The organism is Gluconobacter sp. OJB (assembly GCF_039638275.1).
Lineage (GTDB): Bacteria > Pseudomonadota > Alphaproteobacteria > Acetobacterales > Acetobacteraceae > Gluconobacter > Gluconobacter cerevisiae.
In genome coordinates this window covers 1-56709 of sequence record NZ_JBDIWH010000002.1, presented here as the reverse complement: position 1 = coordinate 56709, position 56709 = coordinate 1, and the positions used below count along the sequence as shown (strand labels likewise).

59 protein-coding genes and 1 pseudogene (1 of these 60 only partly in view) are annotated in these 56709 nt (G+C 59.8%); 40 read left to right on the top strand and 20 right to left on the bottom strand.

The features are described 5' to 3' along the window. Window positions 1–1223, top strand: partial view of an error-prone DNA polymerase gene (locus ABDK74_RS13470; RefSeq protein WP_346004282.1) — the 3' portion only. It extends 1918 nt beyond the left edge of the window; only the last 1223 of its 3141 coding nucleotides appear in the window; its start codon lies off the left edge, out of view; it ends in the stop codon at window positions 1221–1223. Window positions 1224–1658: 435 nt separating this feature from the next. Here ABDK74_RS13470 and ABDK74_RS13465 read toward each other — a convergent pair whose 3' ends face one another. The 5 genes from ABDK74_RS13465 to ABDK74_RS13445 form a co-directional block, all read right to left on the bottom strand. After that, a complete protein-coding gene (locus ABDK74_RS13465; RefSeq protein ID WP_346004281.1) occupies window positions 1659–2507 on the bottom strand; it encodes a hypothetical protein in 849 nt (282 codons plus the stop codon). A gap of 237 nt (window positions 2508–2744) precedes the next feature. Then, window positions 2745–4103, bottom strand: a complete 1359-nt coding sequence (locus ABDK74_RS13460; RefSeq protein WP_346004280.1) for an O-antigen ligase family protein — start codon at window positions 4101–4103, stop codon at window positions 2745–2747. A gap of 4 nt (window positions 4104–4107) precedes the next feature. Further along, window positions 4108–5472 carry a replication initiation protein RepC gene (gene repC, locus ABDK74_RS13455; RefSeq protein WP_346004279.1) on the bottom strand — a complete coding sequence of 455 codons (1365 nt, stop codon included), beginning with the start codon at window positions 5470–5472 and terminating at the stop codon, window positions 4108–4110. A gap of 377 nt (window positions 5473–5849) precedes the next feature. Next, window positions 5850–6566, bottom strand: a complete 717-nt coding sequence (locus tag ABDK74_RS13450; protein WP_346004278.1) for a transglycosylase SLT domain-containing protein — start codon at window positions 6564–6566, stop codon at window positions 5850–5852. Continuing rightward, a complete protein-coding gene (locus ABDK74_RS13445; protein WP_346004277.1) occupies window positions 6567–7040 on the bottom strand; it encodes a hypothetical protein in 474 nt (157 codons plus the stop codon). It lies immediately after the preceding gene. A 135-nt stretch (window positions 7041–7175) separates the two neighbouring features. Between ABDK74_RS13445 and ABDK74_RS13440 the strand changes: the two genes are divergently transcribed. Continuing rightward, on the top strand, window positions 7176–8111 hold the full coding sequence (locus ABDK74_RS13440; RefSeq protein WP_346004276.1) for a DsbC family protein: 936 nt from the start codon (window positions 7176–7178) through the stop codon (window positions 8109–8111). Then, window positions 8108–8560 carry a hypothetical protein gene (locus ABDK74_RS13435; protein ID WP_346004275.1) on the top strand — a complete coding sequence of 151 codons (453 nt, stop codon included), beginning with the start codon at window positions 8108–8110 and terminating at the stop codon, window positions 8558–8560. Before ABDK74_RS13440 ends, ABDK74_RS13435 begins: the two co-directional genes overlap by 4 nt. A gap of 19 nt (window positions 8561–8579) precedes the next feature. Here the strand turns inward: ABDK74_RS13435 and ABDK74_RS13430 are convergent, their stop codons facing one another. Genes ABDK74_RS13430 through ABDK74_RS13405 form a run of 6 tightly spaced genes read right to left on the bottom strand, consistent with a single transcriptional unit; the run spans window position 8580 to window position 15089 of the window. Beyond that, window positions 8580–8888, bottom strand: coding sequence for a hypothetical protein (locus ABDK74_RS13430; protein ID WP_346004274.1), 309 nt, complete (start codon window positions 8886–8888; stop codon window positions 8580–8582). Then, complete coding sequence (locus tag ABDK74_RS13425; protein ID WP_346004273.1) at window positions 8885–9208, bottom strand: hypothetical protein; 324 nt, start codon at window positions 9206–9208, stop codon at window positions 8885–8887. The genes ABDK74_RS13430 and ABDK74_RS13425 overlap by 4 nt, the downstream gene beginning before the upstream one ends. A 12-nt stretch (window positions 9209–9220) precedes the next feature. Continuing rightward, window positions 9221–11476 (bottom strand): DotA/TraY family protein, encoded by a 2256-nt coding sequence (locus ABDK74_RS13420; protein WP_346004272.1) that lies wholly within the window; start codon window positions 11474–11476, stop codon window positions 9221–9223. Between the two features lie 59 nt (window positions 11477–11535). After that, window positions 11536–13221 (bottom strand): hypothetical protein, encoded by a 1686-nt coding sequence (locus ABDK74_RS13415; protein WP_346004271.1) that lies wholly within the window; start codon window positions 13219–13221, stop codon window positions 11536–11538. Window positions 13222–13242: 21 nt separating this feature from the next. Further along, the gene (locus ABDK74_RS13410; protein ID WP_346004270.1) at window positions 13243–14418 is read right to left on the bottom strand and encodes a hypothetical protein; all 1176 of its coding nucleotides are present in this window, start codon (window positions 14416–14418) and stop codon (window positions 13243–13245) included. Then, on the bottom strand, window positions 14415–15089 hold the full coding sequence (locus tag ABDK74_RS13405) for a hypothetical protein (protein ID WP_346004269.1): 675 nt from the start codon (window positions 15087–15089) through the stop codon (window positions 14415–14417). The genes ABDK74_RS13410 and ABDK74_RS13405 overlap by 4 nt, the downstream gene beginning before the upstream one ends. A 395-nt stretch (window positions 15090–15484) precedes the next feature. On the opposite strand from ABDK74_RS13405, the gene ABDK74_RS13400 reads away from it, so the two are divergent. From ABDK74_RS13400 to ABDK74_RS13255, 30 genes are all read left to right on the top strand, one after another. Further along, window positions 15485–16243 carry a hypothetical protein gene (locus tag ABDK74_RS13400; protein ID WP_346004268.1) on the top strand — a complete coding sequence of 253 codons (759 nt, stop codon included), beginning with the start codon at window positions 15485–15487 and terminating at the stop codon, window positions 16241–16243. Next, window positions 16243–16890 carry a DotI/IcmL family type IV secretion protein gene (locus ABDK74_RS13395; protein WP_346004267.1) on the top strand — a complete coding sequence of 216 codons (648 nt, stop codon included), beginning with the start codon at window positions 16243–16245 and terminating at the stop codon, window positions 16888–16890. The genes ABDK74_RS13400 and ABDK74_RS13395 overlap by 1 nt, the downstream gene beginning before the upstream one ends. Beyond that, window positions 16891–17817 (top strand): DotH/IcmK family type IV secretion protein, encoded by a 927-nt coding sequence (locus ABDK74_RS13390; RefSeq protein WP_346004266.1) that lies wholly within the window; start codon window positions 16891–16893, stop codon window positions 17815–17817. Further along, window positions 17814–19067: a DotG/IcmE/VirB10 family protein gene (locus ABDK74_RS13385; protein ID WP_346004265.1), complete on the top strand. Its 1254-nt coding sequence runs from the start codon at window positions 17814–17816 to the stop codon at window positions 19065–19067. Before ABDK74_RS13390 ends, ABDK74_RS13385 begins: the two co-directional genes overlap by 4 nt. 72 nt (window positions 19068–19139) lie before the next feature. After that, window positions 19140–20342: a hypothetical protein gene (locus ABDK74_RS13380; RefSeq protein ID WP_346004264.1), complete on the top strand. Its 1203-nt coding sequence runs from the start codon at window positions 19140–19142 to the stop codon at window positions 20340–20342. 1 nt (window position 20343) lies between these two features. Further along, window positions 20344–20889 carry a hypothetical protein gene (locus ABDK74_RS13375; protein ID WP_346004263.1) on the top strand — a complete coding sequence of 182 codons (546 nt, stop codon included), beginning with the start codon at window positions 20344–20346 and terminating at the stop codon, window positions 20887–20889. A gap of 53 nt (window positions 20890–20942) precedes the next feature. Beyond that, a complete protein-coding gene (locus ABDK74_RS13370; protein ID WP_211569346.1) occupies window positions 20943–21344 on the top strand; it encodes a hypothetical protein in 402 nt (133 codons plus the stop codon). A gap of 118 nt (window positions 21345–21462) precedes the next feature. Beyond that, window positions 21463–21888 (top strand): hypothetical protein, encoded by a 426-nt coding sequence (locus tag ABDK74_RS13365; RefSeq protein WP_249203171.1) that lies wholly within the window; start codon window positions 21463–21465, stop codon window positions 21886–21888. Further along, complete coding sequence (locus ABDK74_RS13360) at window positions 21888–25046, top strand: type IV secretion protein DotO (RefSeq protein WP_346004262.1); 3159 nt, start codon at window positions 21888–21890, stop codon at window positions 25044–25046. Before ABDK74_RS13365 ends, ABDK74_RS13360 begins: the two co-directional genes overlap by 1 nt. Before the next feature lie 14 nt (window positions 25047–25060). Then, a complete protein-coding gene (locus ABDK74_RS13355; RefSeq protein WP_346004261.1) occupies window positions 25061–26008 on the top strand; it encodes a TrbG/VirB9 family P-type conjugative transfer protein in 948 nt (315 codons plus the stop codon). Continuing rightward, window positions 26005–26919, top strand: coding sequence for a toxin co-regulated pilus biosynthesis Q family protein (locus ABDK74_RS13350; RefSeq protein WP_346004260.1), 915 nt, complete (start codon window positions 26005–26007; stop codon window positions 26917–26919). Before ABDK74_RS13355 ends, ABDK74_RS13350 begins: the two co-directional genes overlap by 4 nt. Then, entirely contained in the window at window positions 26916–28604 is a 1689-nt protein-coding gene (locus tag ABDK74_RS13345) for a pilus assembly protein PilN (RefSeq protein ID WP_346004259.1), read from the top strand. The genes ABDK74_RS13350 and ABDK74_RS13345 overlap by 4 nt, the downstream gene beginning before the upstream one ends. After that, window positions 28601–29215, top strand: a complete 615-nt coding sequence (pilP, locus tag ABDK74_RS13340; protein ID WP_346004258.1) for a type IV pilus biogenesis protein PilP — start codon at window positions 28601–28603, stop codon at window positions 29213–29215. The genes ABDK74_RS13345 and pilP overlap by 4 nt, the downstream gene beginning before the upstream one ends. A 7-nt stretch (window positions 29216–29222) precedes the next feature. Then, on the top strand, window positions 29223–30419 hold the full coding sequence (gene pilO2 / locus ABDK74_RS13335; protein WP_346004257.1) for a type 4b pilus protein PilO2: 1197 nt from the start codon (window positions 29223–29225) through the stop codon (window positions 30417–30419). 70 nt (window positions 30420–30489) lie between these two features. Beyond that, a complete protein-coding gene (locus ABDK74_RS13330; protein ID WP_346004256.1) occupies window positions 30490–32133 on the top strand; it encodes an ATPase, T2SS/T4P/T4SS family in 1644 nt (547 codons plus the stop codon). Next, window positions 32130–33254, top strand: coding sequence for a type II secretion system F family protein (locus ABDK74_RS13325; protein ID WP_194258085.1), 1125 nt, complete (start codon window positions 32130–32132; stop codon window positions 33252–33254). The genes ABDK74_RS13330 and ABDK74_RS13325 overlap by 4 nt, the downstream gene beginning before the upstream one ends. 76 nt (window positions 33255–33330) lie before the next feature. Continuing rightward, entirely contained in the window at window positions 33331–33837 is a 507-nt protein-coding gene (locus tag ABDK74_RS13320; protein ID WP_062106776.1) for a type 4 pilus major pilin, read from the top strand. A gap of 6 nt (window positions 33838–33843) precedes the next feature. Continuing rightward, window positions 33844–34320: a type IV pilus biogenesis protein PilM gene (gene pilM, locus ABDK74_RS13315; RefSeq protein WP_211505941.1), complete on the top strand. Its 477-nt coding sequence runs from the start codon at window positions 33844–33846 to the stop codon at window positions 34318–34320. Then, a complete protein-coding gene (gene pilV / locus ABDK74_RS13310; protein WP_346004255.1) occupies window positions 34317–35831 on the top strand; it encodes a shufflon system plasmid conjugative transfer pilus tip adhesin PilV in 1515 nt (504 codons plus the stop codon). The genes pilM and pilV overlap by 4 nt, the downstream gene beginning before the upstream one ends. Further along, the gene (locus tag ABDK74_RS13305) at window positions 35828–36619 is read left to right on the top strand and encodes a DUF1796 family putative cysteine peptidase (RefSeq protein WP_346004254.1); all 792 of its coding nucleotides are present in this window, start codon (window positions 35828–35830) and stop codon (window positions 36617–36619) included. Before pilV ends, ABDK74_RS13305 begins: the two co-directional genes overlap by 4 nt. Next, window positions 36616–37323: a transglycosylase SLT domain-containing protein gene (locus ABDK74_RS13300; RefSeq protein ID WP_156471967.1), complete on the top strand. Its 708-nt coding sequence runs from the start codon at window positions 36616–36618 to the stop codon at window positions 37321–37323. Before ABDK74_RS13305 ends, ABDK74_RS13300 begins: the two co-directional genes overlap by 4 nt. A gap of 5 nt (window positions 37324–37328) precedes the next feature. Further along, complete coding sequence (locus ABDK74_RS13295; protein ID WP_346004253.1) at window positions 37329–37766, top strand: DotD/TraH family lipoprotein; 438 nt, start codon at window positions 37329–37331, stop codon at window positions 37764–37766. After that, window positions 37759–38694 (top strand): type IV secretion system DotC family protein, encoded by a 936-nt coding sequence (locus tag ABDK74_RS13290; RefSeq protein WP_061929012.1) that lies wholly within the window; start codon window positions 37759–37761, stop codon window positions 38692–38694. The genes ABDK74_RS13295 and ABDK74_RS13290 overlap by 8 nt, the downstream gene beginning before the upstream one ends. Beyond that, on the top strand, window positions 38694–39827 hold the full coding sequence (locus ABDK74_RS13285) for a hypothetical protein (protein WP_061929010.1): 1134 nt from the start codon (window positions 38694–38696) through the stop codon (window positions 39825–39827). The genes ABDK74_RS13290 and ABDK74_RS13285 overlap by 1 nt, the downstream gene beginning before the upstream one ends. Continuing rightward, window positions 39824–40186 (top strand): hypothetical protein, encoded by a 363-nt coding sequence (locus ABDK74_RS13280; RefSeq protein ID WP_232309291.1) that lies wholly within the window; start codon window positions 39824–39826, stop codon window positions 40184–40186. The genes ABDK74_RS13285 and ABDK74_RS13280 overlap by 4 nt, the downstream gene beginning before the upstream one ends. A gap of 2 nt (window positions 40187–40188) precedes the next feature. After that, window positions 40189–41298, top strand: a complete 1110-nt coding sequence (locus ABDK74_RS13275) for a type IV pilus twitching motility protein PilT (RefSeq protein WP_234781720.1) — start codon at window positions 40189–40191, stop codon at window positions 41296–41298. Next, window positions 41298–41546: an IcmT/TraK family protein gene (icmT, locus tag ABDK74_RS13270; RefSeq protein ID WP_023945842.1), complete on the top strand. Its 249-nt coding sequence runs from the start codon at window positions 41298–41300 to the stop codon at window positions 41544–41546. Before ABDK74_RS13275 ends, icmT begins: the two co-directional genes overlap by 1 nt. Continuing rightward, window positions 41543–41914, top strand: a complete 372-nt coding sequence (locus ABDK74_RS13265) for a hypothetical protein (protein WP_023945843.1) — start codon at window positions 41543–41545, stop codon at window positions 41912–41914. Before icmT ends, ABDK74_RS13265 begins: the two co-directional genes overlap by 4 nt. Window positions 41915–41973: 59 nt before the next feature. Further along, the gene (locus ABDK74_RS13260; protein ID WP_346004252.1) at window positions 41974–42354 is read left to right on the top strand and encodes a hypothetical protein; all 381 of its coding nucleotides are present in this window, start codon (window positions 41974–41976) and stop codon (window positions 42352–42354) included. A gap of 2 nt (window positions 42355–42356) precedes the next feature. Beyond that, window positions 42357–44606 (top strand): type IV secretion protein DotL, encoded by a 2250-nt coding sequence (locus ABDK74_RS13255; protein WP_346004251.1) that lies wholly within the window; start codon window positions 42357–42359, stop codon window positions 44604–44606. A 41-nt stretch (window positions 44607–44647) separates the two neighbouring features. Here the strand turns inward: ABDK74_RS13255 and mobF are convergent, their stop codons facing one another. From mobF to ABDK74_RS13235, 4 genes are all read right to left on the bottom strand, one after another. Beyond that, entirely contained in the window at window positions 44648–47851 is a 3204-nt protein-coding gene (gene mobF, locus ABDK74_RS13250) for a MobF family relaxase (RefSeq protein ID WP_346004250.1), read from the bottom strand. Next, window positions 47848–48126 carry a hypothetical protein gene (locus ABDK74_RS13245; RefSeq protein ID WP_346004249.1) on the bottom strand — a complete coding sequence of 93 codons (279 nt, stop codon included), beginning with the start codon at window positions 48124–48126 and terminating at the stop codon, window positions 47848–47850. Before ABDK74_RS13245 ends, mobF begins: the two co-directional genes overlap by 4 nt. 104 nt (window positions 48127–48230) lie before the next feature. Continuing rightward, complete coding sequence (locus tag ABDK74_RS13240) at window positions 48231–48614, bottom strand: type II toxin-antitoxin system PemK/MazF family toxin (protein WP_346004248.1); 384 nt, start codon at window positions 48612–48614, stop codon at window positions 48231–48233. Then, window positions 48604–48840, bottom strand: coding sequence for a BrnA antitoxin family protein (locus tag ABDK74_RS13235; RefSeq protein ID WP_231100982.1), 237 nt, complete (start codon window positions 48838–48840; stop codon window positions 48604–48606). Before ABDK74_RS13235 ends, ABDK74_RS13240 begins: the two co-directional genes overlap by 11 nt. A gap of 302 nt (window positions 48841–49142) precedes the next feature. On the opposite strand from ABDK74_RS13235, the gene ABDK74_RS13230 reads away from it, so the two are divergent. The 4 genes from ABDK74_RS13230 (at window position 49143) to ABDK74_RS13215 (ending at window position 52385) form a co-directional block, all read left to right on the top strand. Then, the gene (locus ABDK74_RS13230) at window positions 49143–50024 is read left to right on the top strand and encodes a hypothetical protein (RefSeq protein ID WP_346004247.1); all 882 of its coding nucleotides are present in this window, start codon (window positions 49143–49145) and stop codon (window positions 50022–50024) included. Window positions 50025–50116: 92 nt separating this feature from the next. Continuing rightward, the gene (locus ABDK74_RS13225) at window positions 50117–50926 is read left to right on the top strand and encodes a hypothetical protein (RefSeq protein ID WP_346004246.1); all 810 of its coding nucleotides are present in this window, start codon (window positions 50117–50119) and stop codon (window positions 50924–50926) included. After that, a complete protein-coding gene (locus tag ABDK74_RS13220; RefSeq protein WP_064275695.1) occupies window positions 50923–51744 on the top strand; it encodes a hypothetical protein in 822 nt (273 codons plus the stop codon). The genes ABDK74_RS13225 and ABDK74_RS13220 overlap by 4 nt, the downstream gene beginning before the upstream one ends. After that, complete coding sequence (locus ABDK74_RS13215) at window positions 51741–52385, top strand: hypothetical protein (protein WP_346004245.1); 645 nt, start codon at window positions 51741–51743, stop codon at window positions 52383–52385. The genes ABDK74_RS13220 and ABDK74_RS13215 overlap by 4 nt, the downstream gene beginning before the upstream one ends. A gap of 161 nt (window positions 52386–52546) precedes the next feature. Here ABDK74_RS13215 and ABDK74_RS13210 read toward each other — a convergent pair whose 3' ends face one another. Together ABDK74_RS13210 and ABDK74_RS13205 are read right to left on the bottom strand one after the other, a co-directional pair. Next, the gene (locus ABDK74_RS13210) at window positions 52547–52768 is read right to left on the bottom strand and encodes a hypothetical protein (RefSeq protein ID WP_346004244.1); all 222 of its coding nucleotides are present in this window, start codon (window positions 52766–52768) and stop codon (window positions 52547–52549) included. A 92-nt stretch (window positions 52769–52860) separates the two neighbouring features. After that, a complete protein-coding gene (locus ABDK74_RS13205) occupies window positions 52861–53517 on the bottom strand; it encodes a hypothetical protein (protein ID WP_346004243.1) in 657 nt (218 codons plus the stop codon). A 250-nt stretch (window positions 53518–53767) separates the two neighbouring features. Between ABDK74_RS13205 and ABDK74_RS13200 the strand changes: the two genes are divergently transcribed. Continuing rightward, on the top strand, window positions 53768–53935 hold the full coding sequence (locus ABDK74_RS13200; protein WP_346004242.1) for a hypothetical protein: 168 nt from the start codon (window positions 53768–53770) through the stop codon (window positions 53933–53935). Window positions 53936–54287: 352 nt separating this feature from the next. On the opposite strand, the gene ABDK74_RS13195 is transcribed toward ABDK74_RS13200, so the two are convergent. From ABDK74_RS13195 to ssb, 3 genes and pseudogenes are all read right to left on the bottom strand, one after another. Beyond that, on the bottom strand, window positions 54288–54461 hold the full coding sequence (locus tag ABDK74_RS13195; protein ID WP_346004241.1) for a hypothetical protein: 174 nt from the start codon (window positions 54459–54461) through the stop codon (window positions 54288–54290). Between the two features lie 280 nt (window positions 54462–54741). Next, window positions 54742–55014 (bottom strand): hypothetical protein, encoded by a 273-nt coding sequence (locus tag ABDK74_RS13190; RefSeq protein WP_024717183.1) that lies wholly within the window; start codon window positions 55012–55014, stop codon window positions 54742–54744. 132 nt (window positions 55015–55146) lie between these two features. Next, window positions 55147–55524 (bottom strand): annotated as a pseudogene (gene ssb, locus ABDK74_RS13185) (single-stranded DNA-binding protein); the annotation flags it as partial. A 224-nt stretch (window positions 55525–55748) separates the two neighbouring features. On the opposite strand from ssb, the gene ABDK74_RS13180 reads away from it, so the two are divergent. Both ABDK74_RS13180 and ABDK74_RS13175 read left to right on the top strand, forming a co-directional pair. Beyond that, on the top strand, window positions 55749–55916 hold the full coding sequence (locus ABDK74_RS13180; RefSeq protein ID WP_155723042.1) for a hypothetical protein: 168 nt from the start codon (window positions 55749–55751) through the stop codon (window positions 55914–55916). Between the two features lie 375 nt (window positions 55917–56291). Then, on the top strand, window positions 56292–56709 hold a 418-nt coding region (locus ABDK74_RS13175; RefSeq protein WP_346004239.1), incomplete at its 3' end, for an IS110 family transposase.

The window sequence follows — 56709 nt, the reverse complement described above, 5'->3', positions numbered from 1 at the left end:
CCCTGCGCGGCATTCTGGGGAAAACACTGGGCGTGCCGCTGTTCCAGGAGCAGGCAATGCAGGTGGCCATCCATTGTGCGGGCTTTACGCCAGGCGAGGCGGACCAGCTCCGCCGTGCGATGGCGACGTTCAAAATGACAGGTGGGGTCTCGCCGTTCCGCGACAAGCTGGTGAACGGAATGCTGGCCAACGGGTATGAGCAGGGCTTTGCCGAACAGACGTTCAGCCAGCTCGAAGGGTTTGGCAGCTACGGCTTCCCCGAAAGCCATGCCGCCTCGTTCGCCCTGATTGCTTACGCCTCGGCCTGGATGAAATGCCATTATCCGGATGTGTTCTGTGTCGCCCTGCTGAACAGTCAGCCCATGGGATTTTATGCGCCGTCCCAGATTGTTCAGGACGCGCAACGCCATGGCGTCGAGGTCCGGCCGATCTGTATCAATGCCTCCCGATGGGATTGCACCCTGGAGCGGGGCCGGAATGGACGGTACGCGGCGGTCCGGCTTGGGTTCAGGATGGTGCGCGGGCTGGCGAACGCCCATGGTGCCGCCCTGATCGCGTCTCGGATGCCGGATTATGAGAGTATTGACGATGTGTGGCGCCGTGCCGATGTGCCGGTCTCGGCCCTGGAATGTCTGGCAGAAGCAGACGCCTTCCGGGTATTCGGACAGATGCGCCGTGCTGCGCTCTGGTCAATCAAGGGGCTCGCGGACACGGCGCTGCCGCTGTTTGAAGCGGCGGATCGGGGTCGGAACTTTCCGCTGCCGGAGGTGATCGAGCCGGAGATTGTCCTGCCGCAGATGTCAGAGCGGGCGTCGGTGCATGAGGATTACCGGGCGACAGGACTTAGTCTGAACGGGCATCCCGTCGCGTTTCTCCGAGCGGGCCTGCGAAAAGAGGGGATCGTTCGTTGCGGGGATCTTCCTTATCTGCGGGATGGACGCCGGATCCAGCTCACCGGATTGGTGTTGATGCGGCAAAGGCCAGGGACAGCCAACGGCACCATGTTTGTCACGATCGAGGACGAAACCGGTACGGCCAATCTGATTGTCTGGAAGGGCGTGCAGGAGAAATTCCGCTGTCCTCTTCTCGCGTCCCGTCTTCTGGCCTGTAAAGGCCGACTTCAGAAGGAAGGCGATGTGATCCATGTCGTTGTACTCAGTCTGGAAGACCGCACGCCATTGCTTCAGGGGGCGGAGCTGCTGAAGGCACGGGACTTCCGTTGAGGAAGCACGTCAATTCGGCCACCTTTATTTTACGAATAACAAAAAATCTTGTTGATGTTTAGTCTGTGGAATTGTGGGCAGAGCCGCGCCCTGTGGTCAGCCTGCAGGGCTGTCCAGCAGGACGCGAGCGGTCGCGGAGCGACTGTCCATAAATCCACAGATGTCGCTCAGTTCCGCGAGTATTATGCAATATTCAGTGTAAATATCTGGCGGCAATCGAATCAATGTTAACATAATACATGACTCCTATCACCAGCAAGTCAATTAAAGCAGACATAGATACCACTAGAAGAACCTGACCTATGACAGCATAATACCATTTACATGTTACGATATGACCGTATCTAATTATTAGTTTATCGACGATGTAATTCGATAGTAGCATGCTACCCAAAAACAACGCAGCCGACGCTATTACCGCAATATATTCCAACATTATCGCCCCCCCCTCGAAAGAGCTGCCTTATTGGCGGCAACAGCCTTCTGCGAACTGATCGAGTTCAAATCATCCGCCGTTGCATCCGCCCGAACCGTGGCCCTGCCCGTCTGAACCTGCTGCAACCCGGTCGTCGCCTCCTGTGCCATGTTATCCAGGCTGATCGCGCCAGCGGCTTCCGCAGCCTTCGGTGCAACGGCCTTTTCATAGATGATTGGTGCGCCATCGGCCGTCGTGGTTGGGGCACCCGGAGCGGGTGCTGCAGCCTCAACAGGCGCAGGCGCAACAGCAACCGGCGTGATGCTCACAGGCTGGTCGGGCTGTGCTGCTGTCACCTCCGCCTGAAGAGACGGTACAGCCGGTGCTGCGACAACAGGCGTGCTGTACGCCGTGCGGTTAATGATCAGGTGATCGGGGCCGGTGGAATCTGTCGGATCCTTGTCATAGATGTCGACCAGCTTGTCGTTACTGCCAAAGCAGAACAGAACCGTATGCAACTGCGGACGGGTGCCAGCCTTCACCGGTGCCCAGATGACCTGCGCCAACCCAAGGGTTGCAACACTGGTGACAACTTCACCCGCCTTCATGGCAGCGCGGCCGCCAGCCGTCAGGCCGGTCGTGTAAATCTTGTAGATATCGCAGGACCGACCGTTTTTCTGGATCGTACCCTCAGCCTTACCGACCGTGCTGACAACGCCAAACCGGTCCGTGTTCTGATTGAACTGACTGAGCAGCACGGGCTCAGGCGCGGGCATCCCGCTGCTGCAGGCCGCCAGAAGCAGAAGGGCAGAGCTGGAGAAAAGTGTTTTTGAAATGGCTTTCAGTGTCATGACGGACCTGTCGATCACGGTCCCCGCCTGACAAACGGGGACACAGTATGTTGCGTTAGGAAAAGTAATAACCGATTGCTCTTATACGTCAATAAGCGATTTCGGTTATTATCAAATTGACACTGTGCCCCCCTGCCGTGTAGCGAGGGTTCATGGGAAGACCACCACTCGATATCAAACTCACATCCGTGCGCCTGAATTCCTCCGCGCGAGAGCGGATCGTCCGTCTTGTCGGACAAGGAGGCATGGCGGAGTTTATCCGGGAGGCCGTTGAGAAAGAGTTAAAGCGTCGCGAGCAGTCTCTTCGACGTCAGGGCGATCCGCCTTCAGATCCCTGACGGCTTCTGCCAGCCCTGCCCCCAGAAGCAGAAAGGCAATCCCGCCAAGCGGCATGTTCAGAAAAGCGCTCTGTGACGACAGAGGCCACTCATGCAGAACAGCGGCCCCGAAGAGACCGACACGCCAGGCAATCTCCGGTGCGGCAAGAACGACCTGCCTCCTGGCAGTTCGTCCCAGAACACGCCACCAGCTTCCGATCATCGCGACGAACAGGACGGCTCCCGGAAATCCACTGTTAGTGGCGGCTTCGAGCACATGATTATGGGTGTGCTGAACACACACAGCCACCCCGCCTCCATCCGGTTGGAGATGGCTCGGACCCGGCTTCAGAAACACCTCAGAACGGCAGTAGTGCCGGAACGCATCGTCCCCTAACCCCATGACCGGATGCGCTTCGATCATCACGGCCGCGCGGTTGTAAATCTGCCCATACGGAGAGCTGGCGAAGTGGGTAAGCTGGGTGTGTGTCTTTGTCACCAGATGACCGAAAGCGTCCGGGGACACGAACGCCAGAAGTCCAATGAGAACCGGACTGGCAACCAGAAGCGCGAGTGCAGGGCGCCGCAGGGTCGGGAGCACCATGGCACAGACCCCTGTTCCGAGAAGAAATGTTGCCAGGGACATCCGCTGGCCAGCCAGCACCAGCAAACCGAGAACCGGCAGAAGAGCTGCACCCGTCAGAAGCGCTTTTTGCCAGGAGCGTGTCGCCCGCTGTCCCAACAGCGCCCCCACAAACAGGGCAGCCGGAAGACCTAGCAGTGCGAAAGGCGCAGACACGCGCGGCTTGTCGTAAGGCCCGGTGAGTGTCCCATCCCCAAATCGCGGATTGCCAAACAGGTTATGGCCCGTGACCGCCTGAAGCAGCATTTGCGCTCCCAGATACAGCACGCAGGCGACAACCAGACGGCGACACCATGTCCGGGTCCAGGAATCCTGCAACGTCCAGAACGCCAGAGCGAACGCCGCGACCGGAAAGCGGATGGCCAACAGCGCCTGGGTGAAACTGGCAGTCGCCTCTGCTGGAACTGGCACCTGACGTGGCAGGGAACACAGGACCAGCCATGCCCACCAGACAAGGGCCGGCCAGACGAAACCCTGACGACACCAGCGCCACTCGCGGGTCAGGGCGCTCCGAAGCAGAAATCCGACCGCGAGCCCATCCAGACAGCCCTCGGCGAGACCGCGCCCATGCACCAGAAACAGCGGCAGAACCAGAGTGGTCAGTGTGCCGAGACGATCCAGAACGCGCAGAAGAGTGGGCTTTTCAAACATCATCCTGTCAGATCCAGCTCGCTCGCATTTTCGGTCCCTGCACGCTTACTGCGGCCATTGAGACACCGGCCTCGGCCAGCATTCCCACTTCCCGGGTGCGATGATCCCGCAGTGCATACAGGCTGCGATCAAGGAACAGGGTGTTTCGTGCCCCGCGTTCGATCAGGGCGCGGAAATAGGCATCCCGGAACCGGATGACAGCGCCCCGCTCCAGCCGGGACGCCATGACGATGACGGCGACGGCCGCCTGCAACCGGCCGAGGACGACGCAAGCCTGCGACCAGGCATGACAGGTTACACCCACCTGCCCTGACAGATACTCGGCGGCCTCGATCAGCTGCTCGGCACTCGGTCGACCGGTGGAACAAGGATCCCGCAGACTGCTGCAGATTTCGAGATAGAACGTCGCCGTGCCCTTGAAACCGCGCAACGCTGTCCGGTCATACACGCTCGAACGGTTGGTTCCGGAACTCGGCCCTTCACACCGCATGGGTTCAATGCGAATGCCGCCATCGGCGGCTACGTGGTCTACTTTTTTAGAAGTTTGAATGTTTTTAGTATCTGTATAGTGGGCCCCGTTTTGAGGACCCATGGGCCTCATTTCTGCTGGATACGACGTTGAAAAAACAGCGTTTTCCACAGGCGCGTTATCCGGCCCGGATTCAGGCTCGGCGCACTGCCCGGCCAGAGCCGCAGAAAGGGCCAGCATCTCCCGGTACAGCCCCTCCAGAGTGCCGAGCTGGACCGTCCTCAGACGGCTGCGCATGATCCCCACTGCTTGCTCAAGGATGGGCTCCAGTCCGAGAGTTTCTGCCTGTGCGCGGACCGTGTCGTTCAGGCTGGCAATGTTGTCACGCAAAAAGGAGACGCGCTGGCGCAGTCGCCGCTGTTCCGCGCTCAGGGCCAGCAGATCCGGCCAGCGATAGCGCAGGGACGCTAGATTGAAGCCAACCTGTGTCTGGCCCTCCTCCGCCTGCCATCGTCGGCCACGCTGTCCGTTGCGTCCGTCCTGCGGCACCAGAAGCCGCGCTTCCGCCAGCTCCCGGATGTGCCGCTGCAGCGTGCTGCGCGACAGTCCTGTCCAGGACATGAGCGTGGTGTTGTGCGCATAGATGAAGGGTGTCTCAAGCGCCGTCCAGGCGTCCGGAGCGGTCTTCTCTACCATGATAATCAGCGTCGAGGCTGCTCCCCGGCTGACAGGCAGGACACCGCGGAGGGATTTCAGCATGTTCAGCATATCCCGCTTGCCGGGCTCGGCCGGGACGGGGGTGGTCAGTTCGTCGCGTGCGGCCAGCATGGCCTCACTGATCCGGCGTCGGCCACGTCGTGTGCACGGGGCCTGCGCCCTCTGCGTCTGTGCAGAATGCTCCATTGATCGGTCCGGTCTGGGGGTGAAGGGACCACCTCACGGCCGGACACCAGACAAAACGCTCCCGTTCGCAATTTAGTGCTTGCGTTTCGAAAAGAGCTGACGCTAGATGAAGTTAACGAATTCGACATCTAACGAGTGTTTTGCCGGAGCCCTGGCTCTTCCGATTTGGCGATCGGAGGAGGCGGGGTTTTTGGTTTGTGGGCGCTACGTCATCGGGGGTCCTCTGGATCGACTCGCTGGCGCCGCCCACAGGGACGTCTCCAGACATCCGGGCATCGTGCCTCCGTTCGGGCGCTGGAACAACCTCGAAAGCGCGCTGACAGCGAAAAAATTGAGTAAAAACGGGCGTTTAGTGTGTCCATTTTGGCGCGCTATTTTCAACTTGTGACGGCCTCCGAAGCCCCGCTGCCCATCCGGCTGGCCACCGTCTGCTGGTACTGCCCCACCGTCCAGCTGCTCATGTTGTTGGCTGCCAGAGCCTTGGCCGACACGAACTGGCTGAGAGGCGCGTTGGGATTCGAAGCCGTCGCAATGGCCGATCCTGCTTTGGTGCCGAACATGTAGGCCCCATACACCTGTGTCCCTGTCGCAGGCGCCCCCGTTGCCCGACTCACCGTAGAGGCATAGTCGCTGATGATGGCGCTCGCGACTTTCGCCTGGGCGACAGGATCGGACCGGTCTGCCGTACTCAGCCCAAGTCTGGAGGCATACTGGTTCCAGGTGCCGTCTGTGACCTGCCACACCCCCTGTGCGCTCGAGGACGTATTCCCGACATTCTGGAAATGGCTCTCGATCTGCCCGAACGCCGCCAGCGTGTCCGGATTGATCCCGGCCGCCTGCGCCGCAGCCACCGCGTCCGCCCCATAGGTCTGGGCCATCAGTGTTGCAGAGGCTTCCGCCGTACCCCATGCGCCCTGATACGAGGATGTGGCGGTGGGTCCGCCAGTCGTCGTAGAGGACGATGGCCGTGTGAAGACGGGCGATCCAGGTTCCGGATTGACTGGGACGATCTGCTCAGGAACCGCCCCGCGAGCCAGACTGACGGTGCCCGCGGTTGCGACTGCCAGGAGAAGTAAGGGGCGTGCGGCGTTCACTTACTTGGCCGGATAATCGAACAGGACCATGCCGGCCGCATTCTCACCCGTGACAACGCAGTTTCGGGACGCGCCGTCCACGAGCGGACGATAGGCCACGACATCGGCCTCCGGAATCCAGGCAAAGGTCGTTCCCGAGCGCAGAACCTGCCGCCAGCCCTGAAAGACCGTGTCCGTCACGGCGATCTGCGGAGCGGCTGTTCCAACATGGACCGCACCACGACGCGGCTCGGCAAAAAGCGGCTCGAAGTCGTGGGCGGGACTGCGACAGGTCACGGGAACCGGCGTGGCGTGCAGCGTCTGCGGGGCCTGCGTGACTGTCGGGGGCGGACCCCAGTTGCGAGAACCGAGTTCCGACTGACGCTCCTGCGACAGCCTGTCCAGCTGCTCCGGCGTCAGATGCTGCGCTGAGGCCTGGGACACCAGAGGGGCCGCCAGCGAGACACAGACGGCGAGCCAGAAGCGAAAGCGCATGGTGCAGAATCCTTTAGAAAGTACCTCCCCATAGTCTGACCGATCCGAATGTGAGTGCGAACACGACCCTGATTGACGCGCCCGGATCGCACTCACATGGGCGCCTGGCATGATGTCCGCAGGAGGATCAAACCCATGCGCTCTTTCATCCCGATGCTGATGCTCGGGCTCCCCGCTGTTGCTCTCGGAGCCTCGACCTGCCCCGCCGCGGAGCCAATCCGTGCTGCTGGTGGCCCGCCCCCTTCAAGGCCAGTACCTGTTATGCCGGAGATGGGGCCAACGATGGCCGCCGCCGACATTGCAGCCTCACCCGCTTTGACCCGCCTTGCGAGCCAGGGGGCGCAACTCTATCGGCTGAAATCCGAGCACGGTCTTGAGGCGGTCTTCGCACGGAGCGGCACGCAGTTCCGTGTCTTTTACCTCACACCCGATCATCTGGCCGAAATCGGAGGGGTCATGTGGGATGCGACCGGTCATAACATCACGCGCGACCAGGTCTCATCGATCCCGGGTGCAATCCCAACCGTGCAATGGAATCCCTCGGGCTCCGGTCCGGGCTCAAGGCCGGGCGCAGCATCAGGAACGACTGCACCTCCTGCAGTGGATCCTGTTGAGCGCGTGAAAGCGGTTGCCTTCGGGCTTGAAGGACAGGACACGGCACCCCGCGTCTATATGTTTATCGATCCGCTGTGTCCGTTCTCAACCCGTGCCTACGCGGCCCTGAAGCCTGCTGTTGCTTCCGGCCGGCTACAGCTTGCGATCGTCCCGGTCTCGATCAACGATCATGAGAACAAGGGGGCCAGTACGCCGGCTGCGCAACAGATGCTCTCTGCAAAACCGCATGACATGGCTACACTGTGGAACCAGATCGATGATCTTGGTCACGCTGTTCCAGGGCACGCGACCTCAGACACGGCGGGCGCCAGCCTGATGCTGAATCTCTCTGCCGCTCATGCGATCGGTCTGAGAGGAACGCCAACCTTCGTGTGGAAGGATCGAAATGGCATTCCACATGTCGAGGCAGGACTGCCAGACGATCTTGATGCGTTTCTCGCGAGCCTTCACGCATGAGCCTTCGTCCGACAGTGAAGCAGCGGGCCGGACGAGCCGCGTTATGGCTCGTCCTTCCGTTTATCTGTGCGCTGAGGCCGGGTCTGCGCACGGCGCAGCAGGGTCTTCGGATCCTTCAGGACGTTCCCGTGATCCAGCCCGTGGACCAGACGACGTTCGAGGACCAGCCTGCCCTGTCCCCGCAAATGGCTGCAATCCGTAAGCGAACCCGGACCCTGGGGCGACTGTATGGCACGCTCTGTCTGCTGGCGAGCCTCTGGTGGGTGATGATCCTCATGTGGAGCGGTGGTGCCGCTTTCAGCGCGTCCTGCGTGGAAGCGCTCGCCTGTGCGATTGTTCTGGGAAGCCAGTTTGTTATTCAGGGTTTCTCAAACTGGCAGGCCCGGACGGGACGCGCCGGAAAACTCTCGGAGTATCTTTCGGACGGGCGGCTGCTCTGGCCTCGGTGAGGCCAGTCTCCGGGACGTCTCAGAACGTTCCGGCCTGGGCGGCTTTGCGGTCAATCGACCAGGCGGCCTTTTCATAATCAGGGCGATCACCCTGATCGACCGGGTCATTAGGTTTGACAATGGTGCCGGCGCGGGTGGCCAGCGCCGGACGCCAGGTCACGGGCGCAGAGCCATAGGGCGCATAAGGATCGTAAAGCGGCTGCTTCACCTTGGGTGGTGATGGCACATTGTAAGACGAGAGCGAACGGATGTTGCCGTGAGCGCAGGCTGACAGGCTGCACAATAAAGCCAGGCCAGCGAGACTCTGCTTCAGAGTGACAACGCTCAAGAGCCGTTACCCTTTGCTTTTAGTTTGGCTTCGAGTACGGCAACACGCGCTTCGGCCTTCTCGGCGCGACCTCGCCACAAGTCGCGAGTTTCGCGTCCCCAAGTCCGCCACTCGTTACGGTTCCGTTCCATTTCATCAAGGCCACGATTAGCTACCCTGAGTTCTTCGGCTAGTGCATCATACCGCCTGACAAGGTCGTTATGAAGATCTACGACCTGATTATAGGCTGCCAGGGGAACCGACTTGCCGGCAGCCTGTGCCATTCTTTCGGTAGCCTGCGTAATGCGGCAGAGCTGACCAAACTCCAGAATGTCTGCCATTATCCGTTTTCCTTAATCCTCGGCGCGGCCAGAGATCTGCATGAGAGCTCTGGTGGTAGAGTCTACTGGCTCTGTAGCGCCCTTGTCGACGGTATTCTGGGTATTTCCGATTGCACTCACATCCGACACGGTCTGTTGGGCAATATTTGCCACCTTATCTGTAGGGGCGGCGATCCCCCGGCCGGTTGATTTGTCATTAAAGTCATCACTGTCCACACGACCGATACTCGTCATGCCCGCCATCGCAGGGATGTGGTGTGGCAGGGTCGAAATCAGCCTGAAACACATGACGGCGATGCTCATCTCCATCGTGACGAACATGCAGAGCAGGACGATCAGGCCAATAAAATTGTCCAGAAGCCAGCCACGCTCAAAGACGAACCCGGTGGCAATCGAGAATGCCTTCATGACCAGCCAGGAGATCGAGGCGAAGATCGTGTAACTGAGCACGAGACCCGCAATCATCATTACCGGGCGAAAGAGAATTGTGAACAGCACTTCATAGCCACGGTTTCCGCGGCCATGAAGGCCCTCTCCCTGAAAGACCAGATGGGCCAGCATCCACAGCGGAACGCCCACCACGGCTTCGACCACGACGATGTACCATCCCGCCACACCTGCCATCCAGTAAGCAAACGGGGTCATCGGGAGGACGTAAGCAAGCGTAATGCCGGGCGCAAGCAGGAAAAAGGCAGCCGCAAAGACAGGTGTAAGCAGAGCTTTGATCAGACCGCTCAGTGCGAAGCTGCCCGCGGATGCAATGGCAGCCGGGACATCCCCGGTGGCAAGATTGGCCGCTGTCGCGAGCCCCGCCCCCGTCTTGCTACTGAGCACCGCAGCACCCCCAATAATCGCGAGCGCGGTGTGAATCAGAAGATGGCCAAGCCCGATCATTGCCCCCAGAGGATCGGTCCAGTCACTCCCGGATGTTGGCGACAGGAGATGATTGACGATCAGCGTCATGACCCCGTTCGTAATGCCGAGTGCCTGTAGAACACGGTCTAGAGCGGATTGCCCGGAACTGGGTAAAGCTGCGTTGTTAAAGAGCCTCGTCGCCCCATTGGGCGCACTGGCGCTGTCCGACGTGGCCAGCTTCTGCTCTTCCGCAGCCTGATACTGCTCGATCGCGGTGATCGGACCCGCAAGGTCCCTGGAGAGGAATGACCCCAATCCCTGCCAGCTTGGCAGAGTCACCGAGGGGACGATGGAGGACATGGACAGCACCTCTGCATTGAGGCGCGAGATCTCAAGGTAGTAAGCCCCCAGCCCGCTCCAGCCGAGGTTTTTCATAGCCACATAGCCGGCATCACTTGAGCCGTTACCATCTGAGGAATACTGCGCACGGATCTTGCTGATCATTGCCGTGGCCGCTTCACTCAGCGCGGAGGAATAGGCCGTATTCTGTGCAGTCAGAACCGCATCCATGGAGCGAAGGGCCGTCACATCCCGCGTCTGCCAGATCGTATCCGCGAGAGACGACATGGGCGTGCGCACCGCGCTGATCAGATCCTGAAGCGCTTTGACCTGTTTGGTGCCAACATCTGTCAGATCAAGATTTGACCCGAGCATCTGCTGCTCAACCTGCTGCGGGATCGTCACCGAGATGCTGCCGCAGGTTGCCGCAGCCGTCGCCTCGCCTACGGCAAGGCTGTAATCGACCGTCACTGGCGAACCATTGCCTGGGTTTGAAACCTTTGGTTCAGGCATAAGGTCAGAATTGTTCGAGGCTTTGTTGACCAGGGCGCGGCAGAGTTCGCTTTCCATCACCGCCATGACAACCTGCCTGGTCCCAGGAATGATCGGTTCTGCAAGCGGCAAAGCGTCCGGGCCGATGGACTTGGCCACAACATCCGTCAGATTGCGGGCCATCCCGATCGCCGTCTTCGCACCCTGCACGACGAGCGCCTGCCCCACCGAGAAGCCACCATTTGCAGGGATCGGCACCATCAGCCCGAGGGCCACAACAACGCGCAGCGGCACCCAGCCGGAGAAGCTTGCAGAGAAAATCTTTCCGCTTTCCGCTGTCTTATGAACCTGCAGGATGGAGGCATAGCTGATCCAGAACGCCGCAATCAGCATCGCATAGGCCGATATATACTGCAGCATTGTGCCCGTGGCTGTCTCTGTGCCCCCTGACATCGGGAAGAGACTGTCGAGCACACGGGCGGACCAGTCATCGCCCGCGCTCAGATTGCTCCAGCTCACGCTGTCTGCCGTGGTTCCGGCAGAGGCGGTTCCCATAGTGACCGTGAGGGCAACGACTGTCATGGTGACCGTCCGGAAATGCCGGGACGCTCGAAGGAACTGCATGAACTGGTGCATCGTGTTCAGACCTCAGGGCTCGGGCTGTTATCGCGACTTTGCTCCTGACCCTGCTTTCGATCTTTGGTAAAAAAATCATGGAAACGGTCCACCAGACGCTGCAGAGCCGCGCCAACTTCCTTCAGAAAGTCTTTGCCCGGCTCCTGGCCCGGAAGAGATTCCAGCTTCTTGCCAACACTGGCAGCGGTTTCCTCTGCGCTCTGCACAGTGGGTTCACTCAAAGCATCCCGCCTGGAGGCTTCAACACCCAAGATCTCGACTTCCTTGCCCAGTCTCTGAGACGATTTGCGCAGTTTTTCCCAAGACTCTGCAAAGCCGGGCGTTTTCTCGAGGGACGCGGTGAGCTGCGCGCGAAGCGCCTTATGACTCCCCTCCTCGGTCATGCCTGCAATGACAGAACGCTCTGACTGGCCGGGCTCTGATGCGGCTTTACTGAAGACTTCAAAGAACTCATGGCCCACACGCTTGAGCGTGCCAAGATCTTCCTCGACCTCACGGGCCGCCGCCTGGACTTTCCGGGCCCGGTCCAGGATCTGGCGCTCGTCGCTCTTGCCTACCAGACCACTCATAAAGTCGGCCAGTCCACGACGATTGGTCGCCGTGGCGGTGGTTGGCGCAACTTTCGCATCAGGCTGGTTTAGTTTGCTCTCCGCCTTCGGTTTGTTGTCCTCGACCGCTTGATCAGCGTCAGGGTGAGGTGTCCGGGCGCCGGCATTAGCGCGTGTAGGTGGCTTCTTAGCGTCGTGAGGCTCTTCTTTTTCCGCTTGGTCGGCGTTGCCCTGATCCTCATGCTGCATCGCACGATCTTCTTGTGCAGGATTTTGCGACACCGGGTCTTTCACGTCTCCCGGCTGCTCAGAAGGGCGAAGATCTCCCTGGAACTCCTCATCGTCCCGAAAAGGACCTGCCTCTTCTTCAAGAGACTGTAGATATCCTTCGTCCTCAAACGGGTCATTCGAGGGCAGGCGCGGCTCAAGGATCTCGTGCTGTGTCCGGGGCGCCTGCTGAGGCTCGTGGGAGGTGTGTTCACTTTCCACGACAGGAGGCTCAGGCTCCGTTACGGTTGGTTGGGTCATGTCAGCAGAAGCCGGTTGCTGTACTTCAGGAGAGGCTTCCCTCACAGGCGCGGGCTGTGGCGTCGATGTCTCCACGGGGTCCGGCTGTTGTGCATCTGGTCGAGGTGACGGCTCCGGCTCGGTCTGTCGCGCGCGGGCAGGAGTGGCCGACAGAGCCATGGTGATGCGATAGTCCAGAACGGCAGCCAGCCGTGCAGCGGCAACAGACGCCTGGTCTTCCGGAGACATTTCGGACATCTCCAGCGCTGTTTTACGGAGATCACGGACAAGATCCCGATCTTCAAGGGAGCCAGCCTGCGCCAGCATCGCTTTGAGTTCTTCGTTCTCCAGCCCCGGCAGATCTGTGCCATGAGCCTTCAGGCCGGCCGCCAAAATGGGAGGGATCTGCGGCTCTGCGCCGGTTCCACTCCAGGCTTTCCAGTCCTGGACAAGCCACGCCACCTGAACGGTGAACTTGGGATCGCTTTCCAGTCCCGGGTTTTCCCGCAGACGCGCGGTCAGGTCAGAGAGATTTTGTGCAAGCCCGCGCTCTGCTGCGGGGATGGTCGACTGCTGAGCATCAAGGGCCTGCAGGACGTAGCCTAACGGTCCTTGCTGAGTGAGAGTACCCGACATGGTCATTCCTATTCGAGATGTTCAGGGGAGTGTTGGGGTAGGAACCGGCAGAGGAGACACAGCCCGAAGCCGTTGTTCAGCAGACGTCGCGAGCCTGTTGGCTTCCATCAGCGCCCGGGTCTGGTCCAGTTTGAACTGCTGCCAGGCAATCCAGTTACGCTGCGCGTCCAGCAGAGCGATCTGGACAAGAACCGACTTGTCGGAGGGCATCGCCTGCAGGTCTGCCTGCCAGTCTGTGCCACTGTACTTCCGGTTGATTTCCAGCTCGGTGGCTTCGCTTTCCGAGCCAACTGAGGTGTTGGTATAGCCCTCACGGACCGCCTCAGCTTTCTGGGCGGCACTCAGGGTCACGGTGTTCGCGTGCCACCCGATAATGTCGTCTCCGACGTGGTGGGCGAGCGAAATGGCAGCATTGTAGGCACGGCGGCCCGGGAGGGCAGACTGTCCATCTACCGAGGTGAGAGCACTCCCTCTCAGTGCTGCCGGAGCAACCGGCTGGATCAGTGTCGTGACGTAGTCATTGGCACGGTCGATCGAGGCCTGATCCTGATATGCCGGTGGCGTTAGGAGGCTGGTGGCGTCCTGATCTGCATTCTGCTGATCGGTAGAGGCAAGCGAGCAAATTCCAGCGTCCGCTTCTGCATCTGAGCAGTAAAGCGTAAAATGGCGGTTGTTGTTGGCCTGCGCGCCCTGCCCTGCACCTTCCCAGGACGGCGTTCCTTTCCCGGCCTGCGTGCGCTTGTCCTTGCCGCTATCGAGTGCAGTCGCGACGGCGGCGCCGTTTCGCGCCGCAACAACGGCAGCCTGACCGCCTTCAAGATTAAGGCAATCCTGCCGGTTGGTCGCATGGTTGTCGCGCTGCTGAGCCGCCCGGACGTCTCGGGCAAGTTCGGCCTGAACCATGTTGTTGGCGTCTGCGATCTGTTCCTGTGCCCCCACCTGCGCCTTCATGTAATTGCTCAGCTGGGTGAAGCCATCTCCAAGACTGCCATTGATGAGGCCAAGCGTACTGTTCAGGACTTTCTGGGCCGTCGTGATGACACTGTTCATCGCGCCCTGAAGCGTGCTGATCGCGCCCACAATCGCGGCTGAATCAAAAAAGGCATAAGCCGGCTTCGGGGCCGCGACGGTTGCAAGGGTGAGAACCAGAAGGCTGGCGCCTCCGAGGCGTCCGGCTCTTTCAAGAAGGCGCTTCATTGCGTCACCCGGGATATGCCAGTGCTCGAGCCAATCGCCTCAAAACTGTACCCGGACGGAAGCTGACTCTGACCAGAGACATCCCAGCTTTGGCTGCCGGTCGTATTCGTCCCGGCATTGATCAGGCTGTCGCCCCCGCCGCCGAAACTCAGGTTGGGGCAAAAGCTCCCTGCCCCAAGGCCAAGATTGAAGTTCGTATCCAGACCCGTCACAGAGAGACCGCAATGGGCAGAACTCTGGAGACTGTCCCATTCTGAGGAGAGCTGGGAGCAGATCTTGCCCATCGCCGCCTCGGCAAGTGATGCGACATTCAGTTTACTCGTTACGACATCCAGTCCGACACCGTTGAAGAAGTTTCCCAGGCAGGTGAATTTCGTCACGGACTTAGGCTGATGAATCGTTGCGTCGTCTGCCTTCAGGTCTGCAGCAAGCCCGGTCGCGCCTGCCTGCACGAGTGTCTGGCAGCCGGAGGAAGAGTCTTCTGCGAAAGCAGGTGTCACCAGACTGAAGCTAAACGCGGCGATCAGCGGTACAACGGTCAGACGTGCGCTCTCTCGACACACTCTCATTGTGCAGCACCCCGAGGCGTCACCGAAGGCAAACTGCTCTGTTGTGAGACAGGCTTTACGAGAGGTCCAAGGATCTGCCTCGCGCTCTCTGCTGTCAGCCATCCGTCCCGGGGCTTTTCCTGCTCTCTCGTCTCACCAGACACCTCGACCCTCCAAAGCGGTTTCCATCCTGAGAGATAATAGAGGTGGGGGATGTGAGTGCGTGCCCGGTCTGTCGCGGTGGCAGGAACGGGTTGGCAACCGAAAAACGTCTTTGCGAGACATTCCGAAGCCGGAACGGGAAGCTACAAAAATCAGATCGTGAGCCATGCAAAAATGGAATGGGGGTATTCCCCAGACGCGGACGCGGCCATTTTCCGGACTCCGCTGCCTTCTCCACGCACTGTTGCAAAAATACACGGTTCCCCAAAAACGACCCGTTGTTGGTAACATTTTGCGACGCGAGCGGTTAGGCTGTTTGACGATAGATTAACGCTTCGACGGATGTAAAGAATATCATGCAGGCAAGCATTGCAGAAATGGAGTTTCAAGGCGGAATGGTTCCACCGTGGATCGGTTTGCCGTTTAACAAGTTCTTCCGTCCTGTTGGGATCTTAAAAGAGTTAACAACAAGTAAAGAAATATCGTTAAAGCCGACGAAAACCAGAAGGCTATGGTCTCACGACGAGACGATGGAGCTGACGGTATCCTATCCGACGGACACCACGATCAAGGTCATTGCCGCGAAACTCGGGAGAAGTCCGCAGGCGGTTGCGAACAAGGCGAAGCGACTGGGATTGCGCCGTCCGCTGACGCTGAAGCGCCAACGTGCTGCGCAAGCTCGAAAAAATACCGACATCGTTAATGAGCGACACCACAGTCCTGCATCAGCAATACCGGGCGTCTTTCCTAAAACAGCGTCTGGAAGAGCCATCTGGAACACCCAGTCCCTGCATCTGCTGGCTGATCTGTGGAAGAGGCTCTATTCGCCTGCCTTTATCGCTGAATACTTCGGACTGAAGTATAATACCGTGTGCATGGCCGCTAAAAGGGCTGGGCTTCCAAGCCGGGCCGGTTTCACACTGTTACGCTCTTCTCCGACTGAAAACCCGTTTGCTGTTGCCGAAAATGCAACACTTGCCAGCCAGATGATCGCAAGGACCTTTGGCATCACGAACACAGTGTTTTTCCAGCATCCGAAGGATCGCCGCCAGCAACATTACAGCTACCTCGGCAGTCGTCTTGTCGAGCGCCGCGCATCGGGATGCTTTCACTGATGCGTAATGCGTCCGCTGCCATCAGCCGGAGACTTCTCGATCCGGAGTTCCTCCAACGCATCGTCAAGCGCGTTCTCATTGCCTTTTCGGGCAGTTTGGTCCTCAACGTCATTCTGGGACTGGCCCTTACCGTATCGGTAATGAAAACACCGCACGTCCGTTACATTTATCATGACTCGCTTGGGAAACCCCGGGAGCTGATCGTCACGGACCAGCCGTATTTTTCTGACTCCGAGGTCATCAACTGGGCAGCGAGTAAAGTCACCAATCTCTATACGATGGATTTCGTAAGTTACGCCAAGCATCTGGATGCCTCTGCGAAAGACTTCGACCTTCCCGCATGGAACGCCTGGGCTCAGTCCTTTTCCGGGCCGGGAAATATTGATTTCATCAAGGCCAAACGTGTCTTCCTGACCGCCACGCCGAAAAGTGCGCCATCGATACGATCCGAAGGAAAAACGAGAAGCGGCGATTACGAGTGGCACGTCTCATTTCCAATGCTGCTCAAATGGGAGAATGCCTCCGGCTCGACCACCAACCTTCTGTCGGTGGATGTGACGATCAGGCGCACCAACAGCCCCGAGCATCCTGACGGGCTTGTCATCACAGAACTCAACGCGCCTCGCGCCGCCGATAACGGGGGCTGAATGACCATCACAGTTAGAGCGGTCATCGGGCTTCTGCTGCTAGCAGGTCCCGAAACGGTGGTCTGCGCACAGACCACGCGGGACAGCAACGGCGCACCTCGGGTCGATCCCATTTATGAAGGCTTGCCGCCGCCTCCCAGCGCGATGCAACACTTCTATGACCGGGTCGATCAGGGCCAGAAGAACCTGGACGCAGCAGAAGATCCTCACCGTCTGGCCACCCCTGTGTCGCGGTCTGTGCGTATTTCCCTCGCCCCGGGTGCTCAGACCAATATCATCAGGATAGCGCAGGACTATCCCGCGGCGATCACGTTTCTCGATGAGACGGGTCAGGCATGGCCGATTGCCTGGGATATTGCCACCAATAAAAGCGGTGGCTGCGACGCTCATGGTCAGGGTCAGAACTCGGCCGTGCGCAGTGTCGGAATCAATGCCTGCGTTCCGGAGGCGGGCTCGAACGTCCTGCAGCTGACGCCCGTGTCGCGCTATGCTCATGGTGGTGTCCTGGTCAATCTCAAGGGCGCGCCAAAGCCGATCTCTTTCATGATCATCAGTGGAACGGGCGCCTATGACGCGGACCTGACGGTGCGGGTTGCCGCACGCGGTCCAAACGCGAAGGATGCGCCCAATTCCGAGCCCGACGCGCCAGCGACGGGTGATCGCAACCTCGAAGCCATGCTCGACGGCGCGGCACCGGCCGATGCCGTTCCGCTGCGTGTTTCCGGCGTCAGCCCGGACCGGATCCGGGCTTGGAAGCTCGGCGACAAGATGTACCTCCGCACGGATTACACGCCGATTTCTCCCGCCCCAAGCGCCCATGAGACCGAGTACGGCATCGGAATTTACGAAATCCCCGAGACATCAAACGTGCTCCTGTCTTCAGGCGCCCGGATCGTCTCTGCGACACTATCGGAGGACGGCCCGTGAGCGAAGCTCATCCAGAACCGGCCGCATCTGCAAGCGGCCTTGCCACCAGTTTCAAGGCGTCTCGTCGCCCGGCCTTCGCGGCCGCAGGCCTTCTCGTTTTTGCCGCGGGGGGATGGTACATGATGAGCCACGGCTCGACGCCAAAACCGAAGTCGGCGGCTTTGCAGACCCCAACTCTTGCGCCGCCAGCCGGCGGAAACAACCACTCCGACAAGCTCGACAACGCAACGCTTGAGAAGGAAAAGGCTGATGCCGACGCGGCCAAGGCCAGTGGACGATCTTTTGCAAGCGCGCTGACGACAAACAGGCCATTGGGGGACGATAAAGCCCCTCTGCTGGGTCGGATGCCTGGCACTGGTTCTGCATCAACTGCCGGCGTAATGCCCCCCGGAACGCCTCGGCCAGCGCCACCTCCGCCTCCTGCGATTAATCAGTTCACCCGCGCGCCGGAAGGCACAAAGGCTGCGTCTGACCGGCCCGCGAGCCGGGAGCGACTGCCAGGAGAACTCTCCGAAGCACAGGAGGTCGAGCTGTTGGCTGCGTGGAGCGGCAGGTCCGCTTCACTGGACATGGAACTTCCAGCAGAAACCGCGGCAACAGGTGGCCACAGGCAGGACAGCACGTCTTTCACTCAGGAGCCACAAGCGACCTCCTCAGGTGGAACCGGGTCACAGCAAAATGTGGCAACAGTGAAGCCGGCAACTCACAGGCTCCTTGCTGCCGGAAGAGGCGTCTATGGCCACTTTGTTCTTGGAATTAACAGCGACTATCCCGGAACACCGGTTCTCATCGAGATTGATTCAGGACCACTCACTCACGACAGGCTGTCGGGATCTTTCGAGCGTAAGGACGAGCGCCTGGTCATCAAGTTCGATAAACTCATGATCGGTGACAGCGATCCTCTGCCGGTTTCAGCCTATGCAGTCGCACCCGACACCATGGAAACCGGCCTGGCCTCGGAAGTTCACGAGCATCTCCCAACGCGTATCTTTCTTCCGGCCGCAGCGGCTTTTGTCGAAGGTCTCGGCAACGCGATGCAGAACTCAAACACAAACAGTGTGACCAGCGGGCTGGGCGTGAGTTCGTTCACGCATCTGACCCTGCCCCAACAGCTTGGTGTTGCTGCCGGACGGGCTGGACAGGAAATGGGCCAGATCCTGCAAAAGCAAACGCCTCAGAACCCCACAGTCCTTATTCATAAAGATGATCCTATCGGGGTTATTTTCGCAGAGCCGGTGGACGCCCCCTGACTGCACTCACAACGGCCTTTGGCATCCTGCAAGGACGACACAGGAGGGACCATTAGCATGCGAGGAAACGCAATGCGCCGTGAGGACACAGGGGAGGTTGTGGAGATGCTGCGACCGCAAAAGCGCTCCACGGACGGGACCGGCAAACAGGCCGGGGACGGCCCGATGCCACAGGAGGCAGAGCTGTCAGACAACCGGGCAGATGCGCCAGAGGAAACGACAGCGAGCCGCCGCAAGCCTCTGAATGCGCAGGGTGGCAAGGAAGATCGTGCTCCGCGCGCGCCACGAAGCAGACTTCTGGTCGGTACTGCTTTGGCGGTGCTTGGGGTTGGAGGTCTGCTTGGCGGTGCTGTCGCGGTCGGTGCACATTTTGGCGTCCCGATCCCGTTTGTAAATGACAGACCACGCGCATCGATCACCACCACACCAGCTGCACCAGCGGTCCCATCGGCTCAAAAATCGGCCTTTACGTTGGCACCACCAGCGCTTGGCACGCCCGACGTCCCGGAAAAGCGGGGCCAGCAACCCTCTCTCGCTCAGAACGACGACCCGTTCGGCGGCGAGGGAATGACAGCCCCGGTTGATCCCCCAGCCACAGCAAAGCCGGCTGAGATCAAAGCGGCTCCAGCTGTTCCCGTACCGCCCGCCGTCGCGGATGGAACTCCGAACGCCCCAACGGTCCCACCGAGCCAGGCCGTCCCCGCGCCTCAGGCTCAGTCGGCTGTGTCTGGCGCTCCGGCTGCGGCCCCCGTGCCTTCCGTCGCATCCCCTTCACCGGACGCCGCCCTCGAGCTGGAAATGGCCAAACAGCTGAAAGCGCTGGATGATCATGTGGCGGCCTTGCAGAAAAACGTCGACGCCATGCAGGACAATGTGACGGCGACGCTGAACCGCGGTCTAGGCGAGTTCAAGGGACGCCTTGACGAGCTTCAGCATCACGAAGACCAGACAGATCGCGCGCTCCAGGCAAGCCAGTCCGCTCTGGCCCATCCTGCTCGTGATCACAGCAGTGCTGCACCAGTTGCGCCGCGGGCCGTAAGTGTTGCGCAGCCTCACCCGTCAGCGGAACCGAGTGCGCCGAAAGCCGCACCTGTACATCTCCCCCAGTTCACGGTGCAGGCGGGAGCGCCAGGGATTGCCATTCTTCAGGACGAACAGGGCAACGCAAGCCGCGTCGAAGCGGGTTCTGTCATCCCCGGATGGGGGCCGGTCATCACGATTACCTCTTCAGGATCGAGATGGGTCGTTCGCACCCCAAAAGGTCTGATCCACTAAGATGGAAGGGCTTTTCGACTTCGCTCAGGATCTTGGTGCCGCACTGTCCTGGCTGCTTCCGTTCCTTTGCTACGTCGGCGGAGGCTGCTTTCTCCTGAGCGGCGTCATGGGCATCTTTCAGCGCTCATCCATCAGTAACGGGCTGCTCTCCAAGGGCGTGGTTCCGGAGATGATGATCCTTGTTGGTGCGACTTTCCTGTCGTTTCCCGAGTTTCTCAATATGGGAAACCGCACCCTTGGCTTTGAGGGTAATGCCGGCATCGGTGCATCATCGAAAGTCAGCTTTTCCTCGGATGCCCTGATGACAGCGGCACAAGGTGGCCCGCTGGCCGCCCTGACAGCCATCCTCAATGTCTTTCACGTCTACTTCGCAGCCTACGGCGCACTGATCGTCTATTTCGCGATCGTGCGCCAGATGGGCCGGGCGAAAGGCGCGAACAACAGTTCCACCGGCCTCAACATGGTCATGGGAATAGCGGGATTCCTCGTGATGAACGCAGACGTCCTTGGTCCTGCACTCCTCAAAGAACTGAAGCTTGTGCAGTGACCCTACACCCCCACCCCACAGTCGACGCCCCGAGCGTCTATTCCGGAGTCATTATGACACAGACCTCCCGCACACACCTGAAGCGCTCCCTATTGGTCGCGGCCCCTGCACTTTCCGCATTGTCGTCTCTTGCTCTCGCCTCCGCAGCACATGCTCAGGCCATTGACGACATCACGCGGGACGCGACCCAAAAGGGGATGAACGCCTTTGGTATGGCGCTTAACGCCTTCTGCTTTATTGGTGGTGGCCTTCTGCTCGCCATGGCCATCTTCGGCTGGTGGCAGCATCAGCGCAATCCGAACGCCGGATCGAAGCCTGGCATGATCATCGCTGGCTTCATTTGCGGCGGCGTTCTCCTGGCATTCCCGTTCCTTGCCAAGACCGCGTCCTTTACGATGTTTGGTACCGCGCCGAGCGTCACTGGCGAACAGCAGCAGATGAAGTTCGACAAGTAAGATGCCTTCGTCGCGCCCATTGGCTTCGGCCGCCCCTGAAAGGTTAACGGTTGAAGATCTGACAGCACCGATGAGCGAGCATTGCACCTGCTGCGAGCACATGCTCGCAGCAGTTACCGTGTCAGGCAGACCCCTCTGTCTGACCTGTGCGCCAGCATTCGCGCTCGATGAGCCCGGTATAGACGATGTCGCGACGCTGATCTGGCTCCCGCATCTGGATCAGGGCGCTCTGGGGCGTTGTGTCACAGCACTTCATGTGGCCGCGAAAGCAGCGGGACACACCGTTTACGATCAGGGGCTTTCAGGCGAGGCGCTGAGCGCAAAGCGCGCCTTCGAGGCTCTTCTGTCCTGCCGCCTCGGGGCACTGGAGAAGATCGGGACGGACCGCCCGTCTTTGTACCGATCCGCTCTGAAAAGCCTCTCCCGTAACCCTTTCCCGGAAGCTCACGAAACCGGGCTTCGGATCCTCATGCGGGGAACGTGGTTTCCAGACAATCCGCGCCGCTATCTCGACGCGGCTCAAGAATGGGCAGTGTCACGCTGATGCTACGTAAAAAACCAGCGCACTCAGAGGGGCAGGAAGCACCGCGTCCCGCGCGGTCCAGAGCCTCCCTCTTCGATGGTGTCCTCCGGGCGATTGCCGCTGCATCAACCTTCCTGCATCGGGACGTGACGTCGTTCTGCGATCTGGCAACCTGCGATCAACGCGGCCTGATCACGTTTCAGGGCGATTACGCCACCGTCATCCGTCTGCGCGGGATGCGGCGGATCGCCAACGGGGCAGAAATCGCCGCGGCATCCTCACGACTTCGTCTGGCTTTGGGAAGTCAGTTCAGTCGACCCGGCCATGCTTTGCAGTTCTGCTATGTCGCCGATCCTGAGGGTGTCAGTGAGAGCATCCGGCGAAACCTCGATGAACGACGGACCGTTGCAGGTGCGCTGAACGCCGATTTTGAAGACATCTTCACGGAACGACAGAAGGTGCTTCCACCTTTCATGCGTCAGGAACGCACGTACCTCGTTCTCTGGACAAGACCTGCATGCCTGTCATCGCAGGAGGTCTCCCAGGCCAAACGCGAGCGGGCCAGCAATCTCAAGGGCCTCCCACCCCTGGGTGATGCTCAGAACCCGCTTCTGGGAAGCCTTGAACTCGGGACGATCCATCAGACGTTCGTGCAGGGGACCTGTGATGCTCTGAGCGCAGAAGCGGTGCAGGTCGATATTCTCAGCCCCGAGGAGGGTCTGCAGGCCATTCGGCATGAACTCTACCCCGATACGATCGGCTCTGCCTGGACACCGTCCACGCCGCTTCGCAAGCCGGGCGGAACCGTTCCTGAGACGGATGCTCCGGCTGACGCGGCCGATGTTCTCTGGCCTCCGCTGCGCGAACAGCTCTTCCGTGACGATGCCAGCACGCCTGACTTCTCCACGGCCCGCATGGGTGTCTCCGACTGGAGCCCGATCGAACTGACGCGTGTTCCCGAAATGCCGGTACCAGGCGTGAGCAATAAACCGGTCCCGACATTTACCGAGCTTGCAGGGCGTCTGTCAGGTCGCCGCATGCCGTGGCGGGCAACGGCTTTGATTGAAGGCGTGCGACCGGGCTACATGCTCTGGAAGGATACGATTGCCCAGTTCCTGAAATTCGGCTCCAACACCCCCATCAACTCAGGGTTCGAAGAGCTGAAGACCATGCGCAGCCGCCAGAGCGACAGCATCGTCAAGCTGCGCATGGCCTTCGCGACACGCTCGTCAGCCGGTGATACAGAAGCGCTCCGCACCCGCGCCTCCAGGCTCGAGCAGGCCATTCAATCATGGGACAGTGCTCAGGCCAGCCGCGTGTGTGGGGACCCGCTTGCGGGTGTTCTGTCTTCCGTCCCCGGGTTGGCCCTAGCCTCAACCGCACCGCCAACTCCAGGCCCGCTGTCCCAGATTCTGACGATGATGCCATGGGCCAGACCGGGGATGCCCTGGTCCGATGGTGCAATGCTGTTCCGCGCGAACGATGGCACCGTGGTTCCCTATGACCCGGCCGGATCGGGGCGCGAGGCGGTGCTTGACCTGTTCGTGGCACCTTCGCGTCGCGGTAAGTCCATGCTTGCCAACGCCCTGCTTCTCGCAACAGTTTTAAGCCCCGCTGCCATGACGTCTCACGGCGCGCGGCTTCCACTGATTGGCAAGATGGACGTCGGAGATTCCTCCTCCGGCTTTATCGATATGGTCAGGGCCGGACTGAGACAGGAAGAACGTCACCTCGCGCTTCACATTCCGTTTCAGCTCATTGACGAACACGCCTACAACATTTTCGATACCGAAACCTGTTGTCGCACGCCGCTGCCCTATCACCGCACGTTTCTGACGAATTTTCTCGCGCAGATCTGTAAACCGCTCGACGGCTCTGACTTCGAGAGCATGAACCAGCTGATCGACGCACTCATTACGGCCGCGTATGAGTATTTCTCGGACACTGGTCCCTCCGTCCGTCCCAAGATGTATCGCGAAGGGGTCGATCGCCTCGGCATTGACATGGCCCTCGCGCATCACAGGCTTTCCGCAACACGGGCGACGACCTGGTGGGAAGTCGCTGACATGCTGGCAAACGCCGGCGACATGCGTATGGCGCACCGCGCCACCCAGTTTGCCGTACCGGTCATCAGCGACCTGGTCGAAGTGGTGCGTGAAGAGCGCATCCGGCTGGAGTTCGAGAAGGCAAACCCGACAGGCGGGACAGAGTCCTCCATCGACGTTTTCAGGCGGTACCTCAATCATTTCGTCGCCAAGTTTCCAAGCCTGACAAAGCCGACACGCCTGGATCTTGGGGATGCGCGGATTGTCGTCATCGACATTGACCGGGTCGCGCCGGAAGGACAGGGCGAAGCGCAGCGCCAGACGGACCTGATGTATCTCCTCGGATTTCAGATCGTCTCGCGGAACTTCTTCCTTCATCCGGATGATGCGCAATACGTCCCGCTCCATGTCCGTCCATATCATCGCAAGCGCTTCGAGGAGTTCCGGGAAAGCTTCAAGCGGATTGAGTGTGACGAATTCCAGAGAACCGCAGGCGCGCCCTTCATCCAGAAGCAGTTTGAGGAGGCCGCACGACGGGGCGCCAAGCTCAATGTGAAAATCGGCCTTGCCAGTCAGAAGCTCGCAGATTTTGGAGACTATCTCATTTCTCACTCAACCGGACGCTTCATTCTGGGTGCTGGCGACGAAGAAGAAGCCAATGAGATCTGCCAGCGTTTTCGCCTGAGTTCAGCCGCCCAGGCGATTGTCCGCAATGGACTGAACGGCCCCCGTGCCGATGGAAGCGGTGCCCCGCTCATCTGGCAGACGCGCGTGAACCACGAACTGTACGAACTGTTCGTTCTCAATCTTATGGGGCCGATTGAACTGTGGGCGCTGTCTACCAGCCCCAAGGACACCGCCCTGAGACGCCGTCTCTATGACGCACTCGGGACGACAGAAGCACGTCGACGCCTCGCAAAGGTCTTTCCCAGGGGATCGGCCGAGCAGGAAATTGAGCGCCGCGAAGACGTCCGGATGAAAGCCGGCCAGGATGCAAGCACCGCCCTTGGCGGCGTGATCGAGGACATTGCCAGAGAACTCAGGGATGGCGTCGGGCTGGGAACGGTCATCCGGATGTCTTCTGAGGACGAGGTGTCCGCACTCACAAAGGAGTCCGCCACACTGTCAGCATGAAGAACGCTCTTTTCATGCTTCCCCTCGTTGGCCTTGCAGCGCTCAGCGGGTGTGCAGGTGCTAACACCGAGACCCCGGTGACAGTCGATGTCCCGGGGATGCCATCACCCGAGCTGGCCCTGCAAAAAAGCCTTGATCGCATCAACGGCTTTTTAGGGAGCCTGAACCAGAGGATCGACACGCCGGCTCGACAGACAACCGCGCTTGCTGTCACGCCCTCACACCCGATCACTCTTGCGCCACAGCCCTCCTCCCTGCCGGTCACACCCCCTGCAACCGCTGCGCACGAAGCAAACCCGCTTCCCGGCAAGGCGGGCCTGACATGGTTCGCGTATGGGGAAGGTTATGCTCGAATACATTGTGCCAATGGAGCGCTGTGTATCCTGCGCCTGCAGCCGGGAGAGATCGTCGAAGAAGACGCTCTTTCCGTTGAGCCCAGGGCTGGGTGGCGGACAGATCTGGTGCGGGGAACCCGGGGTATTCACGCCGCGTGGGCTGTAGCGCTGACCCCTGGTCCTTCAGCCCAACAGTCGGTCCTGCACCTCGCGACCAGCCGACGCGCATACGTTGCACTGCTCGATCCGACTGGTCCTTCCATGAAAAGCGTAGCCTTCAGCTATGCGTCCGCAGATCCGCAGATCCAACCTGAACCTCCCCCGTCACCGGAGGCTTTGGCCCGGCTGAATACGCCGGATTTCAACTTCCAGATGACCGGTGCCAGTCCCTCGTGGAAGCCGCTGCGTATCTACCGTGAGGGCGCTCACACATACATCCAGTTCCCTCCGGGCGGGATCAATCATGCGCCCCGTCTGGTCGTACTGGCGCCTTCGACCGTAGGCACCCAGCCATATCGAACCGTTGGCGACTCTTATGTCGTCGACCTTCCCGTGAGCGACGCCCTGCTGATCGGCAGTGAGCCGGACTCCCCTACAATTCGCATTTCTCATGGAGGGAAGGCATGACGCGCCGTCCTTATGCTCTCACCGCGGCGTCGCTGCTCGCTTTCCTGAGCGCTTGTGCAGAAGTTCCGCCATCGCAAACGTCCCATATCAGCGGAGCCGGCTTTCGAGACACGTCCGCCCTCACCGTCTTTATCGCGGACATTCTTGCCCATAGTCTCGATGCCGGGCGGACAGTCCTGCGCCTCGCGCCCTATACCGGCCCGGATGACGCTCACGCCCAGACCCTGCTGACGGACACCCTGCGCGAGCGGGGCTTCGCGCTCTCACCACAGGGCATGCCCTATCCGGGGGCGCAGACCGTGCGCTATGCCGTCTCTCCCCTGGGGGCAGATCTTCTGGTGGAACTGGATGTCGAAGATGCTGTTGCAACCTGCCTTTACGGACATGACAGCACCGGAGCATTGAGGCGCAAGGGGAGCTGTAGCCTCCGGAGCGGTGCGTCCCTGACGCTCCGGATCCCTGAACAGGACGTTCTGGTTTCAGGGCCGCCTGCCCCTGAAAAGCCTCAGCAGACCCGACCATCCGGTCCAGTCCAGCTCGCCCCACAAAGCCCGGTCATTCAACCCCATCCGGACGCTGTCGTCGCCAAACCACTGCCTGCGCTGGCACCCGTCGTTCCGGAGCATCCGGCACTGGTGAAGCTTCAGCCCCCTGCGGAAGTCTGGACGCTCGTGGAGGGGCAACCCATCCGGGACCAGATGATGGCCTGGGCCGATCGCGCTGGATGGAAGATCAGCTGGCCAGCCTCTTTGAACTGGATGGTGCCAGCCATGACCACCTTCAACGGCGATTTCAAGACCGTCATGTCGTCCGTCATCCAGACAGTGTCGGACGAAGGGAAGTCCATTCGGGCAGAGTTCCACACCCCTAACCGATACCTCGTTGTAACCTCGCCAGGAGGCGGCCGATGAAACTACGCACCACAGTCCTGGCAACACTGGCAGCCGGTACACTTCTCTCCGGATGCCAGGATTTTCAGGATGCCCAGCATCGCGAAACCGATGTCATGAATACGGCCGAGCGTCAGCACGTCCCGAACATCCCGGTCATTTCAGAGAGCGACAAGCCCTGGCTCCTTGGAGATGCGATTAAGGATGTCGATCCCATTCCGGACCTCCTGAAACATCCGGCCGCCATAACGATTGCACGTCCGACCTCTCTGAGGGATGCCGCCATTCTGGCCAGCCGTCTGACAAGCGTTCCTGTCAGGATCATGCCGGATGCAGAAGATGCGGACGATGGTGGGGAAATTGGTACGGAGACAGCCCGATCCGTCAGTTTCAACGGCACAAATCTCCCCCCGCCGCCAGTGATGTCAGCCATGTCGGCCGCCCTGGGAAGCAAGGGGAGGAGCGCGAAGCAGGGCTGGAGCGGGAGCGGTGACTGGCTGAAGTATGACGGCACACGCGAAGGCGTGTTCCAGGCTCTCGCCACGCGCTTTGGGGTCTGGCAGCGCTTTGTCGACGGCCATGTCGAGTTTTACCGCACGCTCACCAAGACCTTTACGGTCCCTGCCTTTGCGGGTGACACACAGGCGAACACGTCCATCATAGCCTATACGGGGGGCGGCTCAGGATCCTCAGGGTCATCCTCGGGAGGTTCGGGGGCGAGCGGGGCGTCTTCCGGCTCAGGAAGCTCGTCGGGTCAGTCTTCAGGACAATCTTCTGGCATCGCCTCGGTATCGAGCACCAGCAAGACCAATCGCTGGAAGACCATCGAACACACGGCGCAGATCGTATCGGGAGGGGCAAGCGTCGTCGCGGATGAAGGCCTGGGCACACTGTCGGCCACCGGAACGCCTGACCAGATTGCACGTGTCGATGACTGGATGAAGAACCTGAACGACGGCCTGATGAAACAGGTCGCGGTCGAAGTCCACGTCTATACCGTCAAAGTCTCCCATGAGAGCAATTACGGATGGAGCCCGCAGCTTGCCCTCAAGAACTACGGCAAGGCGTTCGGAATGGCAGCGATGCCTGCTGCGATCCCGGCCCTGCAGAGTGCGGACACCCCCTTCAGCTTCGGCGCATCCATTCTCGACACGGCGACCGGAGCAACAGGACAGTTCTCCGGGACCAAGTTTGTCGTCCAGGCGCTTCAGCAACTCGGAAACGTCACCGAACAGTATGATCGGGGCGTGGTGACGACCAACGGCGTTACGGCTCCGTTCCAGAACGGTATCAACACGACGTATCTTGCCAATACGACGACCACACTCGCGACCAATGCCGGATCTGCCAACTCGCTGTCTCCAGGGGTTATCATGTCAGGCTTCATGGGGTCGGTGACGCCGAAGATCGTCGATAACCGTATTCTCCTGAGGGTGAATTTCCTCCTTCAGACACTCCTGTCGATTCAGACGATCACGTCCAATGGCTCCAGCCTTCAGGCGCCCAAGAGCTCGAATACGTCGCTTGATGACACAGTGGCTCTGCAGAATGGTTCAACCCTCGTCCTGAGCGGATATGTCGACGACGCAACGTCCCGAACACGCAACGGTGTCGGGTCAGCCCTGAACTGGGTCACAGGTGGCGGCGGCGACGCCCAGGTTTCCAAAACACATGTTGTCGTCACGGTCGAGGCTCGCACCCTATGAAACACCTCATCACAGCAGCGATTGTTTTTACTCTGCCTGGCCTGGCGCACGCTGCAGCGCTCGATTGCGCAAAGCACCTCAACGAACCTGCCGCAGGTGAGGTTCTGAGCATGGCGCAGATTGACCAGAACAACGCCTGTCTGACGTATCTTCAACAGGCAAAGGCAGCGTCCGACCTGACAACGGCCATCGCTGCGAACGAGCGCAAGCAGAATGAGAAGCAGGTCCAGGGACAGGCGCCCCGGGCGGCGCTTGATACGATGCAGGGACCGCCGCTTTCGCCACCCCCACGTGAGGCACCGAATGAGGATCACCCCCTCCCCAGAAGTCTGCCGAAGCCTCCCACCTATGACGCTTTGCTGGTTGATCCCTACAATCACACGGCGTCTGCCATTCTCCGGTTTGCAGACGGGAGCACCTCTGAAGTCTCAAAAGGGGTTACGCTCCCGGACGGAAGCGTCGTGCTCGCGGTGACGTCTTCAGGCGTCCAGATCTCTTCAAACGGGAACAGAAGCCGCCTGAACGCAACCGGCAGCCAGCCGAGCGGCACGCAGATCATCGCCATTCCGGGCGCGTCAAACACGCTCCCCCCACCGACCTACTCGCGCTGAGGGTCCGATGGCATTCTTTATCCGCAACGAGAGACGGGTCTGGGTCGGCGATCTGAGATGGCGCAGCTTCGAGCGCGCCCCGTCCCTGCTGACTGTCCACAAGGTGGCTGCCGAATTCAGCAGCAATTACTATGTGCAAAGCCGGACTTACCCTCAGCACGTTGGGTTCCTGTCCGCTGAGACCGTCGATACCAAAGAGCCATTTCACAGCCTCGCGCTGGCCATCAGCGAGAAATTCGGGGGGCGATATTACGGCGAATACGAGGTGGGGGTTGACCAGTTCTGGGTCATTGCCACCGACGAAGAAGGGCTCCCTTTGCCGGGGTCAGACGGCGTCTATCGTGAAGAGGCGATCGAAGCTGTTCGCTCAACCTTCTCCGGCTATCCGTTCGACCAGAGAGATCTTCTCTCGTCCCGCGAATTTGAAGCGCTTTTAGAGGATCTTCCGGACGCACCTCTCAAGGTCCGGTCAACCTCGCTGGCCCCCCTCTATACGTCTGCGGCCATTGTCGTCGGCCTTTTCTTTCTCACCGGGATCGCATGGTATTTCTACCATCAGCATGTTCTGGACCAACGTCGGGAGCTTGCTCGAAAAGCCCTGATAGAGAGCGCGAAACGCGTTCCAAAAGTCATCGCAAAGCGTGAGCCCCCTCCGTCGGAATGGATCGACGGATGCCTCTCGATGATCCCCATCTCTCCGTTCGCGGCCGGATGGACCCTGGATCATGCGTCCTGCAAAGGCGACATTATCGATCTGCATTGGTACCGAACCGGAGGCGATATGGCTGATGCCCCTGACGGTGAGCTTATGGACAACGGAAACGCCATCGTGACGCACCGTCCTCTGTCCTACAGCTTCAGGAAACGTCAGGACACGATAGCGGATTATAATGAACGAACGCTTCTCGGCATCCTGCAGCGCAACGGGGTTACACCTGCGCTCAATTCGTCAAAGCTTAATCTTCTGGTGGACGGAAGACAGGTGCCCACAGAAACGACCCGAATGTCCTTCACGCTGCAGACTGATCCCCGGGACATTCCATGGGACGCCTTCGGGAACCTCAGGGTCACATCCCTTTCACGGACGGTCCTGCCCGCCCAGTCGGCGTCGCAGACGGGTCCCTGGCAGATTCAGGTTTCATTCACGCACACGCTTGCGCCTCTCACTACGACGCCGAAGCAATCCCCGCGGACCCCAAACTAGGCCACAGGAGCGCGGCCGACTGTCGCCCGGACCGCACCTTGTGCAGCGCCAGACCTGAGAGACCATACAAATGCTCGCTTTTCTCAAAAAGACCACGCCGAAGAAGGCCGGGACATCGTCGAATGTCCTGACAATTCCAACAGGATTGCGAAGCCAGATCCATCTCGATCCGGTGAACCAGACTGTTTATGTGAACCAGAGACTGCAGCGTTCAACAGACGCTCTCGACTGGATTGCCAATACGCGCCGCCACCCTCAGCTCGATTGCCTGAAGGTTGTCTGGGAGCCGATCAGTGACGTCACAGCCCGCATTCAGAGTGCGCATGAAACGGGGAGCCATTCGGATACTGACGACGGGGAAGACGCCGAAGTCCGGGATGAAGCACTGGCTCTTCTTCGCGAAGGGGCAGAAAGCGATGTGTCTGACATCCACATCCACCGGAAGGAGCGCCACACCGAGGTGCAGTTTCGAATCAACGGCTCACTCGTGGTTGCGCATGAGCTGACGAACGATCACGCGGATCGTCTGCTGCGGGCCATGTATACAATGGCGACCTCCCGTGACAGTGCCTACAGCGACCTGTCGTTCCAGGACGCGGCCATTGCTGGCGATATTCTCAAGGGAACGGGACTCGCCAACGTCCGTATTGTGAAAGGACCGTGCCTGCCGGTGTCCGAAGGCGGGAAATTCATGGTCATCCGTCTTCAATACGTGAAATCCGGAGGTAATCGACGAAGCCAGCCGCAGCGGCAGACCGCGTTCCGAACCCCGCGCAGACCTGAAGGTAAGCTCAAACTGCTCGACTACGGGTTCACGCAAAGCCAGGTCGACCGTATCCTGAATATCGCCGTCTCGCCTTCAGGCGTGCTGATTTGCACCGGCCCCACCGGCTCCGGGAAGACGACCCTGCTCTACGAGCTAGCGTTGCACAAAGCCCGAACCCAGCCTGAAAGGCGCCAGGTCGAGATCGCCCAGCCTGCTGAGTATCCCATGCACTGGGGTATTCAGCTCGACATCTCGAATGCCCTGACATCCGAAGAAGCGGGTCGTGAGTTCCGTGCACGCCTGCGGACCGCGCTACGTATGGATCCGGATGACCTGTCCATCGCAGAAATGCGCGATAGCGAAGTCGCGCTGACCACGTTTGATTCCGCGCAGACAGGCCATTTCGTGATGAGTACGCTCCATGTGGACGATCCGTTCGATTACCCTCTGCGGTTTCAAAACATGGATTTCGAACGCCTGAGTTTCCGCACGACCTGCAATGCCTCCATCGTCCGGGGCGTCGTCGCGCAACGTCTGCTTCCAGTCCTTTGCAAACACTGTTCGCTTCCATGGACCGTCGCTGACGAGAGACTGCCACGCAGGACCTGCGAAGCTGTCCCGACATGGGGCGAGGATCTCAGCGCGGTCCGCAGAAAAGGGCCAGGATGCCCTCATTGCTTCGGTACTGGCATCTCCGGTCGAACCACGGTTGCCGAGGTTGTCGAAACGGACGAACAGTTGATGTCTGACTTCGTCAATCATGGCGTAGCCATCGCCCGGCATCGGTTCAGAGCCCGGCCCGATGCCGATCCGTCGATGGTCGAGACAGCAATGGGCCGTGTCTTCCAGGGGCTTGTCGATCCATTCGCCGTGACGGCAACCGTTGATCGGATCCGAACGCGTGACGCCGTCATGAGCGAACGACTGTCAGGGGCAAAACTGCCATGAGCCTTCGGATTGTCTACACGTCTGCGGCGGCTGAAAAGCCGCGGCTCACCCAGGACCTTGCACAGTGGATGGATATTCACGTCGCCTTTACATGGCGGACAAGGGCACGGCTGTATCGGATGATAGCCATCAGGCTCAGGCAGAAGTCAGAGCTGGAACGCATCATGCTCCTGTATATCCGTCAGCAGGAGCGCAGAAAAAAAACCTCCGTGCCGAGGATTCTGAACAAGGTGCTGCATCGGATGGCCGCCCAGGGCATGAGCTTTGCCGAGGCGCTGAGGCCTTTCATCCCGCATGACGAATACATGATGATCCTCTCCGGCGAGAAAGGAGACGACATCGCCTCCGCGATGGATCTGTTGTGCGATATCAAAACCCGCGTAGGTCGCATCATGCGGGCGGCGAGGAGTGCGATTGGCCAGCCTCTGATGTATGTCGGAATCATCTTCGCGTTCCTTTATACGATCGCGAAAATGGTCATTCCCTCGTTACTCATGAACGGCGGCATGAAGATGAAAGCGAGTACGTCACAGGATATGCTTGTTTTCGCCAGTAGTCTCGCGACCGGCCTGAATGGTGTCCTGATCCTCAGTGGCCTGGTTGGGGCATTGATACTGCTCTGGCTCAGTCTCACAAAGCTGACAGGGCCTCTTCGGGTTTTTCTCGAGCGCGCAGCACCCTGGTCCATCTATCGCAATATTCAGGGTTACATCTGGATCTCGAGTTTTATTGCGCTGGTTCGGGCCGGGATGACAGATACCGAAGCCCTCACCCATCAGATGCAGGTTGCCACACCCTGGCTTCGTGAACGCCTCGAAGCCATTCTTGACCGTCTGGGTCCAAGGGGCATGTCCCTGCCCGAAGCCATGGAAGATTCCGGGTTCGCCTTCCCGTCCCCCGAAGTCATTGACGACATTGAGGCAAGCTGGGGCGGCACAGGAGCTTATGACCGTCTTCTGCAGTCAAGTCGGGCCTGGGCTGATGAGATCGAGTTCACGACGCTGGAGCAGGCGGCCGCGGCGAAAGGCTTCGCGAATGCAATGATGATGCTGATTGCCGGTGCGTTGATCGTCGCCTCGAACAACATCGGTTCCGGCATGAGCGATATCGGGCCGATGTAACTGATATCGCGGCTGTGTCCGCACTCACAAAGACCCGTTCGATAATGCTCCCAGGACCATATCAGGGAGAATTATCATGGATCAGATTGTCTCACTCCTCATCAAGGCCGGGGCGGTGCTTCTTGCGCTGATCGCCGTCCTTGTTGGGGGCTACGCCGTGTTTGCAAAGAACAACGGCAGCACCGCGGCATCACAACAGAGCCAGCTTGCCACCAACATCACCAGTTACATCAATGGCGGCATGACCACGCGCAACTACACAGGGCTCGACAATTCCGTAGCCATCAAGGCGGGGCTTGTTCCCAAGTCGATGCAAAATGGTGATGGATCGACCATTCTTGGCCCGTGGGGCAACTCCCAGGTGACTATTGCCCCATGGAATCAAGGTCATTCCGAAGCGTGGACGAATGTCGATGGTGATGCGTGTGCCACCTTTGCGCGAAGCCAGAACGCTGATCGCGTAGCCATTAACGGCTCCGAAGTCGCAATGTCCGACCCTCAGGCCGCAGTGAATATCGCGAATAACTGCAATGCAACGTCTGGGGTTTCGCAGGTCAGTGTCACCTTCGAATACTCGAACTGAGCCCGTATGGCCTACGTCTTTCTGGCATTGGCTCTGGTGATCATGGCCGCAAGTTCAATGGATGGCCTTCGGGTCATCCAACGACAGAATCTGCCGTCCCCCCTGGTGTCAACGACCGAGACTGCGCAGGCCTGGCTTGCCTACAAAGCGGCCCTGCTTCTCTACCTCGAAAACCATCCGGCAACCCGATCCTCTGTACCTCTCAGCGCGTTGACCCTTGGCAGCAACGCTGCCCTGGTCACAACCGCGCAAAACAGCATCACGGGTACGGGTCAGTCGGTCTCGGTCATTGCCTGGATGCCTATGGAAGCCGCCGATATTTCACGGGCAATCCTGCTGGCGAATGGCGATCTTTCCCTTGGAACAGCGCGAAGCGGGCACTGGTTCACCCCAGCGTCGGGTGACATGGGAGCCCTTCCGGTCGCAGTGCCAGATGGCGACGCCGTTTCCTACATCAGCCTGAGCGGCACGGGATATCAATGAACACAATCGTCGCGCTGATGATCGCCACGGTCATCGGAATCATGATCCTGCCGCGCTATTACTCCATGGTGGAGAATGGCACGCGTCAGGGTAGTCTTGCCGTGACCGCCGGACAGTTTCAGGATCTCATCCGGGCAGCCGGACAATATGAAAACGCGCACACCAGCGAGCTGACGGCTGCTGTTCCGGTTGGCGGAACCACGCAGATTGCACTGTCAACGCTCATCAGCGAACACGACCTTCCGCCTGCGTTCACGGCGACAAACCCGGACGGACAGATCTGGAGTGTTTACATCCAGCAGCCGACCTCTGGTGTGCTGAGTGCCGTCATCGAAAGCAGTGGCGGTACGTCCTATATTCCAAAGGACGAAGTCTCTGTCGCGTCTATGACGGGGCATCAGGGTGGCTTTGTTCCCTATGATGGCATGCTTGGTGGACTGACGGCCGACACGGCTTACGGCGCAAGCGGAACCTGGCGTTTCAATATGGCGGGCCTCCCCAACCCTGGCCCCGGGCATCTTGTCGGTCTGGTCTCTGCCGGTGCGGGGTCATCGGACGCTGGCGTGACGACGAACGACTACCTGTATCGCACCGCCGTGGCTGGGCACCCAGAGCTCAACACGATGCGAACCCCGCTGGATATGGGCGGCAACAGCATCAATAACGCCAATGATGTCAACGCAACGCGCGGCGTGTTCGCAGGAGGCAATCCGAACGGCGGCTATGGCGGGGTGAAGGTGGCGAGTGCCTACCTGTACGGCGACGACAATAATGCTGCCGTCAGAACACCAGGCGCTGTCTTTCTGCAGCATTATGATGGGTCATCGGCTGATCTATGGGCCGGCCAAGGGCATTTTGGTTCTAACATCGGGACGCGCGGATATGACCCTTATGTGGGTCTGCCGACCGGCTGGGGTGGGGGCGTCCATAGCTGGGATGGCTATTTCGAAGGCGGCCTCGGCGTTGGGACAGGCGGAAATGTCAGCACCTATGTGAACAATCAGGGATATGTCAGCATCGGCGACCGCCTCGAAGTTCAGAACTCGGTGCGTGTGATGCAGAACGGCTGTGCCTTCAACGTCGGCAATGCGTGTTTCTATGGCGACAATGACAATCTGGCCATCCGGGCACCTGGAGCAGCCTATGTGCAGCATGCCGACGGCAGCGCGGCCGATCTTGGAGCGGGGAATGTTTCAGCCACCACTGTTCGGCTGGGAACCGATAATGGCAATGCGTGGCCAGGAAACGGGTGCAGTCCGAACGGCGCGTTAGCGACCAAAAATGATAACTCTGGACTGCTTCTGGTGTGTCAAAGCGGTGTCTGGCGTGCACCACAGGCCCAGATCTCAGGTTATGTGCCGACCACAACAAATGGTTTTGCCGGTTACAACCGGACGAACAGCATCACGGGCGGTTACAGCTGCCCTGCCGGCACAGAAAACCTCGGGATCGAGACCATCTGGTACGGCAATTATGGATACTCAACCCTTCATCTGTGCAGCGCCCAATGAGCGACGCCCTCACGCTGCCCAAGACCGTGATCACGCCCGACGTTTCGGGCGTGAAGAGCGGAACGTATGACTTTACGCCGGAACTCTTCATGTCCTTGCGCACAACCCTGCGTCGATACAAGCATCGACGTTCCTCCAAGATGCCTAATTACGGTGTAAGAACGATTGGTGGGCATCGGGTCAAGCATGTGATTCCTCTTGGAACACACTGTCTGCCAGCAACCATTCTCCGGAACGCCGACCTGCGCACGGGCGCACTGCCCTTCGACTGGGTCCATGCAACCCCCGGAATGATCCGGCACTGTCTTGAAACCGATTTTGCGGACTTTCTCCCAAAACCGGGCGAAAACGGTCACGCTGCCTTCCGTGATCGCTTCGGGGTGAAGGACATGTTCCCGCATAAGGATCCGCAGACCCCTGAAGATCGCAGATACTATACGCGGTGCATTGACCGGCACCGGCGTTTGATGAGGTCAAGAAACGGAAAGCTGTTTGTGATGATCTCCCGGCCTTCCAATCCCATTGGCTGGCATTTCAGGGAGCTGGTTGACCTGATCAGCCGCCTCACGCCCAACGCCGAGCTTCTGGCAATTCAGCTTCTCCCGCAGCGCGATAATGGTGAAAGCGTGGGACTTGAACTGTCTCAGGAACAGAATGGATCACGCCTGTATGACTTCAGGCCCGTGTCCGACGAGAGCGCTCTTGGCTATTTCCCTGACGTTCTCGACGAACTCATGATCCTGCGGCTGATTTACCAGTATCACCTGCATCCGGTCGCTCTCCCATGACAGCGCTTCCGCCCTGTGCCGCACTGGCCGCCCAAGCCTATAGCGTGCCGGTCGAATCCATTGAGCGTGTCATAGATCATGCGTCGGGGCCGGGCCTTGGGGCGATGAAAATCGACCCTCGGTGGTTGCCGATCCTCCAGCGCGCCGGATTTGATCCTGAGGAGGTCCGGTCCAACGCCTGCATGAACATTGCGGCCGGAGCATGGATCCTTGCATGGGCTGGCGCAGCCCGCTCGTCGCCCAGGGGTTCGGAGCAGGACAAGCCGGTGTCCCCCCCTGCCGCCGGTTTTACGGGCTCTCTTGGGGCCTGTGTTACGCATGCTGCCAGGCAGTATCATCTGCCTGAACTCCTCTACCGGGCCATTCTGCTCACTGAGGGTGGTCGGGTCGGACATATCAGCCGGAACACGAACGGCACCTATGACATGGGTCCTGCCCAGGTCAATTCGATGCACCTGCCAGAACTCGCCCGCATGGGGATTACGCGCGAGCAGATCATCAACGATGGCTGCCTGAATATTCATATTGGCGCCTGGGTTCTGGCTGGCGCTCTTGGGGGGCACACCCCAGACAACGCCGCAGAATTCTGGAGGCGGGTCGGCAATTACAATTCCAGTACCCCCAAGTACAATGTCGCCTATCAGCGGAAGGTCTGGAAAAACGTCCAGATCGCTGCGCACTCACAAACGTCTCCGCCATCATAGGCGGCATGTGGCAAATCCCTCTCTGCCGACCCTTCGGCCTTACCCTTCTGCTGCTGTCAGGACTCTGTGCCTGCAGCAAACAGGCCGCTGCGCCTGTGCATCCCTACGATCAGGACATGAATCATATTCTGTCCGCACTCGACCAGATTGGTGCCGTCCGTTTTCCTCTGGTACGGGCGGGCTCCGTTCTTCCGGCCGAGATGAACCGACCTGTCAGATGGCAGTGGCAGGGACCGCTCGATGAGGGCATCCGGCTGATTGCCACGCGGGTCGGCTATCAGACCGATATCCCGCCATGCGCCGCACCGCCGATCATAGAAGTAAATCAGAAGACGACCACGTTCGGTCGCCTGCTGGACGAGATGGCTGCCGCATCATCCGGTCATGCCGACATCTGGGTTGATATCCCTCACCACGTCATAAGGATTACCTGGAATGCGTAAGCCTCGGCACTCTGCCTGTCGGGCAGCCCTCCTTGCGGCATCACTCTGTGCGTACAGCGCCTCTGCACACGCTGAGCCCCCTCAGGATCTTCCTGTCCCGGAGATACCCGACGGCAACCCGGAAGCGGGCGATGCAATCGATACGCCTGTCACCGGGGCAGCCGAAGCCCCGGATATCCCTGACGTGGACAGGCCGTCGTCGCTCGAGGCGATGATGGCCGTGCGTCCCGGCTACTCTCCCAAACAGGAAAGCGGGAATGGGCGCGACAGCGCCGTGCGCAGTGCGGCGTGGGCCTATGGCGCTCAGGGTGGACGAGCCGCAGAGTCCTACGCGATCAATGAACTCCTGCGCCGATATTCCCATGTTCTGGACCAAAAGGTGGATTTCCGCACGCTGGTGCTCCCCGCCGGCAACGGTCAGACCCTTATCCGACCGCCCGTTGTCACGGAGGCGCAAATGGCGGTCGCTCTCGATCCAAGTGGCCAGACAGCCCGTGAAACAGGCACGATTTATCAGATTACGCGCCGCGCGCAGCTTGTGACGGCAGTACCGCAATGGCGCACATGGCTTGTCCGCACTGTCTCCCCCCCTTCCCCGCCAGCCGACGCGGTCCGGCCACGCACACCGCATGAAGTTGAGGTGTGGAGATCCGGGGTGGCGTATGGCTGGGCAGCCGGACAACGGCAGGCAGTCGAGATCTTTCTCGATGATCTGTCGCGCATGGAACGCGATGTCATGGGCATGGCCCGTTACAGGGTTCTGTTAAGGGCCGGAAAGGTGGCAGCCCCGGAGGTTTCCCAGCTGCACCGCGACGTACAGGGCGGCGCAGATCTGATGCGTCTCGATGACCGGGAGCTTCGCATCCGCAGTCAGCCTGGTCTCGATGCGAACCGCGCGCACTGGCACGTTTCAGAAGGAGGTCAGTAATGCCCGTTAACCCGGCTCCCAACACGCGATCCCACGATCCCGAGCGCATTGCCAGCCTGCTGATCGGCGTCTGCGTCGGCATTGCTCTGTTTTCGTTCCTGCTCTGGTTGAAGTTCCATACCCAGATCGTCGAAGCCGTCCTCTTCGTGCAGGGCTATGAGCTGAGGCTGATTGGACTGTTCACGCACCGTTATGATGCGGTCCTTGTCAATCTTGGGGACGCCGTCCCTGAGCGTGTCTCTGCATCGACACTCTGGGAACTTTGCACGCTGACAGGGTCAGTGCTCCGATGGCCCGCTCTTGTTCTGCTTGTCATTCTCGCCGCCCTCTGCCTGACCCGCGCGCCGCTGGAACGTCACCGCAAACGGTTCGGTCTCGAGGGCATGCAGAAAGCACTCGCGGAGATCCACCCCTTGGGCGCAGCGTGGCTTGGCAAAGGGTTGAAGCTGGTGCGCCCCTCACCTCCTGAAGCGCCATTGGCGCCTCTCGATCCTGCGCTGAACCTTGAAGAATGGCGCGCACGATACGTGCGAGGCAACTCAGCTGCCCAGCTCCGTGAGACAACTCTTCAGGCGCTGGAGGCGCAACTTGGTCGTCCCTGGCGCGGGCCCCTGGAGGCGTCGGTCGCTGAAAAATGCTTGTTCGTCGCTTTCTCGTTCTTCATCCAACGCCGGAAAGATGAGGCACAGAGTGTCCTGGAGAACCTCTCTGTGCAGCTGAAAGGCACTTTGAAAGACGGAGCGCCATCAAACTTCGCGAAAGTGTCGAAATCCTTTGTGGCTACCCTTGATAAGCAGCTGAAGAAGGAGAGCTTCCGCTCGACGCTGAAGATCGCTGAGCAACATGCCTTTACGCGACCAGCACTCCTGTCGCTTCTCCAGGAGGCACGCCTCAAGGCCGGCGTCGTCAACCCAGGGCTTTTCGCAGCCATCCAGTTCCTGGACCGCGACCTCTGGCTCGTTCTCTCCGCAGCGTCCTATCCGCGTGACGGACTCCCACCTTATGTCATGGCGATTGCCTCCTGCCCGGAAGCGGCAGCAGCACTGGCACACTGGAAAGCAGAGTGCCTTGCCGGACGCCCTCTGACGACACCCCAGATCTCCAGCCTTCTCAAGACTTTCGGCAGACCATGACTGATTCCGTAATTTTTAACCTCATGCCTGATTTCATCCGTGCGCGCATTGCGGCTTACACGCTCCGGGACTGGGTGGCAGAGCATTATGCCGTACCAGCCCTTCAGCTCGACCGGGCGATGACACTGACGCTTGTTCAGCTCGAACATGCAGCGTCTCGCAAGACCTTTTACGGGTACGACGTTTCCACGGCTCCTGTGTCCCTTCTTGAACCAATTTCGCGTTACATGAACGCGCTGCTGGGTGGGGTGTCGCCCGGAGAAGACCGCGAGAGCTTTCCCAAGGATCTGGTCCGGACACACCAGAGAGTGATCCATGAGTTCGAAACACTGAACCGTCTTGGGAACAAGGCACGGTGAGCATGCTATGGCCACACGACGGGGAGCCCTTGCGGGGCAATACGCTGGACCAGTTCCTGATCTGGTGTTCCGAGGCCGAGTGCTCCCGGATCGAAATCCAGACAGATACGCCCGTGATGGTGCGCCTCCATGGCGAAAACCATCAGGTCACGCGTGATGGCAGTCTGCCAGGGGAAGTCGAGGATGCGGTCAACTACATCTTCCGGTCAGCGACGGGAGTAACCAACCTCAAAAACGGTGATCCGATCGACGTCGGGCATACAATCTGGCCTGATCGCAAAAAAAGGCGATATCCCTTTCGGCTGAATGCCGTCAGCTCGCAGGTCGGGGCGGATGCGGGCATTTCGCTGACCTTCCGGCCCCTGGTTGACATCCCCCGCCCGCTGGAGGACCAGCACGTAGAGCCTCAACTGCTGGACGCGCTCCATGGAGAACAGGGCATTTTCCTGATCTGCGGCGCCACGGGCTCAGGGAAATCAACGCTGATTGGCGGCATCAACCGGGCCCGACTTGAAGATCCGGATATCCACTGCAACCTGATCGAAGCGTCAGCCCCCCTTGAGATCCTCTATGATCGCGTCGAACGTCGCAACTCAGCGGTCACGCAACTCGAGATTCCCCGGAACCTCCGGAGTTTTTCCGAATTTGTCCGCGCGTCCATGCGTCGCGAGCCAACCGACATCGTCGTGGGCGAGTGCCGTGATCCCCAGACCATGGAAGCGTCGATCCAGGCCGGGATCTCTGGCCATCGCCTCCTGAGCTCTCTTCATACGAACAGCTGCTCTTCCACTGTCCGACGTGTTCAGGCGCTCTGCCCCGCTGATCAGCGGGACAGCCTGACAATTTCGTTCGTCGAGAACCTCCGTCTTCTGGTGAACCAGAGGCTGCTGAAGTCGACCGACGGCAAGAGGACACCCATTCGGGAGTTCCTGCCCGTGACCCGCGCCATTCGAACCCGCCTGCTGGATGCCCCGCGGGATCGCTGGCCGAACATCACGCAGGCCGCTGTCGAAGAGCACGGACAGACTTTCGCTCAATCCATCGCTGCGGCTGTGAAGCAGGGCAGAATCACAGAAGCCGTCGCCGCCGCTGCCATGAAGGAAGAAAACTGATGTGGCGCTTTACCGCGGACCCGGTCCGCCTTCTCATTATCGACGCCCGTGCGCTTGCGCCGTTCGCTCTGTGGATCGCTCACATGCGCGAATGGACGTTTATCCTTGCCATAATCGGGGTCCTGTTCTTCAGCATTCTGGCATGGCTCGGCCTGACGCTTCCCGTGGCCGTGCGCATGCTCCGGGTCATTCTGTATGGCCCGGTTCGCCCTCGTCTTCCCTCCTGGAAAAAGCGTGATTACGCATGAGCGATCTTGATGACCTGGTGCGGTGCTGCACGACCCTGATTGAGACGCAGGGATACCGCTTCGAGACGGGCATCCCAGGTGTGGGTGCCCTGCCGGCGTGGCGTGTTGCCCAGACAAACGTGCTTCTGCCGGTATTGCTCCGGCTCGCTGAGGAGTTCTGGAGATCTGAAACAAAAGGAGCCGGCTTCGGCCTCAAGCTCGAGCCAGACACACTAAGCGTGACGGGCTACACACTGACGGGGCTCTACCACGTCCCGCTGTCGATCGCTCTTCTGGCGCTCAACGCTGTGCTCAGAACCATTGCCGATGCTGAAGGACGCATCACCCTCGAAGCTCTGACGACCTACACACAAACGGTCACGGGCTGATCCGCACTCACAAACGCCTGTCAGATACTGCACAGGCGTCTAACTTGCTGAGGTCCGCGATGATCATTTCCGTTCCACCTGACACACAGTCTGTTTCTATTCGTCGTGAAGGGGAACGGACCATCATCGTTCTCGACCACGACACGCTTTCAGAGGGGGCTGACAGTCCGCGCGCCCTCCCGGTAGAAGAGATCGCCACTGAACGGCAACCACAAAGAGCCAGACGTATCCCCCTTCCGATGATCGCTGGCGTCTGCCTGATTGTTCTCGGTGCCGCTGTTGGCCACCGGCTGTGGTCGCCCGCGAAAAGCAGTGGTCCACATACAACCGACACCTTGCAGATGCCGCTACTCCGCGCCCCTGAATCCGCGACACGCCGTTCCATCCCCGCCGCGCCTGAAGCCGCCCCGGTACCCAACGCAGCGTTCGGGCTGGAATAATCATGGCGACGATCAGACGCCGCATAGACGGTCCGCAGGATTTTCACGAACAAAAGGGTGGGCTGGCATTCCGCGACACCCGAAGCGTTCCTCACCAGGTCGCGGAAATCCTGCGATCCGGGCTCTCGTCCATCGGGCTCGTTGCAATAGCCGGCGTGGCCGTCACTGTTCCCGCGCTGACAACCGCCATCGTACCATTGGCCGTCGCCTATGCCGGCTATGTCCTGACGCGGCCGGTGACGTTGCCTCTTCGCTTGCCGGCCAACGCAAAGGGAAAGGACTACGGCAATCCTCAGCCGGACCCAAAACGACCTGGCGTCGAAATCCCGGGCAAGCCTTCTGGAGACTGGCTGATAGGCTGGGATGAAGTCACGGCCCAACAGGTCTGGCTGTCCGGCAATGATATGACGATGCATGCCATTCTGCCCGGCTCCACCGGGTCCGGCAAAACGCAGTTCATTTACAGTCTTCTGTGCAATGCCCTGGCACAGGGCGGCGGGTTTACGATTGTCGACGGCAAAGCCTCAAACAACCTTGCCTTCTCCGTTGCAGCCATGGCGAGACGATGGGGCCGAGAGGCAGACCTGCGCTTCATCAATATGATGGTGTCAGCCGGCGACAGGAAGACCAACACCTGGAACCCCTTTTCCTCTGTCAATGCTGAGGGCATGACCGAGCTTCTGCTCACGCTCTTTCTGCCGGAAGACAAAAAAGGCGGAGGGGGTAACTCCGCGCATTTCCGCGACAGGGCCGAAGCGCTTATTCGCGGCATGTCCTATGTCTTCGTCTGGGTCCGGGACAACCTTGGCATTCCGATCATGTCCGAGACGATCCGCACGATGTTCTCTGACATCGTGAAACTGCGCGATCTCTACCAGGATCAGATCTTCACCTACTATGATGCGGATGCAGCTGAGACGCGAAAAGTCGAACTGCCGCCCGAGTTTGACCGGACCCTGCTGAACCCGGTCCGCGACTACGTGACAGAGACGGGTGGCTTTTCGAACACCAAAAGCGTGGGAGACCAGGACAAGGTTCGCGAGCAGCATTCCTATGTGGTGGGTGGCTTCGGCAAAACCTTTACCCAGATGAGTTCCACGCTGGGGCATATCTTCCGGTGCAATATCGGCGATGTGGACTTCCGGGACGTCATCTTCAATCGGCGCATCCTGGTCGTTCTTCTCCCCTCGCTCGAAAACCACCCGGACACGAACGCTGCCCTGGGCAAGGCCGTCATCACGGCGCTTCGTTACGCACTTGCGGCGGCACTCGGCACCTCGATTGAGGGCGACTATGAGGACCGCGTCGTGAATCGCGCGTCGTCCTCCACGGTGCCCTATCCTCTGGTTCTGGACGAAGTCGGTCAGTTCGCGACACGCGGGATCGACGCCATGATGGCGTTGGGTCGCGAGCTGAACATTTCCCTGCTGATCTCGTTTCAGGAAGTGGGTACCCTCTACGCCACGCTCGGTAAGGATTTGACCGTTCCGCTTCTCGGCAATCCCAAGCTGAAGATCTTTGAAAATATCGAGGATTCTGGTCCAACCCGGGAGTGGATCGAACAGTCAGGTGGAACGATGCCTGTCAGCGTCCTCCCCGGCTTCGACAGTTCCAACCCTCTGGGCGTCTATGCGGACCAGCAGCGCGCAGACATCCGGGACGTCAAGCGGATCTCCTGGAGCGATGTGCAGAACCTCCGACAGGGGCAGGCGATCATTCTCTTCCGAGGAAAGCGCATCTACACGCGACTGTTCTATGCCGGCATCAAGCCAGAGGGCGTGAACAGGGTGTTCCCCACAGTTTCAGCGGCTCCCGCTCTTGAAGCTCCTGTCTCGGAGGAACCGACCACGGAAGCAGATGACGTGGCTCGGCGTCTTCAGGAGGGGCGCGATCGGATCGAAAAGGGCGATCTCCGGCCGTTGACCGGAGTTCTGGGAGATCTGTATCAGCGGCTCGGCGTCGTTCTCAATACGGAAGGCACGCCCCTACAGGACGCGCAGGAACTCCTGAACCTGCTTTTTTCTGACGAGACTTCGGCAGAAGACAAACCTTTTGCAAAGCTGTTTGAGACCCTCGTTCCTCCGTCCGCTCAGTTGCCCCGCACGACGGAATCACTTCATCCGGATCTTGACCGAGCACTCCTGACCGAGCTGGTGACGTTCGAGACGGCGCTTGGACTGGATGAGCGGGCGGCCGTCGAGGCAGTCACGCACGCCCTGAATCTCTATGCGCGTGGCAAAGAACTCGCATAGCACCTGAGGCGGCATGTGCCGTGCCGCCTCCTTCTTCAAACCTACATCCCCCGGCCTGCGCCACGAACCCGCGTGCGATCGCGCTCCCGCTCTTCTGCCTGTGCGGCGGCGCGAGCCCGCTGCAGCCGGTCTTTGGCCTGTTGCGTCCTCCGACGTTCCTGCAGATCTTCAACCCGCCGCGCTGCATTCAGGGCGTCCTGCGCGGCATAGCCGGCCTTGCGCAGCTTGCGACTGACATCGTCCCACTGCGCGCGCGGGACATCCCGGATCGGGGCTTCCTCAACCTGCCGTCGAACCTGACCGCCCGGTGACTGCCCCTTCTGCCGGGTCCGCTCATTGACGTGGTTCTGCCGGATCCAGCGCGTATTGGCTTCTTCGTGCGCAAGACGGGCTTTTGCCAGATCGACGGCCAGCGACTTGTAGGGATGACGCCCCATGTCCGACGCCAGACGGTCATACAGATCGTTGACCGTCACCGGCCGGATGTCACCCAGAGCCCGCGAAAACGTCTCGGCCTCCCGGAGAGACCCTTCCGACACGGCCGTCCAGCAACGATGAACATGCCGGCTTTCGGCAACATAGGAGGTAAAGCCGGTCATGGCCGAAGATCCACGCGGCATGGCGTTGATATGCTCATCGGACGTCACACCCTGCGCCGCATCGACCGTCATGGCATGACCAAAGCCAAGACGGACGCGTCCGGTCTTCGGGTCGGCCAGCCGGGTCCAGGGCACCAGCCCTTCCCGTCCCTTCGCATTCTGTAACACCAGCCCCTCATCGGACCAGCCTTTGACGGTCGTGAAGTCGCCATTCGAACCCAGATCACGCCAGCGGCGCCCATGGGCCGTGTCCATCCGGACACTCGTTTTCGCAAACAGCCGAACCCTGTCACCGACAGCGAGAGGCAGCTCATAGGTGACGCCACGCTGATCGATCGCGGCCTTGACGATCTCCTCCTGCCCGATCTCGCCACGCTTGCGCAGCCGGTCCCGGACGGCACGACTGAGATCCATGACGTCTTCGTTCGTTGGCGCCGACATGGTGATACCCCGCTCCGATCCGGCCTGCGTCAGCATATCGCGGCGGCGAAGATACAGGTCAGCGATCTGCTCAACAACCTGGTCATGGTCGCCCCCCACAAGTCGGATTGTGCCGTCCTTGCGCTTCATATCGATGGCTTCACGCGCCCGGGCAATATCGGCTTTCTTCTGTTCGTCCTCGGTCTGGCTTAGATCGCGGCCGGGACTGCGGAACATGCTGGCGATCTGCCGACCACGCGCGGACTTCTGGCGGATCGTGCTCAACAGCTCCGGACGCGCTTCTTTGGGCATAACACGCAAAAGCAGTTCCACAGCGTCACCGGCCTCGATCGCCTGGGCCTGTTCCCGGTCGCCCACCACCCGAAGGGCAAACCCCTTTTCCTGCTGAAGCTGGAGGATCTCAAGCAGCTGACGCGGGGAGACCTGACTGACTTCATCAAGGACCAGAACCGACTGGCGATCGAGCTCGATCTTCCCCTGCGCCAGACCGTCCAGGAGCGGTGTCATCGCGTAGGTCTGGGAAATGCCCGCATCCTTCAGCGCATCGGCCTGACGCCAGGCAATGGCCGCGCCAATGACGGTGCGACCATCCTCTTGCCAGGCATCGACCAGAGGCTTCAGAAGCGTCGTTTTGCCGGAGCCCGCGACACCGATCAGGAAGCCTAGACCGCCCGCCTGACCAAGCGCATTGATGGCCGCAAGCTGCGCGGCGCCGTGGGCCGGCTCGCGCGTGAAGTCGAGACCCGACCGGGCGACGGCTGCGGCGATCTGCTCGTCACTGAGCGCACCGTCCCGCGTGCGCGCCGACAGGCCGGCAAGACGGGCCATGTCCTTTTCGAGGGCGATCTGGGCACTTGTCGCGACCCGGAGGCGGCCGTCCTGCTCGCGCTCCAGAAAGCGAACCTGTTGGCCGTCGATCTCAATGCCGCGCTCCTGGATCAAATCGGCAATCCGCTCGACGTCCTGCATGCCTTCAATGCCAGCCGCAATGAGACCCCGTGCGGCATGGGTCCGGAACGTGTCCCGGTCGAGAACAGCAGCTGTCCGAAACTCCTCAGCCAATTTCTTCGCCGCAATCGCATAAGCCAGTTCGTAGCGCTCAGCGCGCCCTAATGGCTGGACTTTCTCATTGGTCAGGACAGTATCGTGATACCACCCGATGTCGTGAGCCTGCTCAAGCCAGAACTCCCTGTCGTTGCTGCCATTGTACTTCTTTGAGCGGTAAGCGAGATTTGCGTTGTGAAGGATTGAAAACTTCCGCTCGGCCGACAGATCGTTCCAGTCTAGGCCCTGCCGTTTGGCATAGGCTTTTCCCATTTTCTCCGCCTGGGAATGCCGCTTTGAAAAAAGCTCACAGGCTTCTCTCGGCACACCATCAATCGCGATTGCGCGGCCGCTCTCGTCGACATGCACCGCGATACCGAGCTTGCGAAGTTCGCTTGCAAGTTCCGCCTGGAAATACGCCCCGAACATGAAAGACGTCGCACTGGTAATGCGAGCACTGTCCAGCGAACCCAAATGGCCGCTTTCGGTCGCCACGGCATTCAAAAGCAGATTGTGAATATGCGCCTGTGGATCCCCCGGCACCGGAACTTCCACCGCCGCCGTGGGGCCTTTTGCGCCATCCTGAATCTTCATGACCGGTCGTGCCGTGTAGTGCCGGAACGATACCCACGCGACTTCCCCCCGTTCCAGCGTGGCTGTCTTTCCTGACCCTCTGCGCGCCACGCCAACCTCTTTGGCAATAAACGCCATAGCCTTGTCGTTGGCCTTGTGAATTGCGCTCCAGATGAGCGCCCGCTCGGCATCCGTCGACGCAAATTCAGCGGCAAGCGTCACTGATTTATCGGGTGACGCTGTGAAGTCGATGGCCGAGTGCTCACGCTTCCGGCCTGTGTTGGCCCATTTTTCACCTGTGTCAGCGCGCTTCGCTTCGAACAGATTGGCCAGCGCCTGGTCTGTCGGCACCTTCATGACGTCAATGCCGAGCGCATCAGCGATCCGGGGGCCTATATCTGGCGACCACATTCCCCGCCCATCACGTCCGGTATAGTAAGTTGTCAGCCTGTCACCTGTATCACGGGTCGGATCACTCCGTTCCCGTTCAAAGCGGGCATCCTTCTCCGGCTCGGACTGATTCTCTCTCAGATAGGCGACGATTAGCTTGCCGGCACCTGCCGCAGAAATCTTCCGGTAAGTGATCATCTTTCAGCCGACGCAGAGAAGGTGGAAGCTTCAAGCCGGCCAAGCTGCGCCGAAATTGTCTCAAGAGCGGCACCCTGCTGTTCCATGGCCTGGGCCATGCGCGCGACGACCTCGACCAGGCCCTCGCCTTCTTCTGCTTTCTCTGGAGGGCTGACCATCTGGTGGATTTGGGCGAGCGTCTCCCCGATCTGATCCAGCCGTTGCAAAACGAGGAGCTGAAACGGCGCTTCGCGATCTACCGGTTGCGGGAGGTCAAATACTTTTTCGTCTGGCATGCATCGTCTCCGTGGGCAAAGGAGACATTTTGCTCGAGGTGGTTGTGAGTGCTCGCCGACAGAAACTGTCGCTCCGAGCCCACATCGTCTCGGAGACTATCTGCCTAGCCGTCGCATCCCACCAGGAGCGCAATCTGACGTCTGATGGCAGCAAGCTGATCGGATCTCACTTTGCTGCCTGTCACGGTGACACGTTGCTTGGATGTGGTGGTGAGCAGAGCACTGACCGCCCAACAGGGCTTGGTGCAGCCGTTATCAGCCGTTGGGTCGATCCGTACCGCCAGATCCGGAATGACGAGGTTCTCATCGTCAGTCATCGGCACGAGCATCACGTTCGGCCATTCAGGCGGAAAGAGGTCGTCTTCGACAACAACAGCCGGCCGACGCTTGTTGGGCTCCTTCGGCAGCGCATCTCCACGCCAGTCTGCCAGCACAATTTCTCCAGGCGAGAAGATCGCTGCCATGGCGACCGGCCGATCAGGAGCCATGGGTTCCTCCAGCCTCTTCAAAAAGCGCCTGGGCGGAAGGCGTCGCAGCGACGTAGCGGGCAACACGCGCACTGTCCCTGCGGATCCGGTCTCGGCGCGCACTCTTTGCCCCTGTCTCCAGCAGATCACGAATGAGCTGGCTCAGAGGGATACCGCGTGCCGTTGCTTCCTGCTCCAGGTCAGTGCGCAGCCGCTCGTCCAGACGGATCGAAAGGGGGGATGCCATGACACACTCCATACATTCAGAACGTCGTTAACGTAGCGCAATTTCGTAGTGCAAAACAATATATTTGGCAGGGCAGAATGCGCCGAGATGCCTTCGGCCTCGGCCCGCCCCTGCCCCGCCGGATGCAACACCCGCAGGGTGGCGCGAAGCGCAAACTGAAAGTTTGCATTTGTGTATGGAAAAAGAAAAAACCTGCAACGATCTTGCCTCGATCTTAGAACGACAGCGCAGCGATAACGGCACGATCTTTGACACGATGCGAGGGTAATGCTAGGCGTAGCTCAACGAGGAAGGACGCAGACATGAGTGCAGCGATGGCAGTGGGGGGAACCGACGGCGCAATGTTCACCGCATTGCTGGGCTGTCAGCGCGGAACATGGGCGCACTCTCCGCTTTTCCAGTGGATGACCAATAACTATGAGGCGATGACGCAGGCCATCACGGGCAAAAAGGTCCGCTGGCAGAAGATGAGCGAGGCTGCGGAATCCGCTGGCCTTACGAATGTGAATGGAGAGCCGCCAAAGCCTGCGACTGTCCGCAGTACGTGGTACCGTGTCCGCAAGGCTGTCGGTGCGATGCAAAGGCAAAAAGAAGAAGCCCGCAACACAGCTTTGGCAGCTCGTGCCGCAGCCCGAGCGGCCTCTCAGGCACAAAAGCAGGATGACGCTGAAGGACGGGAGACACTGAACCGTCGCATAGCGGAAGCCGATGCGGACCTTCGCGAAAAGCAGTTACAGGACGCCCGCGATCGCAGCCGGTCAGTCCTGTATCCTGAAACGGTCCCGCAGGTACGGACTGAAGCCGCCCCGCCAGAAGAACGTGAGGCCGCTCCTGCCTTGAAAATCGGACGGGTGGCCGAGTTTGTTGTCATGAGAAAGCAGGCTCCACGCTATGGCAGGGACCGGGACATTCCTCTACCACCGCCCTATGTTGGTCCACGTCCCGCAGGAATGCCGAAGGATCTGCCACTTGAAGCCCTCATGCCACTTGAGGCTTCTGGGCGAACTCCCGAGGGCAAACTCGACTTCGAACAAATGCCGGGTCTGCCGCGCCGTTCCTTCTTTGACAGAGACCGGGAATGGGCACTTGCCTGCCTACCCATGATTGAGGTCATCCCCCCGCGCGAACGGAGCAAACCTCTCAAAGCGATGTTTTGTCTTTTGAAAATGAAGATCGGACGCTAATCCGCGCCCACCTGAGCTGTCTGCACTCACAACGGGATCTGGGAAAATGATCGAGCCGTCTTTGGCGGATCATTCAATGTCAGGAAACCAATGTGACCGAAAAACCAAAACGCCTTTCAACGCCTGAGCTGCATGAAGCGATTATAAAGTCTCTCGAACTACGCTCCCTGATCAAGGCCGGACGTGGAAATCTTGGTGGAACGACTTGCCTCGCTCCGCTTGCGGAGCGAGCCATTTTTCAGGGGCGGCCTCTTCTTCTGGGGGACGGAGATGTTCGTAACCCCGGCATTTCCCTGTTCAAAGAGATTTATAAAACTCACGGGCTTCCTTGCCCGTCAAACGAGGAAGCCGGCCACCTGAAAGAATGGTTTGCCAACAGCTTCAACGAAGCGGCCATGCGCAAGTCGTCCCTGATGATCGACATCGGGGGGGGCGACAGAACCTTGGAGGAATGGGCCGCCGAAGATGACATCATCGGTGCGGCGGATGCCGTCGGTGTTCCGGTCACAGGCCTGTTCATGTGTGGCTCCCAGCCCGGTGACATCGCCTACCTTGAAAAGCTGTGGGCCAGCGGCCAGTTCCGGCCCCGCCGTGGCATCATCGTCCTCAACGAATGGACCGTTCCGGCCGGGCATAAGCCGGACACTGTTTTCAACCCGATCATGAATGATGAGCGCCTTATGAACGTGGCGGGGATGGAAACTGAATTTCTGCGGATTCCAAAGCTATCCTGCATGAAAGAAGTACTGGCGAGTGGCCTGACTTTCCATGACGCCGCCGCGGGTAAGCCGGGACAGGACGGAACGCCCCTCGGTCCGATGCGTCAGTGGCTTGTCAAAAACTGGCTGGAGAAAATCGAGGAAAACATCTCGGATGCAGGTATCGAAGACTGGCTGCCATGAGACGGAGCCGCAAATCCGAGCCGGATCTGCTCGACCGGCTGAAAACAGGCGCCAATCCCTTTGGAGGGATTGGCAACCGGAGATTTCTCGACCTCCTTGCAGACGGAGAGCAACACTTCGTCTGTTACAATGCGGTGGGGGAAGCTGAGCATCTTGATGTGACCGATCTCGGCGTCACCATCCGCTCCCTCTCCACCATCCGGTTTCCGGTGGGGGTATCGTTCTGGGAGTGGGAGCCCAATGGAACGGAGCGGCTTCCGCCGCTTCGAAAAAACAGCGTGCCGACCCGTTGTGGATTTCTGGTGATCGCGGATCAGTCAGGGCAGCGCGGGATGTTGCATTATGCAGACTACCGTCCGCGCATGAAACTACACGGCAGGCCCATGGCAACAGTCTATCCGGTTTCTTTGACGTTCGATCTCCGGGATGACTGCGCTCCACCGGACACGCCACTCTTTTTTGGCGATGAAAGCCATTACACCCACCAGCCTGATCTTCCTCCCGAGGCTCTGACGGCGTTTGACGTCGAGGCGAGCCCGAAGGATGCGGCGGCGCTGATGAGCCATTTTGGAGCGATGCCCTCCCCGCTCTACAAGAACAATCCTGAACTCGCCTTCCCTCAGGATGTGTCTTTGTTCTCGTCGAAAGACTGGGAGCTTTTCCAGTCCTTGGCCGATGACCTGATTCATGAGGCCACACCGTTTATGTGCATGCAGTTGGTCATTCGGGCATCGCATGTCCGCAGTTGGGCTATCGAACAAGGCACCGGGGCGGGGCTTCGGAAGGTTACCCTGTACGATACCGAGGTCCTGACATGAGTGAACTCACAGACAACGGGACGCTTGACGGACTGGCCGAGGCGGGTCGGCTGATGGAGGAAGCCGCCCGGCTTGATGGCATTGATGAGCATTCTCCTCTTGGGCGATGGATCAGAGCCCAACGCAAGGGAATGGACGCCTTTGCGCGGGTTGTTCTGTCGTGTGCCTCTGAGATGCAGGATTTCAGAGGAGAAGCCCGCGACATCATCGAGATGGCGAAGCAGGAACAGACTACCCTGCGGGACCAGTTCATCGAAAGCCGTCAGCAGGTCGAAAAGCTGGGGGAAGTCGCGGCGCGGAATGTCGAGAAACAGGAACTGTTTCGAGACCGCGAATTGCAGGCTACCCTCGGGCGGATCGTCTCTGGCGTGACCTCGGAGCTGCGCAAGGAAGTTTTCGACCAGTTGCGGACGGAAATTCCGACGCATGAGCGCCAGTTCTACAAGGAAGCCCGGTGGCGCGCCTATGTGCGGATGACACTTGCAGGAGCGGTCCTCATGGGCCTCGGCTTTGCGTCTGGCTACACGTATGACGGCTATGCGGCGAGTGTTGGCCGTTATTGCGCAGAGCATCAGGCGTTCGACACGAAGGGCGCGTCATGGTGTCAGATCAACCCGCCGCCGATCCTACCAAAGTCCTGAGCGGACTCTTGCACACCCGCACCAGGGCGAAGCCCTGACGCAGCATACGTCACAGCCGCGCTTGCGCGGTTGTGTCCATTTTGGCGCGGTCTGACCGGACAACAAAAAAGGCGGCTCCCAGGGGAACCGCCTTTTGCGTGTGTGGACCTGGCCGAGGCCGATCAGGCGAGGCCGTTCGAGGCGGCCCGGATCTCGGCAGGGGTGGCACCAGCGGCGCGCGCGTCGTCTGCGGCCTTCTCAATGCTGGCATCGAAGCGGGTATTTTCCAGAAAGGTCATGAGGGCGTCCGCGATGGCGAAGCCACGCGCAAGGTGCTCCAGCCTCCTCAGGGGGAGGCTCTTGGCGCTGGCGTCGGGGACATAGGGGGCGAGTGCGTGAGACATGGGACAGGCTCCACGACCGGGCGGGGCCGGTCGCTCTTCGATGTGCAGAGGGACAGGAAGAGGCCGCGCCCTGTGGGCGCGGCGGGCCTGACTTAGAAGCCCATGGCGTCGGCCTGAACGGCGGCGACGTCACGGGAGAGGCTGCGGCCATTGTCGCGGGTGTAAGGCTTCCACGCCTGACCCATCAGTTCCTCATAGGCGGCACATGCGCCGGAAGCGACGCAGGCCAGCGCGTAAGCCTTCGCGCCGTTTTCGGCAGCGATGCGGCGCAGGCCGTCCACGCGGTTATCTGCCCCATCCACGCCCATGCGGTCTTCGTCGCGGTCGCCGTTGGCGTAGCTGTCTGCGGCATCCTTGGCGATCATGCGGCGGTTTTCATAGAAATTCGCGGCGCCATAGGCGGACCGGATGAGACCATCCACCACGCGGTCAAGGTGCATCCGCAGACCGTTGAAATTCTGCTCGCCCCGGATATAGGTCACGAGGATGGGAAACATCAGGTCGTATTGCTCGCGCACCATGTTGGACCCTGCCCCGGTCAGCTCGTCAACGTCACCGGCTTCGACACCGAACGCCAGCACGATTTTTGCCATCTGGTCTTCAGACGGAACGAGGCGGAGAATGTCTGCCAGCCCCGGAGAGGCAAGAGCCTTGGTGCGACGTTGGGCTTCACTGAAGCGACGGACAGCGGCGGGGGAGTAGTTGCCCTGAGAAGCGTTCTGGGACATTGTGTTGGATGCGTCGGACATGAAATGTACCTTTCTAGTCTAGCGAAGTCCCGGCTTGGTGTTCCAGCACTAACCGGGGCGCTTTGTCTTGAGGGCCAATCCCTCTCGACAAGTAAAAGATAGCCTTTTTGGCCTTTTCTTACAAGAGAAAAAACGCAGAAAACCGTCATAAAACGCGCTTTATTTTTGCATGACAAGTAAAAAGATTTCTTGATTACTTCATGAAGACCTGTCGTTTTCCTAGACCCATCCTGCCCGTGCGGCGAGCACATTGACGGCGACGAGAGTGGAACGACGGTGGCGTTTTCCTGAGCCCATCCTGCCACTGGCCAGGACGGTCGACGGGACAGGCCGTCAAGCCCGGAGCGTCCTGAGCAAGGGTGGCTGGTCTGCGGCTGATGCGGGGTCGCGTGCGGCCCTGCAGCAGATGCGGGCCTGACACCTGCCGCCGAGGGTCGCGGAGAGGCTTTACGGACTGGCACGGCGACTGTCAGACTGAATGCTGGATGCGAGGACGCTGTCGTGGAACGTGCCTCCCCGGACGGTCCGCAGGACTGGCCGGGGAGGTTGAGGAGCCGTCTCACGAACCGATCACCCAGTCCGAGACCGTTCGCTCAGAGGAAAGAATGCGGGTGAACCGTTACCCGGAAGGGCCGAGACGCAGGGTCCAGACGCCCGGTTGAGGGCGGCTGGACCCTGTGGCTCGGTCGAACTTGGCGACGCAGGAGCCTAGTGAGATAGAGTGAACGAACCCTTCAGGGCCGCCCCCAATCCTCTTTTGCTTTCTTTGCTCACTGCCCTGTTTTTTTCCCGGAAAAGTCCCGCGTGAGGAAAAACGCCACAAACCCGACGGCAAGCACCAGCAGACCTCCCCGGGTTGGATGCAGAAATCCCTGCCAGATCAGGAGAAGAACGGCCACCTGAATGACCAGAGCGCCGATGCGGATCGCGTTGTTTCGTGACATGGGCACAGTCTAGCTTTTTCTGCTGTCCTGGCGCAGCCCCCCTGTGGGGGGCGAGCACTGGGGGCATCAAAACTCGCGCCGGCGAGGCGCGTCCGCCTGATTGAACTAAACGAGCGGACAAAAAAAAGCGGCCCGGAGGCCGCCTGTGTCGTTTTGTCAGGAAGGACTATGCCGCTTCTGTCGTGGTCTGGCGGTCGGGAGTAACCGGCTAGCAATCCAGCCGAAAAGAGCGCAGCCACCTGCGAACGCGGCGAGCATCATCAGCAGGTTTGGGAAAAACTCATTCATCATGTTCGGTCTCCGTTGGCGTGACCTCAGTGTTCGGAATATAGCCCAGAAGCGTCCACGCGGCAATTTCAAAAGCGGCGGCGGCGAGCGCGGCTGCCAGACGCTGCCACATTGGAACGGCCGCTCCCGTGAAGAGCGGAGCCACAATCCCCGCCCCGAGGATTGCCAGCGCAAGGCTCTGGCAGCCACTTGCGAAAAGCTTCACGCGCTCGGTTGTGTGCTGCGTGGACGTGGGAGGTCTGGGAGGCAGTGTCGGCAGCATCATGGAAAAGTCTCTTCGGTGGTCATAGCGCCGGTTCCTGTGAGGAGAGTGAACGGGGACGGTCCTTTGGCAGGACCGTGCAGTGAACTGCGCACCTTAGAATGGCGCCTGATCGTCCAGTTCCTCATCCGATTGGCCCCAGCCGCCTCCTTCGCTTCCGCGGTTGCTGTCAATCAGCACCAGTTCACCCCGGAAACGGTCAATAACAACCTCTGTGGTGTAGTGCTCCTGACCGCCCTGATCTGTCCATTTACGGGTGCGGAGTTCGCCTTCGATATAGACTTTGCGGCCTTTGCGGAGGAAGCGCTCTGCGACGTCACCAGCCCGCTCATTGAAGATGACGACACGGTGCCATTCGGTGCGCTCACGGCGTTCGCCGCTCTGGCGGTCGTTCCATGTGTCAGACGTGGCGAGGGTAAAGCTCACGACCTTGGACCCGGACTGCATATTGCGGACTTCCGGGTCTTTACCAAGGTTGCCAACGAGAATGACTTTGTTAACGGAACCAGCCATGAGAGCCTCCAAGAATTAGGGAACGTATCGACTGGACTTGTTCGGCGTTATTGCCTCTGTCCATGAATAGATAATAGGTTTTTACTTGGTGCCAGTCAACGAAAAACGGCAGAAAACCGCCATTTCCGAGGAAATAAAGCCCAAGAAAAAGCTGTTTTACTTGTTGATTACTCAATGAATATTTGATGTTTTCCTAGACCCATCCTGCCCGTGCGGCGAGCACATTGACGGCGACGAGAGTGGAAGGGCTGCGTCGTTTTCCTGAGCCCATCCTGCCACCGGCCAAGACGGGCGACGGGACAGGCCGTCAGGCCCGGAGCGTCCTGAGCAAGGGTGGCTGGCCTGCGGCTGATGCGGGGTCGCGTGCGGCCCTGCAGCAGATGCGGGCCTGACACCCGCCGCCGAGGGATGTGCAGTGGCTTTACGGACTGGCACGACGACTGTCAGACTGAACGCTGGATGCGAGGACGCTGCCGTGGAACGTGCCTCCCCGGACGGTCCGCAGGACTGGCCGGGGAGGTTGAGGAGCCGTCTCACGAACAGATCACCCAGACAGGACCGTCCGTCATCGGAAAAGAACGCGGGTGAACCGTTACCCGGACGGGCCGAGACGCAGGGGCCAGACGCCCGGTTGAGGGCGGCTGGATCCTGTGGCTCGGTCGAACTTGGCGACGCAGGAGCCTAGTGAGATTGATGCGGTGAACGGCCTCTATGCCTCACTTCAGTGCTAGGGTGCTGTTGCCAGTCAGGGCATCCGGAGAAGAACAATGACAGACATTGCAGTTATCGGTCTTGATCTCGCCAAATCTGTTTTTCAAATCCATGCTGTGAATCAGCAGGGATTGCCTGTCCTCAAGCGCCAAGTTCGACGCGGCGAGCTCCTGAAGTTTTTCCAGAAACTTTCGCCATGCCTCATTGGCATGGAAGCGTGCGGCTCAGCCCATTATTGGGCACGCGAGTTTGAAGCTCTGGGACATACCGTCCGACTGATGCCACCCAACTACGTTAAGCCTTATCTCAAACGCGGTAAAACCGATGCTCGCGATGCCGAGGCTATTTGTGAAGCCGTCACACGACCGACCATGCAGTTCGTTCCTGTCAAATCTGTAGAGCAACAGTCTGTCCTGATGCTGCACAGCAGTCGCGATTTGCTGGTGAAGCAGAAAACCATGCTCATCAATGCTC

Coding starts and splice junctions, on each gene's coding strand:
- ABDK74_RS13460 (WP_346004280.1), bottom strand. CDS start 4,103: ATGATGTTTGAAAAGCCCACTCTTCTGCGCGTTCTGGATCGTCTCGGC.
- repC (WP_346004279.1), bottom strand. CDS start 5,472: ATGGAGCATTCTGCACAGACGCAGAGGGCGCAGGCCCCGTGCACACGA.
- ABDK74_RS13445 (WP_346004277.1), bottom strand. CDS start 7,040: ATGCGCTTTCGCTTCTGGCTCGCCGTCTGTGTCTCGCTGGCGGCCCCT.
- ABDK74_RS13440 (WP_346004276.1), top strand. CDS start 7,176: ATGCGCTCTTTCATCCCGATGCTGATGCTCGGGCTCCCCGCTGTTGCT.
- ABDK74_RS13435 (WP_346004275.1), top strand. CDS start 8,108: ATGAGCCTTCGTCCGACAGTGAAGCAGCGGGCCGGACGAGCCGCGTTA.
- ABDK74_RS13425 (WP_346004273.1), bottom strand. CDS start 9,208: ATGGCAGACATTCTGGAGTTTGGTCAGCTCTGCCGCATTACGCAGGCT.
- ABDK74_RS13420 (WP_346004272.1), bottom strand. CDS start 11,476: ATGACAGTCGTTGCCCTCACGGTCACTATGGGAACCGCCTCTGCCGGA.
- ABDK74_RS13415 (WP_346004271.1), bottom strand. CDS start 13,221: ATGTCGGGTACTCTCACTCAGCAAGGACCGTTAGGCTACGTCCTGCAG.
- ABDK74_RS13410 (WP_346004270.1), bottom strand. CDS start 14,418: ATGAAGCGCCTTCTTGAAAGAGCCGGACGCCTCGGAGGCGCCAGCCTT.
- ABDK74_RS13405 (WP_346004269.1), bottom strand. CDS start 15,089: ATGGCTGACAGCAGAGAGCGCGAGGCAGATCCTTGGACCTCTCGTAAA.
- ABDK74_RS13400 (WP_346004268.1), top strand. CDS start 15,485: ATGCAGGCAAGCATTGCAGAAATGGAGTTTCAAGGCGGAATGGTTCCA.
- ABDK74_RS13395 (WP_346004267.1), top strand. CDS start 16,243: ATGCGTAATGCGTCCGCTGCCATCAGCCGGAGACTTCTCGATCCGGAG.
- ABDK74_RS13390 (WP_346004266.1), top strand. CDS start 16,891: ATGACCATCACAGTTAGAGCGGTCATCGGGCTTCTGCTGCTAGCAGGT.
- ABDK74_RS13380 (WP_346004264.1), top strand. CDS start 19,140: ATGCGCCGTGAGGACACAGGGGAGGTTGTGGAGATGCTGCGACCGCAA.
- ABDK74_RS13375 (WP_346004263.1), top strand. CDS start 20,344: ATGGAAGGGCTTTTCGACTTCGCTCAGGATCTTGGTGCCGCACTGTCC.
- ABDK74_RS13370 (WP_211569346.1), top strand. CDS start 20,943: ATGACACAGACCTCCCGCACACACCTGAAGCGCTCCCTATTGGTCGCG.
- ABDK74_RS13360 (WP_346004262.1), top strand. CDS start 21,888: ATGCTACGTAAAAAACCAGCGCACTCAGAGGGGCAGGAAGCACCGCGT.
- ABDK74_RS13355 (WP_346004261.1), top strand. CDS start 25,061: ATGCTTCCCCTCGTTGGCCTTGCAGCGCTCAGCGGGTGTGCAGGTGCT.
- ABDK74_RS13350 (WP_346004260.1), top strand. CDS start 26,005: ATGACGCGCCGTCCTTATGCTCTCACCGCGGCGTCGCTGCTCGCTTTC.
- ABDK74_RS13345 (WP_346004259.1), top strand. CDS start 26,916: ATGAAACTACGCACCACAGTCCTGGCAACACTGGCAGCCGGTACACTT.
- pilP (WP_346004258.1), top strand. CDS start 28,601: ATGAAACACCTCATCACAGCAGCGATTGTTTTTACTCTGCCTGGCCTG.
- pilO2 (WP_346004257.1), top strand. CDS start 29,223: ATGGCATTCTTTATCCGCAACGAGAGACGGGTCTGGGTCGGCGATCTG.
- ABDK74_RS13330 (WP_346004256.1), top strand. CDS start 30,490: ATGCTCGCTTTTCTCAAAAAGACCACGCCGAAGAAGGCCGGGACATCG.
- ABDK74_RS13325 (WP_194258085.1), top strand. CDS start 32,130: ATGAGCCTTCGGATTGTCTACACGTCTGCGGCGGCTGAAAAGCCGCGG.
- ABDK74_RS13320 (WP_062106776.1), top strand. CDS start 33,331: ATGGATCAGATTGTCTCACTCCTCATCAAGGCCGGGGCGGTGCTTCTT.
- pilM (WP_211505941.1), top strand. CDS start 33,844: ATGGCCTACGTCTTTCTGGCATTGGCTCTGGTGATCATGGCCGCAAGT.
- pilV (WP_346004255.1), top strand. CDS start 34,317: ATGAACACAATCGTCGCGCTGATGATCGCCACGGTCATCGGAATCATG.
- ABDK74_RS13305 (WP_346004254.1), top strand. CDS start 35,828: ATGAGCGACGCCCTCACGCTGCCCAAGACCGTGATCACGCCCGACGTT.
- ABDK74_RS13300 (WP_156471967.1), top strand. CDS start 36,616: ATGACAGCGCTTCCGCCCTGTGCCGCACTGGCCGCCCAAGCCTATAGC.
- ABDK74_RS13295 (WP_346004253.1), top strand. CDS start 37,329: ATGTGGCAAATCCCTCTCTGCCGACCCTTCGGCCTTACCCTTCTGCTG.
- ABDK74_RS13290 (WP_061929012.1), top strand. CDS start 37,759: ATGCGTAAGCCTCGGCACTCTGCCTGTCGGGCAGCCCTCCTTGCGGCA.
- ABDK74_RS13285 (WP_061929010.1), top strand. CDS start 38,694: ATGCCCGTTAACCCGGCTCCCAACACGCGATCCCACGATCCCGAGCGC.
- ABDK74_RS13280 (WP_232309291.1), top strand. CDS start 39,824: ATGACTGATTCCGTAATTTTTAACCTCATGCCTGATTTCATCCGTGCG.
- ABDK74_RS13275 (WP_234781720.1), top strand. CDS start 40,189: ATGCTATGGCCACACGACGGGGAGCCCTTGCGGGGCAATACGCTGGAC.
- icmT (WP_023945842.1), top strand. CDS start 41,298: ATGTGGCGCTTTACCGCGGACCCGGTCCGCCTTCTCATTATCGACGCC.
- ABDK74_RS13265 (WP_023945843.1), top strand. CDS start 41,543: ATGAGCGATCTTGATGACCTGGTGCGGTGCTGCACGACCCTGATTGAG.
- ABDK74_RS13260 (WP_346004252.1), top strand. CDS start 41,974: ATGATCATTTCCGTTCCACCTGACACACAGTCTGTTTCTATTCGTCGT.
- ABDK74_RS13255 (WP_346004251.1), top strand. CDS start 42,357: ATGGCGACGATCAGACGCCGCATAGACGGTCCGCAGGATTTTCACGAA.
- mobF (WP_346004250.1), bottom strand. CDS start 47,851: ATGATCACTTACCGGAAGATTTCTGCGGCAGGTGCCGGCAAGCTAATC.
- ABDK74_RS13245 (WP_346004249.1), bottom strand. CDS start 48,126: ATGCCAGACGAAAAAGTATTTGACCTCCCGCAACCGGTAGATCGCGAA.
- ABDK74_RS13240 (WP_346004248.1), bottom strand. CDS start 48,614: ATGGCTCCTGATCGGCCGGTCGCCATGGCAGCGATCTTCTCGCCTGGA.
- ABDK74_RS13235 (WP_231100982.1), bottom strand. CDS start 48,840: ATGGCATCCCCCCTTTCGATCCGTCTGGACGAGCGGCTGCGCACTGAC.
- ABDK74_RS13230 (WP_346004247.1), top strand. CDS start 49,143: ATGAGTGCAGCGATGGCAGTGGGGGGAACCGACGGCGCAATGTTCACC.
- ABDK74_RS13220 (WP_064275695.1), top strand. CDS start 50,923: ATGAGACGGAGCCGCAAATCCGAGCCGGATCTGCTCGACCGGCTGAAA.
- ABDK74_RS13215 (WP_346004245.1), top strand. CDS start 51,741: ATGAGTGAACTCACAGACAACGGGACGCTTGACGGACTGGCCGAGGCG.
- ABDK74_RS13210 (WP_346004244.1), bottom strand. CDS start 52,768: ATGTCTCACGCACTCGCCCCCTATGTCCCCGACGCCAGCGCCAAGAGC.
- ABDK74_RS13205 (WP_346004243.1), bottom strand. CDS start 53,517: ATGTCCGACGCATCCAACACAATGTCCCAGAACGCTTCTCAGGGCAAC.
- ABDK74_RS13195 (WP_346004241.1), bottom strand. CDS start 54,461: ATGTCACGAAACAACGCGATCCGCATCGGCGCTCTGGTCATTCAGGTG.
- ABDK74_RS13190 (WP_024717183.1), bottom strand. CDS start 55,014: ATGATGCTGCCGACACTGCCTCCCAGACCTCCCACGTCCACGCAGCAC.